The organism is Streptomyces europaeiscabiei (assembly GCF_001550375.1).
In the GTDB taxonomy this organism is placed as follows: Bacteria; Actinomycetota; Actinomycetes; order Streptomycetales; family Streptomycetaceae; genus Streptomyces; species Streptomyces europaeiscabiei.
In genome coordinates this window covers 1-47,768 of sequence record NZ_LRTR01000620.1, presented here as the reverse complement: position 1 = coordinate 47,768, position 47,768 = coordinate 1, and the positions used below count along the sequence as shown (strand labels likewise).

Genomic DNA, 47,768 nt, shown 5'->3' with positions numbered 1-47,768 from the left:
CGGCCCCGGACGCGCGCTCGTCCGCCGGCGGCGACTGCGCGCTCCGCCGGGCGGGGGCCTGGCCAGGGGGCGTTGTGCGGGACGTTCACAACACCCCCTGGCCTTCCCGCCCCCACGGCCGCAGCTTCTCGGGGTTGCGGACCGCCCAGATGCGGGTGACGCGGCCCTCGGAGATGTCGAACGAGGCCACGGTCATGACGACGCCGGTGTGCCGGGCCACCAGGCCCGGCACACCGTTGACCGACCGCTCCAGGAGTTCGAGCCCCGGAGCCCTGTCGGCGATGGCGACCATGTACTCGGCGATGCGCGCGCCGCCCTCGACCGGCCGCAGGACGGTGCCGACCATGCCGCCGCCGTCGGCGGTCATCACGGCGGCCGGGTCGAGCAGACTGACGAGGGCCGGGATGTCCCTCGTCTCCCAAGCCACTTTGACGCGCCGCACCACGTCGGCCCGGCCGGTCGCCGTCACCGGAGTGTGCGCGTCGCCGACCCGTCGCCGGGCGGAGGCCGCCAGCTGCTTGGAGGCCGCGGGCGTCCGGCCGAGAACGTCGGCGATCTCGGCGAACGGGTACCGGAAGACGTCGTGCAGGACGAACGCCACCCGCTCGGCGGGAGTCATCGACTCCAGGACGACGAGGAAGGCCATGGCCACCGACTCGTCCAGGACGATCTGGTCGGCGGGGTCCGCGGGGCCGGTGGGACCGGCGCCGTCCGGGTGGTCCCGCTCGGCGCGGTCGGGCAGCGGCTCGGGCAGCCACGCGCCCACATAGCGTTCACGGCGGGCCCGCGCCGAGCCGAGCAGGTCCAGGCAGATACGGCCGGTCACCGTCGTCAGCCAGGCGCCGGGGGACAGGATCTCCTCCTGCTGGCTCCGTGGCAGCCCGTACCAGCGTGCGTAGGCATCCTGTACGGCGTCCTCGGCCTCGGTCACCGAACCGAGCAACCGGTAAGCGACGTTGACCAGTTGGCGTCGCTCGCCGGCCGTCTCGTCGTCCGTGCCGGCCCTCACAGTCCCCATGCTCCGGTTGCCCCTTCGCCTTACCTTTCGCGGGCCCGCGTCGTCGTACCGGTGAGACCTTATCGATCTACTGCCCGAGGGCGGAAAAGGGGACTGTGGCATGGCCACTCAGGTGACGGCGACGGTGAACGCGCAGCGCGGCTCCTCGTTCCTGCGGATCGCGATCGCCCTGCAGACCTTGACCATCTTCCTCCAGGCGGTCTCCGCAGGACTGCTGCTGACCTCGTCCTACGGAGAGACGCTGCACAGTGTCGGGGCCCGTGTGATGTACGGGGCGTCGATGCTGTACGTGCTCGCGGCGGTGCTGGCGTGGAAGCCGGGCGGCGGATCACCCCGGCCCGTCCTGCACGCGTCGGGCTTTCTCGTACTGGCCTCGGTCCAGGTCGTGCTCGGTATCGCGCACGTCCCGTCGGTCCATCTCCCCCTGGGTGTCCTGATGTTCGGGCTGAGTGTGCTGGCGCTCGCCCGGCGTTGAGCCTGCCCGGATCACGGCGCACGGGTGCGGCCGACACCGCGTGAGCGATGTCGGCCGCACCCGCAGGTGCCGTGGCGCCGTTGTGCGGCACCGCGGTCAGCGGGTGCCCTTCGCCGCGAACTCGGCGACGTCTTCCACGTGCCGTTGGTAATCACCGACCCGCCCGCCCGCCCGCTCGCCCACCCGACCGGAACGGGCACAGGATGTCGGGTGCGGCAAGGTGGCTTCTTCCTAGCGTGGTGGGCGAAAGGAAGGAGACCGGGGTGCTGGAGCGGCTGAACCAGGCCATGGAGCACATCGAGCGCCACCTCGATCAGCCGATCGAGGTGGCCGACCTGGCACGGATCGCGATGACGTCGGAGTACCACCTGCGGCGGCTCTTCTCCGCGCTCGCGGGCATGCCGCTGTCGGAGTACGTCCGGCGCCGGCGGCTCACCGTCGCCGGCGCGGAGGTGCTGGCCGCCGAACGGACCCTGCTGGAGATCGCGGTGCGCTACGGCTACGGCTCGGGGGAGGCGTTCGCGCGGGCGTTCCGCGCCCTGCACGGCGTCGGCCCCGGGGAGGCCCGGCGGACCGGCGCCAGTCTGCGGTCCCAGCCCCGGATGTCCTTCCGCCTCGTCGTCGAAGGGAGCAGCAGCATGCGATACCGCGTAGTGGAGAGGGAGGAGTTCCGGGTGGTCGGGAGGAAGACCCGTGTCCCCCTCGTGCACGAGGGGGTGAACCCGGCGATCGCCGACTTCATCCGGAGCATCGGGCAGGAGACGCTCAGCCGGATCGAGAGCCTCTCCGACCAGGAGCCGCAGGGGATCGTCTCGGTCAGTGACAATCTCGCCGAGAGCCGGGCGGAGGGGACCGAACTCGACTACTTCCACGGGGCGGTGACCCGAGCCGCCGCGCCCGACGGCATGGACGAACTGATCGTCCCGGCGGGGACCTGGGCCGTCTTCGAGAACTCCGGACCGTTCCCGCAGGCGCTGCAGTATCTCTGGCGCGACGTGTTCACGCAGTGGTTCCCGTCCAATCCGTACCGGAGCCGCCCGGGCCCCGAGATCCTGCGGACCCGACTGTCGCAGGACGCGGCGCAGGCGGACGCGGAGCTGTGGATCCCGGTGGAGCGGACCCCGCTCTGAGTGCCGGCGCGCGGCGACTTCCCGTCGTCGCGCGCCTGCCTCCGGTCCCCGTCCGCCGGTAGCGTGAAACGACGTCGACCTGAGGTGGGGGCATGAGGGCGATCGTCGTGGGCGCGGGTATCGGGGGGCTGGCCGCGACACTGAGTCTGCGGCGCGCCGGGTGCGAGGTGACGCTCGTCGAGCAGGCGCCGCGGTTCACCGAGGTCGGCGCGGGGATCCAGCTCGCGCCCAACGCCACCCGCGTCCTGCGTCGGCTGGGTCTGCTCGACGCGGTCGCCGCCCGGTCCAGTCGGCCGTCCCGGCTGAGCTTCCGCACCTGGTCCGACGGCGGTGAGATCTGCGGCTACGCGCTGGGCCGCGAGGCCGAGGCCGCGTTCGGGGCGCCGTACCTCCAGGCCCACCGGGCCGATCTGCACGAGGCCCTGGCCGCCGCCGTGCCGCCCGAGTCGGTGCGGCTGAACACCGTGGTCGTGGGCATCGGGCAGGACGGCAGGTCCGCGCGGGTGACGACGGCCGACGGGGAGTGCCTGGAGGCGGACCTCGTCGTGGCCGCGGACGGCGTACGTTCCCGGGCCCGCCAGTGGCTGTTCGGTGACGACGAGGCCCTGTTCTCGGGAACCGTCGCCTACCGGGCCCTGCTGCCGGCCGGCGAGGTCACCGGCCTGGACCTCCCGGAGTACGCGCTCTGGCTCGGGCCGGGACGGCACTTCGTGCACTACTGGGTGCGACGCGGGGAACTGCTCAACGTCGTCGGCGTCATCGAAACCGGGGCGGCGCAGGAGTCGTGGACCGCTCGGGCCGAGCCGGGGGAGTGTCTGCGCGCGTTCGACGGATGGGACCCCCGGGTGCTCGACGTCCTCGGACGGACGGGGACGGTGCTCCGCTACGGCATCTACACCCGCGCTCCGCTGACCCGCTGGAACACCGGGCGCGTGACCCTGCTCGGCGACAGCGCCCACGCGATGGTGCCCTTCCAGGCCCAGGGTGCGGCCCAGGCCCTGGTCGACGCGGCGGTGCTCGGCGACTGCCTCGCGGACGCGGCACCCGCCGACGTACCCGACGCGCTGGACCGGTACGTGCGCCGACGGCTGGCCACCGCCACGAAGGTGCAGGCCGGCTCCGCGCGGGCGGGCGAGGACTACCACCTGCCGGACGGGCCGAAGGCACGCGCCCGGAACGACCGGCTGGCGGTGCAGGCGGCCGAGAACGGGTTCGGCCCCCACGCGGGCGCGTGGGGGCTCGACACCTTCGACGAGCAGGCGTCGTAGGACGGGCTCCCCTGTCGGACGAGCTCGGGTCGAGGCGGGTGGGCACGAGGCGGGTCGTGCGGCGCGCCGTCCGTCGGACGGCGGCCGACGCCGCGTGCAGGTTCTTCGCCGCCAGGGCCAGTCCCTCCGTCTGGGAGTGGGCCGCGTCCTCGTGCTGATGTCCATGGCCATGTCCGGGGCGATCTCGGCGAGGGCGCGCAGGAAACTCGGTCCGGAAGGGGATGAGAGCGACGACTCCGACCAGGTCTCGAACGCCTTCGCGGCGGCGTCCTCGGCAGTGCCGCCGCCGAGGACGACGATGACTCAGCCCCGCAAAGACCATGGTCACGATCTCCTGGACCGTCATCGGACAGGAGCCGTCAGACCAGCACGACGACCTCGCGCGAGGGGTCGGGCCGTGAACGCGCCCTCGGTGATCGACTTGGAGTCGTCGTGGAGCTGGGTGAGGTCGATGTCAGGACACGGCGCCGCGGTCCTCGCAGCGGGGGCACATCCCGCCGGTACGGCTGAAGGCGGCCTCGACGGCCTTCTCGATGTCGCCTTCGACGGTGATCGAACCGCTGCCCTTCACCGGGGCGGTGTTGAACGAGTACGCGCTTGGCGGTCCGATGTGCGGCCGGCCGAGCCGTCCGAAGAGGATGCGGAGCATGGCGTGGGCGTGGGCGTGGGCGTGGGCGTCGGTGACGGCGCCGACCGTGGAGCGCGGGTCGGAGCCCGTCCGCGACTGTTGTGCGGCCGAAACGGCTGTGCGGATCCGGGGGCCGTCACTTGTCTCGCGGAGCCGCTGTGTTGCGTGGCAGGTCGTTCGCCGACGGCGCCAGGGGCCCCGGCCTCAGATCGGGTTCGTGTATCGAGGCCGGGGCGGGGTACGTCAGCGGCTCAGGCCCCGGAACCGCTTCACGGCGAGCGGAAAGAACACCGCGATCAGGGCCACCGGCCAGGCCACGGCAAGCAGTTCCGCGTGCTGGGCGGCCCAGGAGCCGCCGGCCGCGCCCGGGTTGCCGAACAGGCCGCGTACCGCGGTGGCCGTCGCCGACATCGGGTTCCACTCGACGATCGCGCCGAGCCAGGAGGGCATCGATTCGGGCGAGGCGATGGCGTTGGAGAGGAAGCTGACCGGCCAGACCAGGATCTGCACCGCCTGCACCAGTTCCGGCTTGCCCGCGACCATCGCCAGGTGGATTCCGATCCACAGCATCGCGAACCGCAGCAGCAACAGCAGTCCCACCGCTCCGAGGAAGGAGGCGAAGCCCTCGTGCCAGCGCCAGCCGATCGCGTATCCGACCGCGATCATCACGGTCAGGCCGACCGCCGATTGCAGCATGTCGGCGATGCTCCGGCCGACCAGGACCGCGCCGGAGTTCATCGGCATCGAGCGGAACCGGTCGATGACCCCCTTGCCGAGGTCCTGGGTGACCGAGAGCATCGTCGCTTCCAGGCCGAAGGCCATGGTCATGGTGAGCATGCCGGGGACCAGGTAGGACGTGAAGTCACCCTGGATGCCCTGTCCGCCGCCGATCAGGTAGCTGAACATCAGCAGCATCATCACGGGGAAGACCAACCCGACGACCACCTGCACGGGCCGGCGGGCCCAGTGCGCCAGCTCGCGCCGGGTCATCGTCCAGGAGTCGACGGCCGCCCAGCTCAATTTCGAGCCCGTGCCGTGCGTCGTGCCCACACCGTACGTCGCGCTCATGCGGCGTCCTCCTTCGTCAGGTGCATGAAGACCTCGTCGAGCGTCGGTCGGCGTACCGCGATGTCCTCCGCCTCGATGCCGGCCGACTCCAGAGCCCGCACGGTCTCGGTCAGTGCCGCCATCCGGTTGCTGATCGAGGCACTGACCAGCCGCCGGTCCTCGTCCACCCTCACCTCACCGGGCAGGAGCGAGGCCGCGCGGGCCAGCTGGGCCGTGTCGTGCAGGACCACGTCGATGCGGTCGCCACCCGTCCTGGACTTCAGCTCGTCCGCCGTGCCCTCCGCGATGACCTTCCCGTGGTCGATCACCGCGATCCGGTCGGCCAGCTGATCTGCCTCCTCCAGGTACTGCGTGGTCAGCAGCACGGTCGTGCCGCCGTCCACCAGGGAACGCACCGCGCTCCACACCTCCGTGCGGCCGCGGGGGTCGAGTCCGGTCGTGGGCTCGTCCAGGAAGAGCACCTGCGGCTGGGAAATGAGCGAGGCCGCGAGGTCGAGCCGCCTTCGCATACCGCCGCTGTACTGCTTGATCGCCTTGTTGCCCGTGTCCGTGAGCCCGAACCGGGCCAGGAGCTCATCAGCCCTTGCGCCGGCGCGGCGTGCGCCGAGATGGAAGAGGCGGCCGAACATCTCCAGGTTCTGGCGGCCGCTGAGTTCCTCGTCGACGGCGACGTTCTGGCCGAGCAGCCCGATCCGCGAGCGCACCTCGTCGGCCCGCGTCCTCACGTCGGTGCCCGCTACCTCGACACGTCCCTCGTCCGGGCGCAGCAGCGTGGACATGATGCGTACGGCCGTGGTCTTGCCGGCGCCGTTGGGGCCGAGAATTCCCTGGACGGTCCCGGCTCGGACCGTGAGATCGAGGCCGTCGAGGGCTTGCTTGTCCCTATACCTCTTCCGCAGACCTTCGACGACGATCGCCGGATCGAAGTCAGACAAAACACTCCCCTTCGGTCGGTGGTCAAACTTGACTAGTAGTGCCAAGGTAAGGGGATGCGGGTGATTGGTCAAACTTGATTAGTGGGCAGGGGCTGCTGGGCTCGGCAGTCGGCCAAACTTGGACGGAGCGGTCTGGTCAAGCTTTACCAGAGGGGGTGTTCATGTCGGCGATCCGGCTACTGGTTCTCGGCGCGGTCCGCCAGCACGGACGGGCGCACGGGTACCAGGTGCGCAACGACCTGGAGTTCTGGGGCGCCCACGAGTGGTCCAACGCCAAGCCCGGCTCGATCTACCACGCGCTCAAGCAGATGGCCAAGGAAGGGCTGCTCGTCGAACGCGAGGTCGCGCCGAGCGCCGTCGGCGGCCCACCCCGCGTCGAGTACGAGATCAACGACAAGGGCACCGAGGAGTTCTTCGCACTGCTGCGCGAGGCGCTGAGCTCGCACGAGCAGAAGTCCGACGTCCTTTCGGCGGGCATCGGCTTCATCGTCTACCTGTCCAGGGGCGAGTCCGTCGCTCTCCTCGAACGGCGGATCGCAGGACTCGAACAGTGGCGGTCCGCGGTCACCGAGTACTACACGCCGGAGGACGGTTCCGGGCAGCTCGGACACATCGGCGAGATCATGAACCTGTGGATGCACTCGGCCGACAGCGGCGTGCAGTGGACCCGCGGCCTGATCGAGCGGATCGAGAGCGGCGCGTACACGTTCGCGGGTGAGGGTGAACCCTTCGTGGCCGTGCTCGCGGACGATGAGCCGAACCCGTTCGCGACGGGGCCACACCCGCGGGACGACCGGTAGCCCCGCACCCTGGCGGTGGCGCCGGTGTCCGTGTCGCCGCTCGGTGTTGGCGGGCGTGATCGTTGAGGCCGGTGACCTGCCCGCCGTCGTCGTCGCCTTCGACGACCGGTGCGCCATCGGTGTCCTGGCTGTACTGGCTCGTGCCGGGGTCGACGTGCGGGGCCGGGTCTCCATGGTCGGCCACGGCGACGAAACCCACTCCCGGCTGAGCTGCTTCAACCCGACCGCGATCGGTCGGTGCGCCGAGGAGCAGGTCCGGCATGTGGTGACCGCCGCCGTCGAACGCCTCGACCAGGACCCCACGGAACCCCGTGAGGTCCTGCTCACCCCGCGTCTCGTCCCGCGCGGGACGACGACCGGGTCCGTCCGTCCGGGTCCGGCCCGTCGTACCGCCCGCCGGTGACCGACTCCCCAGCGGAGCGGGCCCAGGAAGCGGATGTGCGGGCGGTCGTCGGGGCCGGTGCGGGTGACGGTGGCCCGTACGCCGTAGACGTCGGCGACGAGGGACTCGGTGAGGACGTCGTGAGGGGTGGCGGCGGCCACGACGCGGCCCTGTCCGAGAACGACCAGGTGGTCGCGGTACATCGCGGCGAGGTTCAGGTCGTGGAGGGCGACGACGCTGGTCAGACGGAGTTCGCCGATCAGGGTCAACAGGGCGAGCTGGTGCTGGATGTCGAGGTGGTCGGTGGGCTCGTCCAGAAGGAGTTCGTGCGGCTCCTGGGCGAGGGCGCGGGCGATCCGGACGCGCTGACGTTCGCCGCCGGACAGGGTGTGCCAGGACCGGTGGGCCTTGTCGGCGGGCCGGTGCGGGCCAGGGCCGTGCGGACGGCCTCCTCGTAGGCGGGGGAGGTCGGCGTCCAGGCCCTGCAGGTGCGGGACCCGGCCCAGTCGCACGACGTCGTGGACGGTCAACTCGACCTGACTGGTCGTGGACGGTCAACTCGACCTGACTGGTCATGGACGGTCAACTCGACCTGACTGTCGGACTGTTGGGCCACAACGGCGATCCGCCGGGCGACCGCGCGGCGTCCCACCCGGTCCAGTGGACGGTCGTCGAGCGTGACGACCCCGGAGGCGGGCGCGATGACCCCGGCGAGCAGGCGCAGCAGCGTCGACTTGCCCGAGCCGTTGGGGCCGAGCAGACCAGTGACGGTGCCGGGCCGGGGCGCCAGACTGACCCCGTCCAGGATCAGCGTGCCGTCGGCGCCGCGGGAGACCCGCTCGGCGCGCAGCCCGGCGGTGCCTGTGGTGGCGGCGGTGCTCGTGGAGGCGGCGGTGTCGGTCATCGGGCGCTCCTGGTCCGGTACATGATGGCGACGAACGCCGGGACGCCGATGAGGGACGTCACCACACCCACCGGCACCTCCTGCGGGTCCAGGACGGTACGGGCGAGGGTGTCGACCCACACCAGGAACACCGACCCGGCCAGGGCGGTGGCCGGCAGCAGCCGCCCGTGACCGGAGCCGGTCAGCGCGCGTGCGGCGTGCGGCAGCACCAGGCCGACGAAGCCGACAGCCCCGGCCGAGGCCACCAGGGCCGCGGTGAGCAGAGCGGTGGCGCACAGCAGAACCAGCCGGGTACGGGCCACGGAGACGCCGAGCGAGGCCGCCGCGTCCTGCCCGAACGCGAACGCGTCCAGCGCGTGGGTGTGCCCCAGGCAGATCAGCAGTACCACGACCAGCACCGCCAGACACACCGTCACATCCGTCCAGTCGGCACCGCTGAGCGAGCCGGGCAGCCAGAACAGCACCGCACGGGTCGTCTCGGCGTCGGCGGCGGTCATCACCATGAAGGAGGTGAGCGCGGAGAACAGCTGCATGGCCGCGACGCCGACGAGGACCACCCGGTCCGTCGTGCCGCCGAGGGTGTGGCTGAGCAGCAGCACCAGCCCGAACGAGACCACGGCGCCGAGGAACGCGCCGCCGGAGACCGACAGCGCGCCGCCGCCCACGCCGAGCACGACGACCACGACCGCGCCGGTCGAGGCTCCGGAGGAGACGCCCAGCACGAAGGGTCGGCCAGCGGATTGCGCAGCAGGGACTGCATCACCGCGCCGCACACGGCCAGTCCGGCCCCGCACACGGCGGCCAGGAGGGTGCGCGGCAGCCGCAGTCACGGCCCCGTCAGTCGATGACCGCGGTGGCCTCGATCTCGACCAGATGCTCGGGGATGTCGAGGGCCGCTACGCCGAGGAGTGTGGCCGGCGGTGCCGCGGTCACTCCCAGCTTCGCGGCAGCCCGGGAGATCCCCTCCATGAGTGCGGGCATCTTGTCGGGCGTCCAGTCGACGACGTGGATGTTGAGCTTCGCCACATCGTCGAACGAAGCGCCGGCTCCGGCGAGGGCGGTGCCGATGTTGAGGTAGCACCGCTCGGTCTGGGCGGCCAGGTCGCCCTCGCCGACGGTGACTCCGTCAGCGTTCCAGGAGACCTGGCCGGCGATGAAGACCAGCTTCGAGCCGGTGGCGATCGACACCTGTCGGTACGCGTCGATCGTCGGCAGTCCGCCGGGGTTCACCAGGGTGATGGCCATGTCGTGCGCCTCCTCGTCGTGGGCGTCCGTGGACCCCATGTGCTCTCTTGTGGTTACTGGGGAACCGTAGGAGAGCGGCCGTCGACTTGGAAGAACGCACTTTTCGGTGACCGGGGTACCCTCTGGTGACCAGACAGGTCAGCGCCCTGCCCGAGGGAGCCGAGGCTCCCTGATGGTTCGTCAGCCGGCCGGCTTCCAGCCCGGGATCGTCGGCAGCACCTTCTCGGCGACGCGGAACAGGGCCTCGTCGTCGGGCCTCTGGGAGTCCTGGCGCCAGATGACGAGTTCGAAGGTGCTGCCGCTGTCCTTCGGGTCGGTCGCGACCAGCAGCCGGCGGGCGACGCCGCCGGGGCCGGACTGGGGGTCGCTGCCGTCGAGCCCGAAGGAGATGGCGATGGTCTGGCCCGAGTAGAGGACCGCCGGGCGTCCCAGGACGGTTCTGGTCTCGGCGTCGGCGCCCAGATAGCCGACGGAGTCGGTGACCGGAAGGTCCTCGTAGGACGCCGAGAGCTCCACGGTGTAGGTATCCAGCGTGACGGTCGCCTCGGGGGTGACGGTCTTGGTGCCGCTGCTGGCCCAGCTGGACTCGCTCTCACCGCCCGACGCGCTCACCGCCTGCTCGGTCGGCGTGCCGAGGAGTCCGGGCAGGTCGGAGCGGTTCAGCGCGGTGCAGAGCTGCGCACCGGAGACCTTGCCCCGCGGCGCCGGCGAGGCGTCGTCCGAGGAGGAGCAGACGGCCGGTCCCACGGTTCCGGGCGTCTGGCCGAGGAGGTCCCCCAGCAACCACATACCTCCCAGAAGCACCCCGACGGTAGCCACCGCCGAGAACACCTGGGCCCCCGTGCTCATTTCCTTCCTGGAGCCGGATCGGGGATCGCCCCCGAAATCCCCTCCGGAAGCCGCTCCCGAATCCGGTCCGGAAGCCGCTCCCGAATCCGGTCCGGAAGCCGCTCCGGAAGCCGCTCCGGAAGCCGCTCCTGAAGCTGCTCCGGAATGCGTTCCGGAATCGGCGAAATCGTCGACCATGTCCCCCGTGCCCCCATCTTGATGTGCACATGCCTCACGCGCGCCGGGGGAGCCTAACCGGTGACCGTCACGAGGGAAAACGGAATTCCGCCGAGGCCGCGGTTCATGACGAGCCGTGCGGTGCCGCGGGGTGCTGCGAGGCAGGAGGCGCGGCGGGAGAGCACGTGCACCCGGGCCCGCAGAAATGTGTCAAGCACCCTGGTCGCGCGGGGGAATCGAAGGCGAGGACGGCGGTGGGGCGGGGCGGCGGCGAGGAGGGCACGGGCGGTTGCGACGCCGTGCGCCTCGGTCGTCCTGCCCGGGAGGGGACGGGCCCGGTCGCGCCCCGTTCGTGCCGACCGCCGTGCGGTCGGCGGGCGACGCGGGCAGCAAGGTGAAGGTGGTCACGTTCGATCTCCACCAGGAACTGGAGGGTGCCACCGTGAAGGGCGACATCGAGTTCGTCGTCGACCGGCAGTCGCATCGGCAGGGCTACTTGCTACCTGTCAGTCGACTCGCTGTGGCTCTACAAAGCAACGGCACCTACACGGGCGGCGGCGAGCGGCCGGTCCTCACCGGCCCCGCCCTTCGTCGACAAGGGCGAGATCGTTGAGGTCGCTTGGATCGTCGAGATCGTCGAGATCGTCGAGGTCACCAAGGTCACCAGAAGTCGCCGGCTTCGCGGCGAAGGGCCCCGCTGACCGGCGCGCCCGCGGTCCCCAGCAAAGGGAGGAACGTCATGTCCCAGCAGGCCTCACTCGGTGTCGCCGTCATCGGCACCGGCCGGATGGGCGCCGATCACGTGCGCCGGCTCACCGAGGTGATCAGCGGCGCCCACGTGGCCGCCGTCACCGACCTCGACACCGACCGTGCCAAGGCGATCGCCGCCGGCGTCGAGGGATGCGTGGCCTATGCCGACGCCGCCGAGGCGCTGGCCGCACCGGGCGTCGACGCCGTCCTCGTCGCCTCCCCGGGCCCCGCCCACGAGGCGGCTCTGCTCACCGCCTTCGAGCACGACCTGCCCGTCCTGTGCGAGAAGCCCCTCACCCCGGACTCCGCCTCCGCGCTGCGACTGCTGGAGGCGGAACAGCGGCTGGGGCACCGCAGGGTGCAGGTGGGGTTCATGCGCCGCTACGACCGTGAGTACGTCAAGCTCAAGTCCCTGCTGGACAGCGGAGAGCTGGGCAGGCCGTTGCTGCTGCACAACCGGCACCGCAACGCCGAGGCCCCGCCCGGATTCACCGACGCCATGGCGATCAACGACTCCGTCGCCCACGAGATGGACGTCACCCGCTGGCTGCTCGGCCAGGAGATCACCGCCGTCACCGTGCTGCGGCCCCGGCCGTCCGCGCACGCCCCCCAGGGCCTGAGCGACCCGCAGTTCGTCGTCTTCGAGACCGACGGCGGCGCCGTCGTCGACGTCGAGATCTTCCTCACCGCCCGCTACGGCTACCAGGTCCAGGCCGAGGCCGTCTGCGAGAACGGCACGGCCCGCATCGGCGACGGACACGACATGCTCGTCAACGCGGGCGGACGCTGGGGCGGCACGGTCACCCCGAGCTACCTCGAGCGCTTCGAGGACGCCTACGACCGCCAGGTCCAGGCATGGGCCGACGCCACCCGCCGCGGCGAGGTCACCGGACCCAGCACCTGGGACGGGTACGCCGTCGCCGTGATCTCCGAGGCGGGCGTCCGTGCCCGGACCGAGGGCATCCGCGTCGAGATCGAACTCGTCGAACGCCCCGCCCTCTACCGCTGATACCGCTGACCCACGACGGCTCCCCGGGGAACGGGTCGCCACGCAGGGCTCCGTGTCCCGGCGTACGACAGCGAGTGGTGTCCGTGCCACCTGTGGAAGGCGGACCTTCACCAGGGTCCGACGCCCCTCAGGCCTCTCCGGACAGGTCCAGCAGCACCTTGGAGGCGACCGTGCGGTCCTGAGCCGTGTCGAACGCGGCGACGGACCGCTCCAACGGGAAGGTGTGCGTGACGACCGGGTCGACAGGGAGGCCCTGGGCCAACAGGGACAGGGCCTCGTCGAACTCGGTGTCGAAGCGGAAGGACCCGCGCAGTTCCAGCTCACGGGTGACCGCGACATTGCCGAGCAGCCCGATCTCCCCGGGCGGCAGCAGCCCGAGCATGACCACGGTTCCGCCACGCCGTACCCGCTCCACACAGCTCCGCAGTCCGGCCGGTGCCCCGGACGCCTCGACGGCGATGTCGAAGACACCGGCCCAGGCGGGATCGGCGGGGCGGTCCGCCCGGGCGGTGGCGGTGGCGCCCACCTCACCGGCGATCCGCAGCGGCTCCTCGTGGAGGTCGCTGACGACGACCTCGGCGGCGCCCGCGTGCCGCAGCACCGCGACGACCAGACAGCCGATCGGACCGGCGCCGGTGACCAGCACCCGCTTGCCCTTCACCTCACCCGCCCGGCGCACGGCGTGCAGCGCCACCGCCAGCGGCTCGGCGAGCACAGCACGGCGCAGGTCGAGTCCGGGCGGCAGCTCCCGGACCTGACCGGCGGGCACGGCGATGACCTGGGCGAACCCGCCCTGCACGTGCGGAGTGTGGGCCGCGCTGCCCAGATAGCGGGTGTGCGGGCAGATGTTGCGCGTGCCGCGCGCGCACTCGGGACAGACCCCGCAGGGTGTGGCCGGATGGATCGCGACGGCCGTGCCCACCGCCGGAGCGGCCGGCCCCTCGACCCCGGGCCCGAGCGTGGCGACATGGCCCACCACCTCGTGGCCGAGCACCATGGGCTCGCTCACTGCGAAGTCGCCCACCCGGCCCCGGTGGTAGTAGTGCAGATCGGAACCGCAGATCCCGCCGAGGGCGACGGCGACCGCGATCTCACCGGCCGCGGGACCGTCGTACGGCCGCTCCTCGACCCGGAGGTCGCCGGCTCCGTGGACAACACACGCGTGCATGGGGGCTCCTTGGGAGGTCGGCCGGGTCACAGGACAGACAGCATGCCGCCGTCGACGTACAACAGCTGCCCGTTGACGAAGTCGGAGGCGGGGGAGGAGAGGAAGAGCAGGGCACCGACCAGGTCCTCCACCTTGCCCCAGCGGCCGGCGGGAGTGCGCCCCCGCACCCAGGCGCTGAACTCCTCGTCCGCGACCAGCGCGGAGGTCAGTTCGGTGTCGAAGTAGCCGGGGCCGATGCCGTTGACCTGGATGCCGTGCGGCCCGAGGTCGGCGCACATGCCCTTGGTGAGCATCTTCAGTCCGCCCTTGGTCGCCGCGTAGGGAGCGATGCCCGGACGTACCGCCTCGCTCTGCAGCGAGCAGATGTTGATGATCTTGCCGTGGCCCCGGGGAACCATACGGCGGGCGACCTCACGTCCCACGAGGAAGGCGCTGGTGAGGTTGGTGTCGAGCAGGCCGTGCCAGTCCTCGTCGGTGAAGTCGAGGAAAGGAGCCCGGCGTTGGGCCCCGGTGTTGTTGACGAGGATGTCGATCGGTCCGGCCCGGTCCTCGATCCGGGCGACGGCGGCGGCGACCGCGGCGGAGTCGGTGACGTCGAAAGCCTCCGCGAGGACCGACGTCCCGAAGGTCTCGGCCAACTCCTTGCGGGCGCTCTCCAGGGCGACGGTGTCCCGGCCGTTGAGGACGACCGTGCAGCCGGCCTCCAGGAGCCCGGCTGCCAGCGCCCGGCCGATGCCGCGGCTCGACCCGGTGACCAGGGCGACCTTGGCGGTGACGTCGAAAAGGGGGTGGCTCACGAGGACCTCTCAGGTGTGGCTCGGTGTGAAGCGGGCCGGGTGATGAGCACGTGCTGCGTCGGACACGACTCCCTGACTACTTTTCCCACTGAATGGAAACGTTGTCTGCTCAATGGAAAACATCGTCGGCGTGGCAGGGTGCCGATGTCAACCACCGGGTGACGCGCCGAGCCGGGCTGGCCGCTGGGCGACACCGCTGAGTGGGAAGGCTTTCCGGCCAGTGGTAATTTGCCGCTGTGAGCAGCAGCGAGGTACCGGCGGATGTGGTCGGACGGGCGATCCGGCTGCTCGTCCTGGTGGGCGAGCACCCGCACGGCATCACCCTGTCCGAACTGGCCCGCGCCAGCGGCGTCCCCGTCAGCACGGCCCACCGGCTGGTCAACTCCCTCTGCCGCGAGGGCCTGGTGGACTTCGAGGCCGACGGCAAGCGCTACAAACCGGGCCTCAAGCTCTTCCAGCTCGGCCAGCGGGCGGGCCAGGTGTACGGATTCGCCGGTACCGCACTCCCCGTGATGCAGCGCGTGACGCGGCAGACCGAGGAAGCCACCCTGATGTCCGTGCTCGACGGCACCCGGCACCTGTACGTGCACTACGTGGACGGCCCTCTGCCGGTCGGCGTCCGCAGCGAGCCGGGCCGCCACGGGCCGCTGCACTGCACCTCGATGGGCAAGGTCCTGCTGGCCTTCGCCCCCGACGACGTACGCGCCGACCTGCTGGGCCGCGTCGAGCTGACCCCGCACGGACCGAACAGCATCACCGACCGCGGCGTCCTGCGCACCCACGTGGCCCGCGCCGCCGAACTCGGCTACGCCACGGCCGACGAGGAGCACCACGCGGGCCTGCGCGCCGTGGCGGTCCCGATCCTGCGCCCCGACGGCACCGTCTTCGCCGCCCTGTCCACCGCGGCGCCCGCCTTCCGCCGCAGCATGGACGACCTCGTCGCCATGGTCCCGCTGCTGCGGTCGGCGGCGGCCGAGCTGGGCGTCCGGCTGCCCGCCCGCTGACGCACCCTCCCCACGGGCCCCGGGGCAGGGGATGCTCACTCCTGAGGGCGCGTGGGCGCGCCCCCGGCCGGGAGGGCGGACGGGTATGGGCAACCGCGACGGACAGCGACAGCGGACGGGACAGCTCGACGGAAGGACCGCGCTGGTCACCGGGGCCGGCACCGGCATCGGCCGGGAGACGGCGCTGATGCTCGCGCAGGAGGGCGCGACGGTGGTCCTCGTCGGACGCCGGCAGCACATCCTCGACGAGGTCGCCGTCGTCATCGAGGACGCCGGAGGCACGGCGCTCACCCACTCCACGCATGTCGAGAACGCCGAGGAGGTACGGGAGTTGGTCGACTGGACCCGGGATGCCGCCGGGCCCGTCGACATCCTCGTCAACAACGCGGGCGGTGCCAGCAGGGTCGTCGACGTCCGCTGGATCGGCGAGGACGAGTGGAACGCCGTCATGGGCGTCAACCTCACCGCGGTCTATCTGCTCACCCGGGCCGTCCTCCCGGACATGCTGGAGCGCGGCGGCGGCTCGATCATCACCATCTCCTCGCTCGCCGCGATCCGGCCCACCCTCCTCGGCGGAGCCCCCTACGGCGCGGCGAAGGCGGGCGTGCGCAACTTCATGACCTATCTGCACAACACCTTCCGCAACGACCTCGTCCGCGCCACCCGCATCCTCCCCGGCGAGGTCAACACCCCGATCCTGGACAGCCGTGCCGCCCCGCCGAGCGAGGAGCAGCGGGCGGCCATGGTGCAGCCCGAGGACGTGGCACGGGCCGTACTGCTGTGCGCCACGCTCCCGCAGCGGACGGTCGTCGAGGAGCTGGTCATCGCCCCCACCCTGCTGCGGGACACCTCCGCCGACGTCGAGGCGAGCCGCTGGATCGGGGCCCCGGAGGACGCCCGCCCCGCGGGGTGACCGGGGTCGGAGCCGCGGCGGCCGTCCTGCCGCGGCACTGGCCGTAGGGGAAGGGCACGAAGTCGGCGTGCACGAAAAACGTCCGGGCCGGCCCCGCGAAGGGCCGGCCCGGACGCTGTGTTCGGGACGATCAGACCAGGTCGAAGCGGTCCAGGTCGGAGACCTTGGCCCACGCCGCGACGAAGTCCTTCACGAACTTCTCCTTGGCGTCGTCGCTCGCGTAGACCTCGGCGAGGGCACGCAGCTCGGAGTTCGAGCCGAAGACGAGGTCGGCACGGGTGCCGGTCCACTTGACCTCGCCGGTGTCCGCGTCCCGGCCCTCGAAGAGGGTCTGGTCCGCGGACGTGGACTTCCAGGCCGTACCCAGGTCGAGCAGGTTGACGAAGAAGTCGTTGGTGAGCACGCCCGGGGTCTCGGTGAGGACGCCGTGCGTGGACTGGGCGTGGTTGGCGCCCAGGGCCCGCAGGCCACCGACGAGGACCGTCAGCTCGGGGGCGCTCAGGGAGAGCAGGTTCGCCTTGTCGAGCAGCAGGTACTCCGCGGGGAGGCGGTTGCCCTTGCCCTGGTAGTTGCGGAACCCGTCGGCCGTCGGCTCCAGCGCGGCGAACGACTCCGCGTCCGTGTGCTCCTCGGTCGCGTCCACGCGGCCCGGGGTGAACGGAACCACGACGTCGTGCCCGGCGTCCTTGGCGGCCTTCTCGACCGCGGCGGCACCGCCGAGGACGATCAGGTCGGCCAGGGAGACCTTCTTGGCGCCGGTGTTGAACTCCGACCGGACGCCCTCCAGGACGCTCAGGACGTGACGCAGGTCGTCCGGGTTGTTGACCTCCCAGCCGCGCTGGGGCTCCAGGCGGATACGGGCACCGTTGGCGCCGCCGCGCTTGTCGCTGGCACGGAAGGTGGAGGCCGACGCCCACGCGGTGGACACCAGCTGCGAGACGGTCAGACCCGAGGCGAGGAGCTTGGCCTTGAGCGCCGCGATGTCGGCGGCGTCGATGACCGCGCCCTCGGCCTCCGGCAGCGGGTCCTGCCAGATCAGCGTCTCCGCCGGGACCTCGGAACCGAGGTACAGCGACTTCGGGCCCATGTCACGGTGGGTCAGCTTGAACCAGGCGCGGGCGAAGGCGTCCGCGAACTGCTCGGGGTTCTCGTAGAAGCGACGCGAGATCTCCGCGTAGATCGGGTCGAAGCGGAGCGACAGGTCGGTGGTGAGCATCGTCGGGAGCTTCGTCTTCGACGCGTCGTGGGCGTCGGGGATGATCGCCTCGGCGTTCTTCGCCACCCACTGGTTCGCGCCGGCCGGGCTCTGGGTGAGCTCGTACTCGTACTCGAAGAGGTTCTTGAAGAAGTTGTTGCTCCACTGCGTGGGCGTCTCCGTCCACGTCACCTCCAGGCCGGAGGTGATGGCGTCGCCGCCCTTGCCGGTGCCGTGGGTGGACTTCCAGCCGAGGCCCTGCTCCTCCATGGAGGCGGCCTCGGGGTCGTCGCCCACGTTGTCCGCGGGGCCGGCGCCGTGGGTCTTGCCGAAGGTGTGGCCACCGGCGATGAGGGCGACGGTCTCCTCGTCGTTCATCGCCATGCGGCGGAACGTCTCACGGATGTCGCGGGCCGCGGCGATCGGGTCCGGGTTGCCGTTGGGGCCCTCCGGGTTGACGTAGATCAGACCCATCTGGACGGCGCCGAGCGGGTTCTCCAGCTCGCGGTCGCCGGTGTAGCGCTGGTCGTCCAGCCAGGTGGTCTCGGGACCCCAGTACACGTCCTCGTCGGCCTCCCAGACGTCGGCGCGGCCGCCGCCGAAACCGAAGGTCTCGAAGCCCATCTGCTCCAGGGCGACGTTGCCGGTGAGGATCATGAGGTCGGCCCAGGAGATGGACTGGCCGTACTTCTTCTTGACCGGCCACAGCAGACGGCGGGCCTTGTCGAGGTTGCCGTTGTCCGGCCAGCTGTTCAGCGGCGCGAAGCGCTGCTGACCGCGACCGCCACCGCCGCGGCCGTCGCTGATGCGGTAGGTACCGGCGCTGTGCCAGGCCATACGGATCATCAGCGGGCCGTAGTTGCCGAAGTCGGCCGGCCACCAGTCCTGCGAGGTGGTCAGTACCTCGGCGATGTCCTGTTTCACGGCGGCGAGGTCGAGGTTCTTGAACGCCTCGGCGTAGTCGAAGGTCTCACCCAGAGGGTTCGCCACGACGGGGTCCTTGGCGAGGATCTTCAGGTTGAGCCGCTCCGGCCACCACTGACGGTTCCCGCCCCCCTGGGTCGGGTGCGCGGCGCGCCCGTGGGCGACCGGGCAGCCTCCCGTCTCCTCGGGCTTGGGGTCTGTGACGATTGCGTCGTGGTTCTCAGTCATCGGGGGAGTCCTTCCGAAAACGGGGGGTGGATCACGGTGCTGAAAGGCTGGCTTTGGCTTGGGAACACCGGGGGCACAGGCCCCAGTAGATGACCTCGGCTTCGTCGACGGCGAAGCCGCGGTCGTCGGAGGCGGTCAGGCACGGTGCGTGCCCGACCGCGCAGTCGACGTCGACCACGGCAGCGCACGAGCGGCACACGAGGTGGTGGTGGTTGTCCCCGACACGGCCCTCGTACAGGGCGGGGCTGCCGGGTGGTTCGAGGCGGCGTACGAGCCCGACGCCGGTGAGCGCGTTCAGAGCCTCGTACACGGCCTGGAGCGATATGTGGCCCACGCGGTCGCGTACTCCGGAGGCGATCGCTTCGACGCCGAGGTGGTCTCCGTCCCGGACGGTTTCCAGCAGCGCCACGCGCGCGGCCGTCACGCGCAGGCCGGCACCGCGCAGCTCCTCGGCGGTGTTCGGAGGCTGGGATGCGGTCATGGCGACCAACCTACCCTCATAAACACGAACAGTTCAAGAAAACGAACTATCCAGGTTTGCTGTGCCGCCCCGGCCACCGTTCGTGACCGTCGGCGAGGGTCGGGTGCGGCCCGTGGCACTCACGTCGGGAACAACGACCATGGCGGCTTCAGGTGCCGAGAGACCGACGGCCGAGATCGGCGGGCCGGAGGGGGCGGGCGCCGGGACGTGGGGTCGCCCGGCAGATCGTGGTGGCCCTCGGCGCGGCCGTCGGCAGGGCGCTGCTCGGCGCCTCCTTCCGGGTCAACCGGGACCGCGGCGCGCTGCGCCCATGTCTCCGGACGGATCGTTCGGGCCGCCGTCGTGGCCACGCGCCACCTGTCCGCCGCACTCCGTGCCGACGACGATGGCGAGGGCGCGTACGCGGGACCCGGGACCGGTGTCGGACCTGAGGGTGGCCGCCGAAGCCTTGGCCAAGAGTGGGCCGTGGTCCCCGTGCCGTCGTCGCCGTGCCGCGACGCTCACGGCTTGCGGCCGACCCCGCCGAAGCAGTCCACTTCCCACGGCTCGTCGGAGCCGCCCCGCTCGGCCCGCCACCGGGCCACGGACACGACCCCGGGTTCCAGCGGTTCCAGCCCGTCGAAGAAGCGGGTGAGCTGCTCGGGGGAGCGGTTGACGCGTGGGTTGTCACTCGTCTCGTTCCAGTGCTCGACCATCTTCCGCATCGCTTCCGGCCGGTACACCTCCGTGCTGTCGCCGAGCACGAGGTGGCTGCCGGAGGGCAGGGCGTCGAGGAGCCGGGTGACGATCCCGTACACGCTCTCGTCGGGCACATGGGCGGTGATGCCGAGCAGCATGAGGGCGACCGGGCTGGTGAGGTCGAGGGTGTCGGCCGCGCGTTCGAGGATGGTGTCCGGGTCGCGCAGGTCGGCCGCGACGAAGGCGGTGGCGCCCTCGGAGGTGCTGGTGAGCAGGGCGTTGGCGTGGGCGAGCACGGTCGGGTCGTGGTCGACGTAGACGATCCGGGCGTCCCGGGCCGTGCGCTGGGCGACCTCGTGGGTGTTGTCCGCGGTGGGCAGCCCGGTGCCGATGTCGAGGAACTGGCGTAAGCCGGCCTCCTCGGTCAGGTGAGTGACCGTTCTGCGCAGGAACGCCCGCTGGGCGCGGGCGATGTCGACGATCTGGGGGTTCACCCCGCGGATCTCGTCCCCGACCTGCCGGTCGATCTCGTAGCAGTCCTTGCCCCCGAGCCAGTAGTTCCAGATCCGGGCCGAGTGCGGAACACCGCTGTTGATCACCGGACGGTCAAGTGGCATGGAAGCTCCCCGTGTTGGCGCATGCAGACGCCACCAACCTAGCAAGATCGCCACGTACGTGATCAGCACACAGCCACCGGAACGACCGCCCACCGTCGAGATCCGGCCGACCGCGGCCCGCGGGCTTCCCGGCCGCGATGCCACGTCGGGGAGGCCCAAGTGGTTACGGGCTGACGCGGGTACGCGGGCACGGCTGCGTTGTCGTGGGCGAAACAGTCAGGCGATCGACGGCCACCGGTTGGCGGCCCACTCCCGCTGGCCCGCCCGGCCGGAGGAGGCGTCAGGTCGGGCTCTTCGAAGTACACCCGCCTGTGCAGGATGTCGGCCTCGGCCATCGGGAGCGTCTCGTCGGGCGTCCGGGGCGGCGTGCCGTGCTTCTCGGCGAGTTGCGAGCCTTCATGATCTTTCCGGGCCTCTGGAGCCTGATCACGGCCTCGACAGAGCATGGACAAGGCCACGCCTCGTCATCTGAGCTGCCGGTAGCTCGCTCCGGGGCCGAGCCGGAGATGGTGCGCCGGTCGTGCGTTGCGGCTTGGGGAGCGGTGGTCGGCGATGTCGATGCCGTTGCCGACAGCACAGGCCGTGCGGGTTCGGGAATCCGGGTGGCCTCCCGCTGCGTTTGGCTGACAGCCGCTCCTACGCCCCTGCTTCGTCCAGGAGACCTCTCCCATGCCAGAGCCAGAGATCGATGCTGTCGTGTTCGACGTGCTCGGCACGCTCGTAGACGAACCCGCCGGTATCCGTGCCGGCATCCGTCAACTCGACCCATCGCTCGACGGCCCCGGTATCGAGCGGCTCTTGTCGCTGTGGCAGCAGCACATCGACCGCGAGCAACGTCGCATCCTCGACGGCGTTCGGCCCTACCTCACCAGCGACGTCCTCGACCTGGAAGCCGCCCGGCTCGTCGCTGATGCCGCCGGAGTGGACGACCCGACCGCCGTGGCGGCGTTGTCCCTGTCAGGTCGCAGGCTCCCGCCGTGGCCCGACACCGTGGCAGGGCTCGCCCGACTCGCCGAACGGTTCCCGCTGATCGGACTCTCCAACGCGAGTCGGACGGCTCTGCTGGGGCTCAACGCCCACGCCGGCCTGCGCTGGCACCAGGCCCTGTCCGCCGAAGACGCCCGGACCTACAAACCGGACCCGGCCGTCTATCAGTTGGCTGTCACCGTCTCCGGACGCCCGCCGGAGCGGCTGCTGATGGTCGCCGCCCACGCCTGGGACCTGCGCGGAGCGCAGGGCCTCGGCCTGCGCACCGCCTACGTCGCCCGCCCCGTCGGCGACCCGCCCACCCACTCGGACGGGTTCGACCTGCACGCCGACGACCTGGCCGGCTTGGTCGACCAACTGGACCATGCCTGGTAGGACCTGCCCTGGCGATCTCGGCGGTGGCCTTGACCTCAAGCTTGCTTGAGGTCAAGGAGCGATCTGCGTGAACAGCGAAACCGCTGGTATCAAGGCCGCCGAACAGGCCGTGGCTACCGTCGAAGGCCCCCAGCGTTCCACAGAGGCCGAGGTGTTCCTCGCGCACTTCCCCACCCGAGGCCCAGTGGACAACCGCCCACGGCAGGGTCCTGGTGAGGTTCGAAGCGATCGCTGAGTTTCCTCATGCCGTGCCGTGCAGCCCAAGGCAAGCTGGGACGGCGAAGGACAACACCCTGCCTCGGCAAAGCGGATATGCCGACGACACGGTGCCGGCCACCGCCCTACCGCACCTACCTCTCGCCCGCGCCGGAAATCCGCGAACCTCTCGGTGCGGGGCCCACCCGTGAGCATGCTGCGTATCGACGCCTACCCTGGAGCCGCCGATGCCGTGCCGCCCCCCGACCCTCGATGTCCAGACGGTCGCCGAGCTCTACTCGCAACTCTCCGGAGTGCTGGCCGGATTCGCGCTCGCGGCCGTGTTCATCGTCATCTCCCACTTTCTCGGCGACGCCGCACCGACTGGTCGCAGGGAGGAAGCGCTCGGCCAAGCCCTTCCCCCGCTACTCGCGGCCCTGCTCGGGCTGGTCATGAGCTCGCTCACCTACTGCGTCGTCGCGGCCGACGGAGACAACCCCGGCCGAGCGCTGTTCCAGCACGTCGTGGCCGGCGTCGGTTTCTCCGTCGCCGGAGCGCTGCTCATCTTCGCCACCGTCCTGCTCATCGAAGGTGTGCTGCCCTACGACCCCGTCCACTACGCACGGCGCCTGCTCGGACAGTGCGTGCCCCTGCCGATTTTCGCGCTCCTGTGCGACGGCGCGTACGCCTACGGCAAGGCGTACAACGGGGGGCGGGCCCCCGGCTGGCTGGGCGTCCTGATCGTCCTGCTGCTGTCCTCGGTGCTCGCCGTGTCCGTCCTCGGCTATGCGGCGTACGGCCGTCCCGGTCTGGACGGGATCCGGGTGACCGGTGGCGGGGCCACCCGGGCGATCGCGGTGAGCGGACTGTCGATCGTGACCGTGTGTCTGCTGAGCGTCGTGACGACGATGGGGCTCGCCGGCACGGGCTGCTCTGTACCCATCGGTGCCGTGGTCACCGTCCTGCTCTGCGGATTTCTCGCGGCCGTGGGCCTGTGCGTCTGGCTCTTCGTCACCCGCCCGGTCCGCCCCACAGTCCCGGTCCCGGCTCCCACGCGGGCACCCGTCGCCTGACTAGTCGCCGCCGCTCCCGGTCACCAGCACCACCTCCAGGGTGCGCGGGCCGTGCACCCCCTCCACCCGGTCCAGCTCGATGTCGCTGGTGGCGGACGGCCCTGAGATCCAGGTCAACGGGCGGGCCGGATCGAGGCGTTCGAGCGCCTGCGGGACCGACGACACGACCTGTTCCGGTACGCGGACGACGCAGATGTGGTGGTCGGGTACGAGGGTGATCCGGCGGCGGCCCTGGTCGGGGGAGCCGTCGAGGACGATCGTGCCGGTCTCGGCGATGGCGAGGGCGCAGGCCGTGACGACGCTGTCGACCCGGTCCAGCTCGTCCGCGGTGCTCTCCCGCCGGTCCGGCACCCGCGTCGCGTCGGTCGCCGACAGCCACTCCTCGCGCAGCCCCGGGGGAGCCAGCACCGACTTCGAGCCGTGTTCGCGCAACAGCCCCGCGACGACCCCGGCGAGCCCGTCCGCGTCCGTGCGGTGCACGATCGCCCGGTAGTCCGCCAGGTTCTCCGCCAGCAGCTCCACCGTCTCCTCGATGCCCAGCGCTCCGTGCTCCCGGAGATAACCCCGTTCGACCGCCTGCTCGTACGGCGTGGCGTCCCGGGGGACGTCGGCGAGGGCGCGCCGCACCCGGCCCAGAATCAGATCCCTGCTGCTCACTTGCCCGTGTCCTTTCCGCCGTTCGTACGCTGCCACCAGTCCCGGAACGGCTCGGCGGGCAGCGCGGGAAGATCGCGGCTGGCACTCCACGCCCTGCCGGGGCCCGGCAGCGTACGGGGATGGAAGCGGCGGGTGCGGGACGCGAGCCGCTGCCCGGTGCGCAGCGCGCCGGGGTGGCTGAACGCCCAGCGGGCCGCGCGCATCGCCGCCCGCTCGGCGGCGTGCCCCTTCGCGGGCTTGAGGACGACCTTGTTGCCCTGTTCCGTCACCGGGCCGCCCTGCGCGACCCGCTCCCGCAGATGCACCAGCACCTCCGGGATGTCGATGGCGACCGGGCACACCTCGTAGCAGGCGCCGCACAGCGAGGAGGCGTACGGCAGGGAGGCGTCGATCTCGCTTCCCGTGCCCCGGAGCTGGGGGCTCAGGATGGCGCCGATCGGCCCCGGGTAGACCGAGCCGTACGCGTGGCCGCCCGCCCGCTCGTACACCGGGCAGACGTTGAGGCAGGCCGAGCAGCGGATGCAGCGCAGGGCCTGGCGGCCCACCTCGTCGGCGAGGGTGTCGGTGCGGCCGTTGTCGATGAGGACGAGGTGGAAGGCCTGCGGGCCGTCCTCGTCGGTGGTGCCGGTCCAGGTGGAGGTGTACGGGTTCATCCGCTCGGCCGTGGAGGAGCGGGGGAGGGTCTGCAGGAACACCTCCAGGTCCTGCCAGGTCGGGACGATCTTCTCGATGCCGACGACGGAGATCAGGGTCTCGGGCAGGGTGAGGCACATCCGGCCGTTGCCCTCGGACTCCACGACCACCAGCGTGCCGGTCTCGGCGACCATGAAGTTGGCGCCGGAGACACCGACCTTGGCGCGCAGGAACTTCTCCCGCAGATGCAGCCGCGCGGCGTCCGCCAGCTCGGCGGGCGAGTCGGTGAGGCCTTCGGGGGCCGGGCGGCCCCACTCGCTCATCTCGCGCGCGAAGATGTCACGGATCTCGCCCCGGTTGCGGTGGATCGCCGGGACGAGGATGTGCGAGGGCCGGTCCTTGCCCAACTGCACGATGAGTTCGGCGAGGTCGGTCTCGTAGGCGTTGATCCCCTCGGCCTCCAGCGCCTCGTTCAGCCCGATCTCCTGCGTGGCCATCGACTTGACCTTGACGACCTCGCTCTCCCCGGTCGCCTTGACGAGATACGTGACGATCCGGTTGGCCTCGTCCGCGTCGGCGGCCCAGTGGACCGTGCCGCCCGCGGCCGCGACCGCCTCCTCCAACTGCACGAGATACCGGTCGAGATGACGGAGCGTGTGGTCCTTGATCTGCTTGCCGGCCTCGCGCAGCGCGGCCCAGTCGGACATCTCCGCGACCGCGGCCGCGCGTTTGGCGCGGATGGTGTGCGTGGCGTGGCGCAGATTGCCGCGCAGGGTCGTGTTGTGCACGGCTTCGTGCGCGGCCTTCGGGAAGGCCGGCATACCGAGATACGTCCCGCTCATACGAGGGGCTCCTCTTCCGTGCTCGCCAGGATCTCCGCGATGTGGACCGGCCGTACGGCCGTGCGCAGCCGGGTCATCGTGCCGCCGATGTGCATCAGGCACGAGTTGTCGGCCGCGCACAGCACCTCGGCGCCCGTCGACTCGGCGTTGCGCACCTTGTCCGTGCCCATGGCCGCCGAGACATCGGAGTTCTTCACGGCGAACGTGCCGCCGAAGCCACAGCACTCGTCGGCGCCCGGCAGCTCCACCAGCTCCAGCCCCTTCACGGCCCGGAGCAGCCGGTGCGGCCGCTCGGCGAGGCCGAGGCTCCGCAGCCCGTGGCAGGTCGGGTGGTACGTCACCTTGTGCGGGTAGTACGCGCCGACGTCGGTCACGCCCAGCACGTCCACCAGGAACTCGGTCAGCTCGTACGTCTTCGGCACGACCGGCGCCAGCGTCCGCGCCAGGGTGTCCCCGCGCCCCTCCGCCCGCGCTCGCTCACCCATCCGCGGATACAGCTCCCGCACCATCGCCCCACACGAGCCGGACGGAGTCACGATCGCCTCGTAGTCCCGGAATACATCGGAGAACTTCCGGGCCAGCGGCTCGGCCTCGTGTCGGTACCCGGTGTTGTAGTGCGCCTGCCCGCAGCAGGTCTGACCCATCGGGAAGTCGACGTCCACACCCAGCCTGGTCAGCAGTTTCACCATGGCCCGGCCGGTGTCCGGATAGAGCGTGTCGTTGACACAGGTCAGGAACAAGGCGACACGCATCGCGGCTCCTTGGGGGTCGATCATCGGATGAGTGCAGAGTACGGGGTGAGTACGAGAAGGGCGAGAGCCCCCCGCCGATCGGCTTTCACGGGCGAACCCGCGCGTCGGCCGGCGAGAGGAAAGGACCCGCGCCGGCCGACGGGGGGAAGCCCCCGCCCGAGGACGTCGCGCTCACCGTGCGGTGAGCCGGGCCTCCGCCGCGCGCCAGGCCGCAGGGTCGCCCTGCGGCTCGTACCGCACCAGCGGCTGGGTGCGGGCGAGGAGCCGCCGTATCGAGGCACGGTCGCCCACCAGGCCGTGGGTGCGGGCCTGGACGAGGACGTTGCCCAGGGCCGCCGCCTCCGCCGGTCCCGCCACCACCGGCAGCCCGCAGGCGTCGGCGGTGAGCTGGCAGAGCAGGGCGTTGCGGGTGCCGCCACCCACGATGTGGACGACGTCCACGGGGTGGTCGGCCAGTGCCTGGGCCTCGGCCACGGCCCGCCGGTGGGCGAGGGCCAGCGAGTCGAGGATGCACCGGGTGACCTCGGCGGGCGTCTGTGGAACGGGCTGTCCCGACTCCCGGCACGCCCGCGCGATCCGCTCCGGCATCCGGCCGGGCGCGAGGAACGCCGAGTCCCCGGCGTCCACGACCGACCGCAGCGCGGGCACCTCCGCCGCGGCCCGCAGCAGTTCCCCGAGATCCGGGTCCCCCCACTCCCGTACGCACTCCTGCAGCAGCCACAGCCCCATGATGTTCCGGAGGTAGCGGACCGTGCCGTCGAGCCCCAGCTCATTGGTGAAGTTGGCCGCCCGGCTCGCCTCGGTCAGCACCGGAGCCTCCAGCTCCAGGCCGGCCAGCGACCAGGTGCCGGTGCAGATGTACGCGAAACGCTCACCGGTGGCCGGGACGGCCGCCACCGCCGACGCCGTGTCGTGCGACCCGACCGTCGTCACCGGAACCGGTCCCGTCAGTCCGGTCTCCTCCAGCACCCGCCGCTGCAGCAGCCCCGCCGGATCCCCGGGCCGTCGCAGCGGCCCGAACAGGTCCAGGTCGACCCCGAGCCGCGCCGCCACGTCGTACGACCAGTCGCGCGTCCGGGGGTCGATCAGCTGCGTCGTCGAGGCGTTGGTCAGCTCGGTCCCCAGCTCACCGGTCAGCCAGTACGTCAGCAGGTCCGGGATGAGCAACAGCCGCTTCGCGTACGCCAGCTGGGCGGACGACCGGGCGGCGACCAGCTGGTACAGCGTGTTGAAGGGCGCGTACTGCAACCCGGTCGCCGCGTACAGCTCGGCGGCGGGCACGGTGGCCCATACCTTCTCCGCGACACCCTCGGTACGGGTGTCCCGGTAGTGCACCGGGTTGCCCAGCAGGGCCCCGTCGGCGTCGAGCAGCCCGTAGTCGACGGCCCAGCTGTCGATCCCGACGGAGTCGACCTGCCCGGCCGCCTTCAGCCCGTCCAGGACCCCCGCGTACAGCGCGAGCACGTCCCAGCGCAGCCCCTCGGGCGTGCGCACCGGGCGGTTGGGGAAGCGGTGGGCCTCGACCAGCTCCAGCGAGTCCCGCCCCGCGCGGCCGACCATGACACGCCCACTGGACGCCCCGAGGTCGACCGCCGCGTACGACTTCACGGACCCGCTCGTCGCATGCGTGCTCATCGGAGGAAGGCGGCGGCCACGCCGGCGTCGACCGGGACGTGCAGACCGGTGGTGTGCGTCAGCTCCCCGCCCGTCAGCGCGAACACCGCGTTCGCCACGTGGTCCGGCAGCACCTCACGCTTGAGGATGGTCCGCTGCGCGTAGAACTCGCCCAGCTTCTCCTCCTCGATCCCGTAGGTCGCCGCACGCTGCGCGCCCCAGCCCGCCGCGAAGATCCCGGAGCCACGCACCACACCGTCGGGGTTGACCCCGTTGACGCGGATGCCGTGCTCACCCAGCTCGGCGGCCAGCAGCCGCACCTGGTGCGCCTGGTCGGCCTTGGTGGCGGAGTAGGCGATGTTGTTGGGTCCGGCGAACACGGCGTTCTTCGAGGCGATGTAGACGATGTCGCCGCCCAGCCCCTGCGCGATCATCACGCGGGCCGCCTCACGCGACACGAGGAAGGAACCGCGCGCCATGATGTCGTGCTGGAGATCCCAGTCCCTGGCCGACGTCTCCAGCAGCGGCTTGGAGATCGAGATGCCCGCGTTGTTGACGACGAGGTCGACACCGCCGAAGGCCAGCGCGGCGGCCTTGAAGGCCGCACCGATCTGCTCCTCGTCCGTCACGTCGACGGTCACGGCGACGGCCTTGTCGGCCCCGCCCAGCTCCTCGGCGACGGAAGCGGCGTTCTCGCCGTTGAGATCGGCGACGACGACACAGGCGCCCTCGGCGACCAGCCGATGGGCGATCGCCTTCCCGATCCCGCTCCCCGCACCGGTGACGAGCGCCACCCGCGTCGCGAGCGGCTTCGCCCTGGGCATCCGCTGGAGCTTGGCCTCCTCCAGCGCCCAGTACTCGATGCGGAACTTCTCCGACTCCTCGATCGGCGCGTACGTCGACACCGCTTCGGCGCCCCGCATCACGTTGATCGCGTTGACGTAGAACTCGCCGGCCACCCGCGCGGTCTGCTTGTCCTTGCCGAAGCTGAACATGCCCACGCCCGGGATCAGCACGATCGCCGGGTCGGCGCCGCGCATCGCGGGGGAGTCGGGCTCGGCGTGCCGCTGGTAGTAGGCGGCGTACTCCTCCCGGTACTCGGTGTGCAGCTCCTTCAGCCGCGCGATCGCCGTGTCGAGACCGGCGGCCGGCGGAAGGTCCAGCACGAGCGGCCGGACCTTCGTCCGCAGGAAGTGGTCGGGGCACGAGGTGCCCAGGGCGGCGAGCCGCGGATGCTCCGCGCTCGCCAGGAAGTCGAGGACGACCTCCGCGTCGGTGAAGTGTCCGACCTGCGGCTTGTCCTGCGAGGCGATCGCCCGGATGTGCGGCGCCAGGGCGGCGGCCCGCTCCCGGCGCTCCGGGGCGGCGAGCGCCGCGTACCCCTCGACGGAGGGCCCGAACGGCTCGGCCTTCCCGCGCTCGACGAGGAACTGCTCGGCCGTACGGATGATGTGCAGCGAGTTCTTCTCGCACTCCTCGGCGGTGTCACCCCAGGCGGTGATCCCGTGTCCGCCCAGCACACACCCGATGGCCTGCGGGTTCTCCCGCTTGACCGCCGCGATGTCCAGCCCCAGCTGGAACCCCGGCCGCCGCCACGGCACCCACACCACGCTGTCTCCGAAACACTCGGCGGTCAGCTTCTCCCCGTCGGCCGCGCAGGCGAGCGCGATCCCGGAGTCGGGGTGCAGGTGATCGACGTGGGCGGCGTCCACCAGCCCGTGCATGGCGGTGTCGATGGACGGCGCCGCCCCACCCTTGCCGTGCAGGCAGTAGTCGAACGCGGCCACCATCTCGTCCTCGCGCTCGACGCCCGGGTACACGTCGACGAGCGCCCGCATCCGGTCGAGCCGCAGCACGGCAAGCCCCGCCTCGGTGAGTGTCCCGAGGTCACCGCCGGACCCCTTCACCCACATCAGCTCCACATCACCCCCGGTGACGGGATCGGTGTCGGTCCCCTTGGCGGACGTGTTGCCACCGGCGTAGTTGGTGTTGCGGGGATCGGCACCGAGCCGACGGGACCGGGCGAGAAGAGCGGCGGCTTCGGAATGGGTTGCCATGTGCGATCAATCCTTACGGTGACGTGTGCAGAGAGGGGGAGCGGAGTGCCCCTTCAGGGGCGCGGGGAACTGCGCGACCAGCCACGAACCGGCCCGCAGTCCGCATCCGTCGGAACGTGGCAGACGAAATACGGCAATCGGCTTCAGCCCGGCGCAGCGGTCACGCCCCCCAACCCGCCTGTTCTCCACCGACCCGCTCCTCAACGATCTTCGAGGCCCACCCGGACCGGCGGTACGCCCCCATGGGATCGGCGTCCAACCCCATCTCCTCGCGCACCTCACGCAGCAACGGCCGGACATCCGTGTTGTACGCGTCCATCAGCACGGCGTTGGCCTCCAGCACATCCCCGGCCTGCTGGGCGGAGCGCAACGCGTCCCGGTCCACCAGCAGCGCCTTGGCCGTGGCCTCCTGCACGTTCATCACCGACCGGATGATCGCCGGGATCTTCGCCTCGATGTTGTGGCACTGGTCGAGCATGAACGCGACCTCGGGAGTGAACCCGCCGCCCCGCACGACCTCGTACATGATCCGGAACAGCTGGAACGGGTCGGCGGAGCCCACCATCAGGTCGTCGTCGGCGTAGAACCGGGAGTTGAAGTCGAACGCGCCGAGCTTCCCCTCGCGCAGCAGCGTCGCCACGATGAACTCGATGTTGGTCCCCGGCGCGTGGTGCCCGGTGTCGACCACGACCTGCGCCTTCGGCCCGAGCTTCAGGCAGTGGGCGTAGGCGGTGCCCCAGTCCGGCACGTCGGTCGCGTAGAACGCCGGCTCGAAGAACTTGTACTCCAGCAGCATCCGCTGCTCGTCCCCGAGCCGCGCGTAGACCTCGGCGAGCGCCTCGGCCAGCCGGTCCTGCCGCTCACGGATGTCGTCCTGGCCCGGATAGTTCGTACCGTCCGCGAACCACAGCTTCAGGTCCCGGGACCCGGTCGCGTCCATGATGTCGACGCACTCCAGCAGATGATCGACGGCCTTGCGGCGGATCGCCGCGTCCGGGTGGCAGACGCTGCCCAGCTTGTAGTCGTCGTCCTGGAAGGTGTTGGAGTTGATGGCGCCCAGCTTCACGCCACGCTCCTGCGCGTGCTTGGCGAGGGCCGCATAGTCCTCGACTTTGTCCCAGGGGATGTGCAGCGCGACGGTCGGGGCCACGCCGGTGAACTCGTGGACCTTCCCGGCATCGTCCAGCTTCTCCCAGGGATCGCGCGGAACACCCTGTTGGGCGAACACCTTGAAGCGTGTTCCGGAGTTTCCGTACGCCCACGACGGCGTCTCGATGGCCTGGGTCTTGAGGGCGGCCTTCACCGCGGCGAGCTCGGTCACGTCAGGGCTCCTACCGGCTTCGATGTCTGAAACGATTCAGTACCGGAAACTATGAGCGGCTCGCCGGACTGTCAACCCCTGGGCTGAATATCGTTCGCCGTGACCCTGTTGTGACCACTTCTATCGAAAGAATTTCGACCGGAACCCATTGACGTGACATGCGTGTGATGCCTAACGTCCCGGCAACCCAGTTGAAACCTTTCACGACGCACTGAGGCAGCTTCACCGCTAGCCACCGGCCGTCGTCGAGGAGCCCCCATGACCCACCGGTCCGACACGGGTCCGGCCCCCGTTCTCGCCTTGAAGGGCATTTCCAAGTCCTTCGGCGCCGTCCGCGCCCTGCGGGACGTGTCTTTCGAGCTGTTCCCAGGCGAGGTGCACGCAATCGCCGGGGAGAACGGCGCGGGCAAGTCGACCCTGATCAAGAGCCTCGCAGGGGTGCACCGACCGGACTCCGGTCAGGTGCTCCTCGACGGCGAGCCCACGGTCTTCCACGGCCCGGCCGACGCCCGCGACGCGGGCATCGCCGTGATCTACCAGGAGCCCACTCTCTTCCCCGACCTTTCGATCGCCGAGAACATCTTCATGGGCCGCCAGCCGCGCCGCGCCCTCGGCCGCATCGACCACAGGGCCACCCACACGGCGACCCTCGCCCTGATGCAGCGGCTCGGTGTCGAACTCGACCCCGACCGCCCGGCGCGCGGCCTGTCCATCGCCGACCAGCAGATCGTCGAGATCGCCAAGGCGCTCTCCTTCGACGCCCGCGTCCTGATCATGGACGAGCCGACGGCGGCCCTCACCGGCAGCGAGGTGGCCCGGCTCTTCGGTGTCGTCCGCACCCTGCGCGAGCAGGGCTCCGCCGTCCTCTTCATCTCCCACCGACTGGAGGAGATCTTCCAGATCTGCCAGCGGGTCACCACCCTGCGCGACGGCGCCTGGATCTCCAGCGAACCGACCGAGGGCATGACCGAGGACGACCTGGTACGCCGCATGGTCGGCCGCGACCTGGCGGAGCTGTACCCGAAGCAGGAGGTCGAGCCGGGCGACGTCGCGCTGAGCGTGCGGCGGCTGACCCGCGAGGGCGTCTTCACCGACATCTCCTTCGACGTCCGCCGCGGCGAGATCGTCGGCCTGGCCGGCCTCGTCGGCGCCGGCCGTACGGAGGTGGCGCGAGCCGTCTTCGGCATCGATCGCTGGGACGCGGGCGAGGTCGACCTCGGCGGCAAGGCGCTCACCAACGGCGCCCCGTCCCTCGCGATGGCCGCCGGGCTCGCCCTGGTCCCCGAGGACCGCCGCGCCCAGGGCCTGGTGATGGACATGTCCATCGAGCGGAACATCGGGCTCACCGGGCTCCGTACGGCCGTGAAGGCCGGCCTCGTCGACCGCGGCGCCGAACGCAGCCGCTCCCTCGACTGGGCCGTCAAGCTCCAGGTGAAGTACGCCCGGATCGCCGACAGCGTCAACACGCTGTCCGGCGGCAACCAGCAGAAGGTCGTCCTCGCCAAGTGGCTCGCCACCGGGCCGAAGGTGCTGATCGTCGACGAGCCCACCCGGGGCATCGACGTCGGTACGAAGGCCGAGGTGCACCGCCTCCTCAGTCAGCTCGCCGCCGACGGGGTGGCCGTGCTGATGATCTCCTCCGATCTGCCCGAGATCCTCGGTATGGCCGACCGCGTGCTCGTGATGCACGAGGGCCGGCTCACCGCCGAGATCCCTCGCTCCGAAGCCACCGAGGAAACCGTGATGGCCGCAGCCACCGGGAGGGCCGCCGCATGACGGTGACCACCCCTCAGAACACCCCCGTCGCCGAGGTGCCCAAGTCCAGCGGCACCCGGCTCGTGGACCGCGTCTTCAAGATGCGTGAACTCGCCATCCTGGTCGTCTTCCTGGTGATGATCGTCGTCACCCAGCTGGGCAACAGCGAGTTCCTCACCGAGCAGGGCATCAAGGACCTCCTGCTCAACGCGACCATCCTGGTGCTGGTCGCCGTCGGTCAGTCGCTGGTCGTCATCACCCGGAACGTCGACCTGTCGGTCGGCTCCACCCTCGGCATCAGCGCCTTCGCCGCCGGCATCTATCTCCAGGGCGGCGGGAACCCGGTCGTGGCCGTGTTCCTGGCGGTCCTGATGGGCATCGGCTTCGGCCTGCTGAACGGTCTGCTCGTCAGCCTCGGCCAGGTGCCCGCCCTCGTGGTCACCCTCGGCACGCTCTACATCATCCGGGGCATCGACTCGATCTGGGTGGGCTCCCGTCAGATCACCGCGTCCGCCCTGCCGGACGGATTCATCGACTTCGGCTCCGGCGGTATCTCCGCGGTGCCGTACCTGGCGCTGATCGCGGTGGCGGTGCTGGTGGCGACGGCGTACTACATGAAGCACTTCGGCAGCGGCCGCGAGCTGTACGCCCTCGGCTCCAACCCGGAGGCCGCCCGCCTCGCCGGCATCCCGGTCCGCAAGCGGATCCTGATGGCGTACACCTTCTGCGGCGCCCTCGCGGGCCTCGCCGGAGCGCTGTACCTGGCCCGCTTCGGCAACGTCGACTCCAGCACCGGCAACGGCTACGAACTCACCGTCGTCAGCGCCGTCGTGGTCGGCGGCGTCGTCTTCACCGGCGGCTCCGGCAGTGTCTACGGCGCGGCGCTCGGCGCCCTGCTGCTGACCTCCATCAACAGCGTGCTGCCCGCCCTCGGCGTCAGCTCGGTGTGGGTGCTGGCCATCAACGGCATCCTGCTCATCCTCGCCATCGCCGTGGACCGTGTGGTCGCGCTGAGGGTGGCGGCCGCCCTGAAGAAGAGGAACGCCCGCCATGGCTGACTCCACCCTGTCGCGTGCGAGCAGCTGGTCCGCCCTGAAGAGGTGGGATTCAGCCGTCGGCGCCACGTTCATCGTCGTGCTCCTGCTGTCCTTCTCCACCGTGGACGGCTTCGGCAACGCGCTCAACCTGTCCTTCCTCATCGGCAACACCCTGCCGATCGCGCTGGTCGCCCTGCCGATGACCCTCCTCGTGGTCTCCGGCGAGATCGATCTGTCGGTCGCCTCCACCGCCGGCCTGTCCGGCGCGGTGATGGGCGTCCTGTGGAACCAGGGCCTGACCATCGAGGCGATCATCCCGATCTGTCTCCTCCTCGGCGTCGTCTGTGGACTGATCAACGGCCTGCTGGTCACCCGGCTCGGCCTGTCCTCCCTCGCCGTCACCATCGGTACGCTCGCCGCCTACCGGGGCATCGCACAGATCGTGCTCGGCTCCGACGCGGTGACCGACTTCCCCACGCAGTACCTGGACTTCGCTGCCGGCCGGATCGGCGACAGCTTCGTCCCGCAGGCCTTCATCCCCTTCCTGGTACTGCTCGTCATCGCCGTGATCGCCCTGCACGCCACCCCGTTCGGGCGTTCCCTGTTCGCGATCGGCGCCAGTGAGGAGGCCGCGCGCTTCACCGGTATCCGCGTCAAGCGGCAGAAGCTGATCCTCTTCACGGTGACCGGCCTCATGGCCTCCCTCACCGGGATCTTCTGGGCGCTGCACTACGCAAGCGCCCGCTACGACAACGCGACCGGACTCGAACTCTCCGTCATCGCCGCCGTGTTGCTCGGTGGCATCGACTTCGACGGAGGCAAGGGGACGCTCGGCGGTGCGATCGCCGGCGTGTTCCTGCTCGGCACCCTGCAGAACGTGATGAGCCTGCAGGACGTCTCTGCGCAGTCGCAGATCGTCGTCACCGGTGTCCTGCTCGTGCTGTCCGTGCTCGGCCCCCGGGTCGCACGACAGGTCGCTCTCGCCAGAGCCGGGCGAAAATCCGGGCTCGGCCCCGCCGGAAAGGCTGTTTGAAAGCTGCCGGTCCCCTGCGGCCGGTCGCGCCCCGCGCGGCGGAAGCCGCACACAAGTACAGCCGTGCGCCCCTGAGGACAACGACGGGGCGCGTCACACCACACCTCCTCGAAAAGGAACCCTCGTCATGCGCAGAGCAACCCTTCGTCGCTCCTGTGCGGCTCTCGCCGCCGTCACGTCCTTCGCCCTCGCCGTCACCGCCTGTGGCGGTACCACGAAGAGCGACGTCAAGGACGACTCCGCCTCCGCCGCGACCAGCGGCAAGGCCGACCCGAACGCCGAGCTGAAGAAGGGCCTGACCGTCGGCTTCCTGCCGAAGCAGGTCAACAACCCGTACTTCACCTCCGCCGACAAGGGCGGCGAGGCGGCCCTGAAGGAGCTGGGCTCCAGCTACAAGGAGGTCGGCCCGTCCAGCGCCACGGACACCTCCGGCCAGGTGAACTACGTCAATACGCTCACCCAGCAGCAGGTCGACGCCATGGCCGTCTCCGCGCAGGACCCGGGCGCCCTGTGCACCGCGCTCAAGCAGGCCATGAGCAACGACATCAAGGTCGTCACCTACGACTCCGACACCAAGCCGGAGTGCCGCAACGCCTTCGTCTCGCAGGCCAGCGCCGAGGACCTCGGCCGCACCGAGGTCCAGCTGCTCGCCGAGCAGATCGGCTTCAAGGGCGAGATCGCCGTCCTGTCGGCCGCGCAGACCGCGACGAACCAGAACGTCTGGATCGACTTCATGAAGAAGGAGCTGGAGGACCCCAAGTACAAGGACATCAAGCTGGTCAAGGTCGCCTACGGTGACGACGACGCCCAGAAGTCCTTCCAGCAGACCCAGGGCCTGCTCCAGGAGTACCCGAACCTGAAGGGGATCATCTCCCCGACCACGGTCGGCATCAAGGCCGCCGCCCAGTACCTGTCGGGCTCCAAGTACAAGGGCAAGGTCAAGCTGACCGGCCTCGGCACCCCCAACGACATGCGCAAGTACGTCAAGGACGGCACCGTCGAGGGCTTCGAGCTGTGGGACCCGGCGAAGCTCGGCGAGCTGGCCGCCCGTACCGCGGTGGCGCTGGCCTCCGGCCAGATCACCGGCAAGGAGGGCGAGACCTTCACCGCCGGTGCCATGGGCGAGTACACCATCGGCAAGGACGGCGTGATCAGCCTCGGCAAGCCCACCGTGTTCAACAAGGCGAACATCGACAAGTTCGACTTCTGATCACCGAACCGGCGTCACAGCCACCCCCCTCACCCCAGGAGCGGTACCTCATGCAGCGCGTCTGCTTCCTCCTCAAGGTCCGTCAGGATCGGATCGACGAGTACCGCGAGCGGCACGCAGCCGTGTGGCCGGAGATGCTTCAGGCTCTCTCGGCCACCGGCTGGCACAACTACTCCCTCTTCCTGCGCGACGACGGCCTCCTCGTCGGCTACCTGGAGACCGAGGACTTCCAGGCGGCACTCGTCGGCATGGAGGCCGCCGAGGTCAACGCCCGTTGGCAGAAGGAGATGGCGCCGTTCTTCGAGTCCCTCGACGGCGCCCGGCCCGACGAGGCCATGAAACCCCTCACCGAGGTCTTCCACCTCGCCTGACCCCCCCCCACGTCGCAGCACCCTCCTCCCCCTCCCCATTTCGCTCGACAATGGAGTCCCCGAGATGAAGAGACGTACGCTGCTCGGCGCCGCACTCGCCGGCGCCGTGGTGACCCCCGTCCTCGGCGCCGCCACCGCCCGCGCCGCCGACCCCGGTCCGTCCGTCAGCCAGACCGGCAACACGCTGCTCGACAGCCAGGCCATCTTCTTCGTGTCCTACGACGGCCTGGTCAACAACAACTCGTTCCAGAAGAACGGTCTGCTGACCTACAAGGGCTACCAGTACGCCGTCTGGTACACCGCCGACCGCAACGCCGTCGTCGGTCGCCGCGTCCTCGGCTCCAGCACCTGGTCCACGGTCAAGGTCGGCCACACGCTGCGCTACAACGACTCCCACAACGTCATCTCCATGGGCGTCTCCAAGGTCGACGGCCGCCTCCACCTCAACATGGACTCGCACAGCGACGGGTTCACCTACGTCAAGTCGGTCGCCGGCCTCATGGACAACCCGGCCGGCCTGAGCTGGACCACGAGCCGCTTCGGCTCCCCGCAGTCCACCCTCGACGGACTGGCGCTCACCTCGCAGTTCACCTACCCGCAGTTCGTCTCGATGCCCGACGGCAAGCTCCAGCTGAGCTACCGCGTCGGCATCTCCGGCAACGGCCGCAACGCCATCGCCGAGTACGACGGCACCTCCTGGACCAACCTCGGCGAGTGGACCAGTTCCACCGGCACGTACACCAGCGAGCACGGCTCCAGCACCGTCCGCAACATGTACCTGCACGGCATCGACTACGACAGGAACGGCCGGCTGCACTCCTTCTTCACCTGGCGCGAGCAGAACGGCGCCGTGATGTGCAACGGCGGCGGCATCACCAACCACGACACCGGCTACGTCTACTCGGACGACCGGGGCCGCACCTGGCGCAACAACGCGGGCACCGTCGTCGGCACCACCGGCGGCTCCGACAAGGTCGCCGTCACCGACAGCGGACTGGTGATCGACGCGCTGAACCCGGACCACTCCCTGATGAACCAGGAGAGCCAGTTCACCGACTCGGCCGGCCGGCCGCACGCGATCATCAGCTACGTGCCCGGCCGCTTCGGCCAGTGCACGACGAACTACGTCACCAACCGCACCGCGAACGGCCGGGCCTTCCACGTCCGCAGGAACGCCTCCGGCACCTGGCAGAAGACCGAGATCCCGGTCGCGCTCGGCTCCAGCCAGCGCACCAAGCTGGCCCTGGACAAGTACAACAACGCGTACGCGATCCTGCCCTTCGGCCGGATATGGGGAGCCTCCGCGGCCTCCGGATACACCGACTGGAAGTCGCTGTTCGACCCCAGCGCCCTCAATGCCTTCGGCGAGGTCGTGATCGACGAGACCCGGATCGCGCAGGACAATGTCCTGTCCGTGATGTACCAGGTGAAGTCCAGCGGTACGACACCCTCGGCGCTCCGCGTCGTCGACTTCGCCCTGCCCGCCTGATTCCCACACCAGGGCAACGTTTCTGCCGCCTGACCGGGCCGTTCTTGTGGTGGACCGGAAGGTAATGTGAACGTAAGCCCGCCGCTCCGTACCTTCCTGGAGGTCCTCGTCCGATGTCGCAGCCGGTGGGTATCAAGGACGTCGCCGCAGCCGCCGGAGTCTCCGTCGGCACGGTTTCCAACGTCATCAACCGGCCGGACTCGGTGGCCTCCGGGACCCGGGCCCGCGTGCTGGCCGCGATCGACCGCCTCGGATACGTCCGCAGCGAGTCGGCGCGCCAGCTGCGGGCCGGGCGGAGCCGGATCATGGGGCTGCTGGTGCTCGACATGGGCAACCCCTTCTTCGTCGACGTCGCGCGCGGTGCGGAGCGGGCCGCGCGCGACGCCGGACTCGGCGTGATGGTCTGCAACAGCGCGCAGAGCGCGGGAGAGGAGTCCGAGTACCTCTCGCTCTTCGCCGAACAACGGGTGCGCGGTGTCCTGCTCACCCCCGCCGACGCGACGGGACGCAACATCGAGGCGTTCCGCCGCCACGGCATCCCCTTCGTCCTCGTCGACCGGGTCGCCGAGGGCACCACCGAGTGCTCGGTCTCCGTCGACGACGTCGCGGGCGGCGCCCTCGCCGTCCGTCATCTGGTCGACGCGGGCCACCGTTCCATCGCGTACGTCAGCGGACCGGCGGGCCTCAACCAGGTCCGCGACCGCCGTACGGGAGCCCTGAACGCCCTGCGCGAGGCGGGACTCGGCGCCGACGCCCTGCGCGAGCTGCCCACCGAGCGCCTCGACGTGGCCGCCGGCCGGGACGCGGGCGCCCGCCTCCTCGGCCTCGCCGACCGCCCCACCGCCGTCTTCTGCGCCAACGACCTGCTCGCTCTCGGCGTGCTCCAGGCCATGTACGCGGCCGGTGTGAGCGTCCCCGACGACCTCGCCATCGTCGGCTACGACGACATCGAGTTCGCCGCCGCGGCCGCCGTCCCCCTCACCTCCGTACGGCAGCCCGCCGTCACCATGGGCGCCCTCGCCGCCGAACTCCTCCTGGAGGAGACCGAGGTGGAGACCGCGCTCATCCGGCACGAGCACCGGCGGGTCGTCCTCCAGCCGGAGCTGGTGGTGCGGCGCTCCAGCCTCTCGGCACGCTGAGCGCCGGAGCGGTCACCGCGCACCGACGGCGGCCGGCGTACTGATCCCCGGTTCAGTGAGAATTTCTTGATCCACGGGGTCGGCCGGGCGGAGAATCTGTGCTGGACTGGACCAAGGCCTGGAATCCGTCCGCTCAGGGAGCCCTGTTGTCCGTCAGCTACCGGCAGCCCGGTGTCGTCCTCACCGACCGCCGCTTCACCGTCCCCCTCGACCACGACCGCCCGGCGGGGGAGCGGATCGACCTCTACGCGCGCGAGGTCGTCGCGAGCGACAGGGGGAGCGCCGAACTGCCCTGGCTGGTCTATCTGCAGGGCGGCCCCGGCTTCGGGGCGAACCGCTTCGTCGGCCGTGAGGCCTGGCTGGGCCGGGCCCTGGAGGACTACCGGGTCCTGCTGCTGGACCAGCGCGGCACGGGTGCCTCGACCCCCGCCAACCGACAGACGCTGCCGATGCGCGGCGGCCCCGCCGAACAGGCCGACTACCTCGCCCACTTCCGCGCCGACTCCATCGTCCGCGACTGTGAGGCCATCCGACCCGAGGTCACCGGCGGCGCCCCCTGGGCCGTCCTCGGCCAGAGCTTCGGCGGCTTCTGCGCGGTCACCTACCTGTCACAGGCGCCCGAGGGTCTGAGCACCGCCCTCATCACCGGCGGACTGCCCTCCCTCGACGCGAGCGCCGAGGACGTCTACCGGGCGGCCCACCCGCGCGTGGAACGCAAGGTCGCCGCGCACTACGCCCGTTACCCGCAGGACGTCGAGCGGGCCCGCCGGATCGCCGATCACCTGATCCAGCACGACGTCGTCCTGCCGAACGGCTACCGGTTCACCGTCGAGGCGTTCCAGTCCCTCGGTATCCTCCTCGGCCGCGGCGACGGCAGCCACCGGCTGCACTTCCTGCTGGAGGACGCCTTCGTCCGCACCCCGCAGGGCCCCGCCCTTGCCGACTCCTTCCAGGAGGAGGTCCAGGGCCTGCTGTCGTACGCGGGCCATCCGCTGTACGCGCTCCTCCACGAGGCGTGCTACGGCCAGGACGCGGGCCCCACGGGCTGGGCGGCGGAGCGGGTGCGCCGCGGCCTGCCGCAGTTCGACGCAGCCAAGACGCTGACCGGCGACGGCCCGGTGCTCTTCACGGGCGAGTCCGTGCACCCCTGGATGTTCGACAACGACCCCGCCCTGCGCCCGCTGCGCGACACCGCGGAGGCGCTGGCCGAGGACCGGGGCTGGCCGCCTCTCTACGATCCGGACCGACTCGCCGTGAACGAGGTCCCGGTCGCGGCCGCGGTCTACCACGACGACATGTACGTCGACACGGACCACTCCCTGCGGACCGCCCGCGCCGTCCGGGGGCTGCGCACCTGGGTCACGGACGAGTTCGAGCACGACGGCGTACGGGCCGGTGGACCACGGGTGCTGGACCGGTTGCTGGCGCTGACCCGGGACGAGGCGTGAGCGACGGCGGATGAGCCGGGCGGTGTGCTGGCCCGCCCCTGCCCGGCTGTCAGTGACGCGCGTTACTGTGCGCCCATGACGGACCCTCAGAAGGACCAGCTCAAGCCCATGCCCGACGACTGGCGGCGTGCCCTCGCCGTCGTGGCGCACCCGGACGACCTCGAGTACGGCTGCTCGGCGGCGATCGCCGCGTGGACCGACGAGGGCCGCGAGGTCGTGTATGTCCTGGCGACACGCGGCGAGGCCGGTATCGACACCCTGGAGCCCGCCCGGTGCGGCCCGTTGCGTGAGAGGGAGCAGCGGGCCAGCGCGGCCGTCGTGGGTGTGTCGGAGGTCGAGTTCCTCGACCACGAGGACGGCGTCATCGAGTACGGGCCCGCCCTGCGGCGGGACATCGCGGCCGCCATCCGCCGGCACCGCCCCGAACTGGTCATCACCCTCAACCACCGTGACACCTGGGGCGGGGTCGCCTGGAACACCCCCGACCACGTGGCGGTGGGCCGCGCCACCCTGGACGCCGCCGGCGACGCGGGGAACCGCTGGATCTTCCCCGAGCTCGTCGAACAGGGCCTGGAACCCTGGGACGGCGTCCGCTGGGTCGCCGTCGCCAGTTCCTCCCACCCCACCCACGCGGTGGACGCCGCTCCCGGCCTCGACCGTGCGGTCGCCTCCCTCCTGGAGCACCGCAGCTACATCGAGGTGCTGACGAAGGAGGACCCCGAGACGTACGTACGCGACTTCCTCACCGGCCATGCCCGGACCACGGGGGAGCGGTTCGGCGGCAGGCCGGCCGTGGCCTTCGAGGTGTTTCCCCGGTGACGGGGGTCGAGAGCGGGGTGCGGCTGGAGCCCTGGTCCGCGGACGACCTCTGGCTGCTCCGGCGCCTCAACACCCCCGGGATGACCGAGCACGTGGGCGGCCCGGAGACCGAGGAACAACTCACCGCCCGGCACCGCCGCTACCTCGACGTGGCGGGCGGGCAGATGTACCGGGTCGTGCTCGCCGGCACCGGCGAGAGCGTCGGCTCGATCGGTTACTGGGAGCGCGACCGGCAGGGCGAGACGGTGTGGGAGACCGGATGGGGGGTGCTGCCCGAGTTCCAGCGCCGGGGCCTGGCCGTACTGGCCGCCCGTGAGGTCGTCGGGGTGGCGCGGGACGCGAACACCCACCGCCATCTCCACGCGCTGCCCCGTGTGGAGAACGCCGCGTCGAACGCGGTGTGTCGCAGGGCGGGATTCACGCTGCTCGGCGAGGTCTCCGCGGAGTACCCGAAGGGTCACTGGAGCATGTCGAACGACTGGCGGTGGGATCTGGGGCGGGACTGAGCGCAGGGGCCCGGGCGGCGAGGGCGTGGCCGGCTCCGGCCCTGCTCGGGGTGGACGCAGACGATCACGGTGTGGTGGTGGGCGCTGTCGGCGGCGGGGCGGGTGGGCCGGTGGTGCACCCCTCGGCAGCCGAAAGATCATCGGTGAGTTGTCGTTAGGGTGAACCATATGGAACAAGGATCCGGTGAAGCTCTCGACCCGCATGACCTGCGCGGTCTGCGCGCGGACTGCGACAGCTGCTTCGGCCTGTGCTGTGTCGCCCTGCCCTTCGCCGCCTCGGCCGACTTCGCCGTCGACAAGGCCGCGGGCAAGGCGTGCGGGAACCTCAAGGACGACTTCCGGTGCGGTATCCACACCCGGCTCAGGGACGAGGGCTTCAACGGCTGCACGGTCTACGACTGCTTCGGCGCCGGGCAGAAGGTCTCCCAGGTCACCTTCGGGGGCGAGAACTGGCGTACGGGCGGCCGCGAGCACGCCCGGCGGATGTTCGACGTCTTCCCGGTCGTACGCCAACTCCACGAACTGCTGTGGTATTTGACCGAGGCGCTGACCCTCCCCGCCGCCCGCCCGGTGCACGCCGATCTCCGCCGCGCACTGGACGAGACCGAGCGGCTGACCGGGGGGACGGCCGAGGAACTGGGGGAGCTGGACGTCGCCGCGCACCGGCAGCGCGTCAACGAACTGCTGCTGAGGGTCAGTGACCTCGTGCGAGCGGGCGCCCGGCGCAAGCAGAACCGGCGCGGCGCCGACCTCATGGGTGCCCGCCTCAAGGGCGCCGACCTCAGACAGGCCAACCTCCGCGGCGCCTACCTCATCGCCGCCGACCTGACCGGGGCCGACCTGCGCGGCGCGGACCTGATCGGCGCCGACCTCCGCGACACCGACCTCAGCGACGCGGACCTGACCGGCGCCTTCTTCCTGACCCAGCCCCAGCTCAACGCGGCACGCGGCAGCGCCGGGACACGGCTGCCGACGTCAGTCACCCGCCCCGGTCACTGGACGGCTTGAGGGCGACGGCGCCTACGAGGGCGACGACGGGGACGAGGGCGACGACGGGGACGAGGGCGACCGGAACGACGACGGTATCTGCGGGGTACCCGGCCCCGCGCCCACCCGCCGCTCCACAGTGAGCCGCAGCCCGTCCGGCATCAGGGTCAGCCGCTCCGCCACCCGCAGCCGGTACGCCGGCTGCGGCCTCAGCTCGTACCGGCGCAGCAGCAGCCCCAGCACCAGCGTGGCCTCGTGCAGCGCGAACTGGCGGCCGATGCAGGCCCGCGCACCCGTGCCGAACGGCTTGAACGTGTGCGGGGCCCGGCCGCGTACCGCCGCCGCGTCGAACCGGTCCGGGTCGAACCGCTCGGCGTCCGCACCCCAGACCTCCGGGTCCCGGTGCAGCATCGCCGTCAGCACCAGCGCCCAGGCACCCCGCCGCATCGGATGGACCCCGCCCAGCACGGTGTCCTCGCGGGCCTCCCGTGAGAAGGCCGGTGCCGTCGGCCACAGCCGCAGTGCCTCGTCCAGCACCCGGCGCACATACCGCAGCTTGGCCACCTGCTCGTAGCCGGGCCGCACGGCACTGCCCCACACCTGGTCCACCTCGGCGCGGGCGCGGGCGGCCAGGTCCGGATACCGGGCGAGGTAGTGCAGGGCGAAGGAGAGGGCGCCCGAGGTGGTCTCGTGCCCGGCGACCAGGAAGGTGATGACCTGCCGCCGGACGTTCTCGGCGGACAGCCGCTCCCCGCTCTGCGGATGCACGGTCTCCAGCATCCGGTCGAGCAGGTCACCGTCACCGCCACCCCGGTCGCCGCCACCGGAGGACCGCCGCGCCCGCACCACCGCGTCGACCGTCTCGTTCAGGTACGCGATGTCCGCCTGGTTCTGCCGGGCGGCACCCCGCAGCAGCAGTGGGACCAGCGGGTCGGGGACGAGGTTGCGGCGCTGTGCGTAGGTGAGGGTGCCGACCATGGCGGCGACGAAGGGGTGCGGCCGGGCGCGCTCGAAGGAGCCGAAGTCGTGGCCGAAGCCGGTGCGGGCGATGGTCTCCAGCGTCAGCTTGGTCATGTCGCCGGGTACGTCCACGGTGTCGCCCGCCGCGCCCGCCCGGTCCCAGTGCTCCGTCAGCCGCTCGGCGACGTCGAGCATCATCGGGTGGTAGCCGGCCATGGCCTCCCGGCTGAAGCCGGGGGCGAGGACGTCGTGCGCGCGTTGCCAGTTCGGCTCGTGGTTGTAGGCCGTGAAGAGCCCGTCCCCGGCCACCGGCCGCAGATTGGCGACGCCCAGACCCACGTGCTTGGCGAACCGCGCCTCGTCCGCCATCTCGGCGGCGAGCCCCGCGCCCCCGACGAACACGATCTCCTTGCCGAACGCCTTCCGCCGGAAGATCGGCCCGAGCCGCCGCCCGAGGCGCAGGGACTCCTGGATCGGCGTACGCACGTTCGTGCCGAGCGCGTCGCCGACGAGGGGGAGTCGGTACGGCGGATGCGGTATTCGGCTCAGCTCGGGCCAGCCCAGCTCCGCGCTGCGGAATCCCTTGACTGCCGTGGCCCCTGTCGTCGCCGTCATGACCACATCTCCCTCGCGCGCACGCCGTACCGAGGCCGCCGCCGCTGTTGTACTCGGGTTCAATAGCGGGATCAGTCTCGTCCCGTTGTTGAACCCACGTCAAGTAAGGTGACGGCATGGCAGCCAGGCAGGGAGAACGCCCACGTCGCCGGCTCAGCACCGAGGAGCGGAGGGAGCAACTCCTCGCGGTCGGGGCCCGGCTCTTCTCGGAGAGCCCGTACGACGACGTGTGGATCGAGCAGGTGGCCGAGATCGCCGGAGTCTCCCGTGGGCTGCTCTACCACTACTTCCCGAACAAGCGCGTCTTCTTCGCGGCCGTCGTGGAGCGCGAGAGCGAGCGGATGCTGCGGATCATGACGCCCGCCCCCGGCCGGTCGGCGCGCGAGCGCCTCACCAACGGGCTCGACACGTTCCTCCGTCACGTCGAGGAGCACGCCCACGGCTTCCGTGCCTTCCATCGCGCCGACGCCACCGGCGACCAGGCCGTGCGCAAGGTCTACCAGCGGGCGCTGGCCCTGCAGGAGGCGCAGATCCTGGCGGCGCTGGCGTCGGACGCCGAGTTCGGGGCGGTGCTCGACGGGCGACCGGAGATGCGGCTCGCCGTGCGCGGGTGGCTGTCGTTCACGACGGCCGTGTGCCTGGAGTGGCTGAGGGGTTCGGAGCTGTCCCGCGAGCAGGTGCGGGACCTGTGTGCGCGGGCGCTTTTCGGGGTCCTCGCCACCTGAGTGGGTTCGCCGCGGCGAACGGAAAGTCCACGGATCGGCCCACGGTGGTTGGCGTACGCCCCGATCTTCGATAGGTTAGGCAAGGCTTACCTAAGGGAGGTTTGGGATGGGTGACCGTCACACCTGGACGGCCGCGCCCGCCGCGGCGGAGCGTGCCCGCTCGGTGCTCGCGGCGGCGTGGTCCTGCGCGGTGACCGCCGAGGGTGGCCGCGAGGAGTTCGTCGGCGCGCACACCGTCACCGAGGACGGCCGGGTGATCCTGTGCGTCCCCGAGGACAGCACGCTCGTCACCGCCGCGATCTGCGCGCCTCGCGGCGAGCCGTCCGCCGTGCTGGAGTTCGCCGACGTGGCACCCGTCCCCGTGCGCAACCGTATCCGGGCCCGGCTGTGGATCGCCGGCTGGTTCCTGCCCAAGGACGGCGACCTGGAGTTCCGGCCCACCCGCATCGTGCTGCGCGAGCCGTCCGGCGCTGTGGTGGTCGACCTCGACGAGTTCGCCGCCGCCGAACCGGATCCGCTGGCCACGGCCGAGTCCCGGCTGCTGACCCACCTCGCCGACGCGCACCCCGACGCCGTCGAGCGCCTCACCCGGCTCGTCCCGCACGACAGCCTGCACGGCGCCGTACGCGTCCAGCCGCTCGCCGTCGACCGCCACGGCCTGACCCTGCGCATCGAGCGGGCCCGCGGCAACGGCGACGTCCGCCTGACGTTCCACAAGCCCGCCGACGACATGGCGCAGCTCACCGAGCGGATGCACGTCCTGCTCTCCCGGGCGAGCGCCGCGTCCTGCCCGCGCGCCCTACAGCGGCAGCGCACAGACGGCGACGGGTGACGCGAACGGCGCGCCCGCACGCCGCAGTCCACCGGTCTCGGCGTCGACCCGGAAGACACTGACCGCGCTCGACCGCTGCAGCGCGGCGAACAGCAGACCTCCGTCCGGCGAGAGGGCGATCTGGCGGGGGAAGTCCCCGCCGACCGGCACGGTGTCGATGAGCTTCAGCCGTGCGCCGTCCGCCTCGACCGCGTAGCGCGTCAGGCTGTCGTGCCCCCGGTTGGCGAGATAGGCGTACGAGCCGTCCGGCGTCACGACCAGTTGCGCCGGGTAGTTCGTGCCCGAACCCGTCCCCGTCGACTGCGGGTCACCGGGGGTGAGCCGGCCGCTGCCGGGGTCGTAGGCACAGACCACGACCGTGTTGTCGACCTCGTTGGCGAGATAGGCGTACCGGCCCTGGGGATGGAAGGTGAGGTGCCGGGGTCCCGCACCCGACCGGGTGCGCGCCCGCGAGACCTCCGTGAGCGTGCCCCGGGACTCGTCCAGGCGGTAGGTGTACACCGTGTCGGTGCCCAGATCGACGGCGAGGACGTGACCGCCGTCCGGGCTCGTGATCACCTGGTGCGCGTGCGGCCCGTTCTGGCCCGGACCGGGCGCCGGGCTGCTGTGCACCACGAGATCGGTGCGCTCGCCCAGCGCACCCGAGTCCTCGACGGGGTGCACGGCGACACTGCCCGAGCCGTAGTTCGCGCTCAGCAGCCATCGCCCGCCCGGGTGAACCGACAGCTGGCAGGGTGCCTCGCCGCCACTGCTCCGGGTGCCGAGGATCCTGCGGTCGGACAGTCGTACGGCGGTCACCCCGCCCTGCGTGCGCTCGTTCACGGCGTACAGCGTCCGGCCGTCCGGGTGTACGGCGAGGTACGACGGGTCGGCGACACCGGTGATGGTCCCCTTGCCCGTGATCCGGCCGTTCCGGTCGTCGTACGTCGCCACGCCGATGCCGGTGCCGCCGCCCTCGACCGAGGTGTACGTGCCGATGTAGAGCGGCTGGGGGCCGGTGCGGGTGGGCGTGGGGGAGGGCGAGGCGGTCGCGGTTCCCGCCCCGGCCTCCGCCTCCGCCGAGGGGGCCGTCGGGGCGTTCCGCGCGGGGGAGGAAGACGTGGGACCGGCCGTCCCGTCGGAGCCCGCGCAACCGGCGAGGGTGGCCGGTACGGCCGCTCCCGCCAGCAGCCCCAGGACGCGGCGCCTGCTCCAGCCGCCTCGGTCCCCTGCCGCCTCACTCGTCATTCGTGCACCTCGGGTGTCGCTCGTCTCGGCCGTCACCACCTTGACGGGTACGAGCGCCTCCGCGCAAAGGCGACGGCGGGCGTCGCGCGCCATGCGACGCCCGCCGTCGCCATCGCGTCGGCCGTGGGGACCGGCTACCAGTCGCCGTCCTGGACCGGCCTGCCCGGTGCGTCACCGAGCGGCCGGACCTGGCCGGGGGCGGGTGCCTGCCACGGGTCGAGGTCGTCGCCGAGCCAGTCGCCGACGGGCTTCACCGCGCCGAGGGCGTCGGCCGGGCCGAGGTCGTGGCCGTCCTGGTCGTAGTAGTCGAACCAGGGGAGCCCGGCCCGCGTGTAGGCCGCGCGGTCCACGGGTGACGGCGGCGGGGCCTCCCCGGTGATCCGGCGCCACTCGGGCGGCGTGACCAGGTGCACGAAGATCCGCCCGGCCGGCGTCCCGGCCCAGCTGCCGCGCGGCCGGGTGTCCCGGTAGACCTCCTGGCGCATCG

41 protein-coding genes and 5 pseudogenes are annotated in these 47,768 nt (G+C 71.1%); 24 read left to right on the top strand and 22 right to left on the bottom strand.

Features of this window, described 5'->3' with window-relative positions:
- Positions 1-85: 85 nt before the first annotated feature.
- Complete coding sequence (sigJ, locus tag AWZ10_RS30415) at positions 86-1,018, bottom strand: RNA polymerase sigma factor SigJ (protein ID WP_060892560.1); 933 nt, start codon at positions 1,016-1,018, stop codon at positions 86-88.
- 100 nt (positions 1,019-1,118) lie between these two features.
- Here sigJ and AWZ10_RS30410 point away from each other — a divergent pair, with 100 nt between their 5' ends.
- The 3 genes from AWZ10_RS30410 (at position 1,119) to AWZ10_RS30400 (ending at position 3,891) form a co-directional block, all read left to right on the top strand.
- Complete coding sequence (locus AWZ10_RS30410) at positions 1,119-1,493, top strand: hypothetical protein (protein WP_046709822.1); 375 nt, start codon at positions 1,119-1,121, stop codon at positions 1,491-1,493.
- Positions 1,494-1,756: 263 nt separating this feature from the next.
- Positions 1,757-2,623: an AraC family transcriptional regulator gene (locus AWZ10_RS30405; RefSeq protein WP_037698690.1), complete on the top strand. Its 867-nt coding sequence runs from the start codon at positions 1,757-1,759 to the stop codon at positions 2,621-2,623.
- Positions 2,624-2,715: 92 nt separating this feature from the next.
- Positions 2,716-3,891, top strand: a complete 1,176-nt coding sequence (locus AWZ10_RS30400; RefSeq protein WP_060892559.1) for an FAD-dependent monooxygenase — start codon at positions 2,716-2,718, stop codon at positions 3,889-3,891.
- A 396-nt stretch (positions 3,892-4,287) separates the two neighbouring features.
- Here AWZ10_RS30400 and AWZ10_RS48290 read toward each other — a convergent pair.
- The 3 genes and pseudogenes from AWZ10_RS48290 to AWZ10_RS30385 form a co-directional block, all read right to left on the bottom strand.
- Positions 4,288-4,639 (bottom strand): annotated as a pseudogene (locus AWZ10_RS48290) (excinuclease ABC subunit UvrA); the annotation flags it as partial.
- Positions 4,640-4,762: 123 nt separating this feature from the next.
- On the bottom strand, positions 4,763-5,587 hold the full coding sequence (locus tag AWZ10_RS30390; RefSeq protein WP_060892557.1) for an ABC transporter permease: 825 nt from the start codon (positions 5,585-5,587) through the stop codon (positions 4,763-4,765).
- On the bottom strand, positions 5,584-6,522 hold the full coding sequence (locus AWZ10_RS30385; RefSeq protein WP_060892556.1) for an ATP-binding cassette domain-containing protein: 939 nt from the start codon (positions 6,520-6,522) through the stop codon (positions 5,584-5,586). The genes AWZ10_RS30390 and AWZ10_RS30385 overlap by 4 nt, the downstream gene beginning before the upstream one ends.
- Positions 6,523-6,683: 161 nt before the next feature.
- Between AWZ10_RS30385 and AWZ10_RS30380 the strand changes: the two genes are divergently transcribed.
- Together AWZ10_RS30380 and AWZ10_RS30375 are read left to right on the top strand one after the other, a co-directional pair.
- The gene (locus AWZ10_RS30380; protein ID WP_046707620.1) at positions 6,684-7,322 is read left to right on the top strand and encodes a PadR family transcriptional regulator; all 639 of its coding nucleotides are present in this window, start codon (positions 6,684-6,686) and stop codon (positions 7,320-7,322) included.
- Between the two features lie 55 nt (positions 7,323-7,377).
- On the top strand, positions 7,378-7,725 hold the full coding sequence (locus AWZ10_RS30375; protein ID WP_244172595.1) for a substrate-binding domain-containing protein: 348 nt from the start codon (positions 7,378-7,380) through the stop codon (positions 7,723-7,725).
- A 14-nt stretch (positions 7,726-7,739) separates the two neighbouring features.
- Here AWZ10_RS30375 and AWZ10_RS55215 read toward each other — a convergent pair.
- The 4 genes and pseudogenes from AWZ10_RS55215 to AWZ10_RS30355 form a co-directional block, all read right to left on the bottom strand.
- A pseudogene (locus AWZ10_RS55215) lies at positions 7,740-8,608 on the bottom strand (ABC transporter ATP-binding protein); the annotation flags it as partial.
- Positions 8,605-9,434: pseudogene (locus AWZ10_RS30365) on the bottom strand (FecCD family ABC transporter permease); the annotation flags it as partial. The pseudogenes AWZ10_RS30365 and AWZ10_RS55215, both read right to left, overlap by 4 nt.
- 11 nt (positions 9,435-9,445) lie before the next feature.
- Positions 9,446-9,853 (bottom strand): RidA family protein, encoded by a 408-nt coding sequence (locus AWZ10_RS30360; protein WP_046707619.1) that lies wholly within the window; start codon positions 9,851-9,853, stop codon positions 9,446-9,448.
- Positions 9,854-10,033: 180 nt separating this feature from the next.
- The gene (locus AWZ10_RS30355) at positions 10,034-10,702 is read right to left on the bottom strand and encodes a DUF6215 domain-containing protein (protein ID WP_046707612.1); all 669 of its coding nucleotides are present in this window, start codon (positions 10,700-10,702) and stop codon (positions 10,034-10,036) included.
- 499 nt (positions 10,703-11,201) lie between these two features.
- Between AWZ10_RS30355 and AWZ10_RS30350 the strand changes: the two are divergent.
- Positions 11,202-11,559, top strand: a pseudogene (locus AWZ10_RS30350) (hypothetical protein); the annotation flags it as partial.
- A 38-nt stretch (positions 11,560-11,597) separates the two neighbouring features.
- On the top strand, positions 11,598-12,617 hold the full coding sequence (locus AWZ10_RS30345; protein WP_046707610.1) for a Gfo/Idh/MocA family protein: 1,020 nt from the start codon (positions 11,598-11,600) through the stop codon (positions 12,615-12,617).
- A 127-nt stretch (positions 12,618-12,744) separates the two neighbouring features.
- Here AWZ10_RS30345 and AWZ10_RS30340 read toward each other — a convergent pair whose 3' ends face one another.
- The gene (locus tag AWZ10_RS30340) at positions 12,745-13,785 is read right to left on the bottom strand and encodes an L-idonate 5-dehydrogenase (protein ID WP_046707609.1); all 1,041 of its coding nucleotides are present in this window, start codon (positions 13,783-13,785) and stop codon (positions 12,745-12,747) included.
- A 26-nt stretch (positions 13,786-13,811) separates the two neighbouring features.
- On the bottom strand, positions 13,812-14,582 hold the full coding sequence (locus tag AWZ10_RS30335; protein WP_046707608.1) for an SDR family oxidoreductase: 771 nt from the start codon (positions 14,580-14,582) through the stop codon (positions 13,812-13,814).
- 236 nt (positions 14,583-14,818) lie between these two features.
- Here AWZ10_RS30335 and AWZ10_RS52515 point away from each other — a divergent pair, with 236 nt between their 5' ends.
- Positions 14,819-15,586 carry an IclR family transcriptional regulator gene (locus AWZ10_RS52515; RefSeq protein ID WP_060892553.1) on the top strand — a complete coding sequence of 256 codons (768 nt, stop codon included), beginning with the start codon at positions 14,819-14,821 and terminating at the stop codon, positions 15,584-15,586.
- Between the two features lie 85 nt (positions 15,587-15,671).
- The gene (locus AWZ10_RS52510) at positions 15,672-16,499 is read left to right on the top strand and encodes an SDR family oxidoreductase (protein WP_060892552.1); all 828 of its coding nucleotides are present in this window, start codon (positions 15,672-15,674) and stop codon (positions 16,497-16,499) included.
- A gap of 130 nt (positions 16,500-16,629) precedes the next feature.
- Here the strand turns inward: AWZ10_RS52510 and katG are convergent, their stop codons facing one another.
- From katG to AWZ10_RS30310, 3 genes are all read right to left on the bottom strand, one after another.
- Positions 16,630-18,846, bottom strand: coding sequence for a catalase/peroxidase HPI (gene katG / locus AWZ10_RS30320; RefSeq protein WP_060892551.1), 2,217 nt, complete (start codon positions 18,844-18,846; stop codon positions 16,630-16,632).
- A 31-nt stretch (positions 18,847-18,877) separates the two neighbouring features.
- Positions 18,878-19,327 (bottom strand): Fur family transcriptional regulator, encoded by a 450-nt coding sequence (locus AWZ10_RS30315; protein WP_037698673.1) that lies wholly within the window; start codon positions 19,325-19,327, stop codon positions 18,878-18,880.
- 500 nt (positions 19,328-19,827) lie between these two features.
- Positions 19,828-20,622 carry an SAM-dependent methyltransferase gene (locus AWZ10_RS30310; RefSeq protein WP_046707604.1) on the bottom strand — a complete coding sequence of 265 codons (795 nt, stop codon included), beginning with the start codon at positions 20,620-20,622 and terminating at the stop codon, positions 19,828-19,830.
- 669 nt (positions 20,623-21,291) lie between these two features.
- Between AWZ10_RS30310 and AWZ10_RS30305 the strand changes: the two genes are divergently transcribed.
- Both AWZ10_RS30305 and AWZ10_RS30300 read left to right on the top strand, forming a co-directional pair.
- The gene (locus AWZ10_RS30305; RefSeq protein ID WP_060892550.1) at positions 21,292-21,984 is read left to right on the top strand and encodes a haloacid dehalogenase type II; all 693 of its coding nucleotides are present in this window, start codon (positions 21,292-21,294) and stop codon (positions 21,982-21,984) included.
- A 443-nt stretch (positions 21,985-22,427) separates the two neighbouring features.
- Positions 22,428-23,252 carry a hypothetical protein gene (locus AWZ10_RS30300; protein ID WP_060892549.1) on the top strand — a complete coding sequence of 275 codons (825 nt, stop codon included), beginning with the start codon at positions 22,428-22,430 and terminating at the stop codon, positions 23,250-23,252.
- On the opposite strand, the gene AWZ10_RS30295 is transcribed toward AWZ10_RS30300, so the two are convergent.
- The 6 genes from AWZ10_RS30295 to rhaI form a co-directional block, all read right to left on the bottom strand.
- Positions 23,253-23,909, bottom strand: coding sequence for a LutC/YkgG family protein (locus AWZ10_RS30295; RefSeq protein WP_046705799.1), 657 nt, complete (start codon positions 23,907-23,909; stop codon positions 23,253-23,255).
- Positions 23,906-25,384, bottom strand: a complete 1,479-nt coding sequence (locus tag AWZ10_RS30290; RefSeq protein ID WP_046705798.1) for a LutB/LldF family L-lactate oxidation iron-sulfur protein — start codon at positions 25,382-25,384, stop codon at positions 23,906-23,908. Before AWZ10_RS30290 ends, AWZ10_RS30295 begins: the two co-directional genes overlap by 4 nt.
- Positions 25,381-26,136 (bottom strand): (Fe-S)-binding protein, encoded by a 756-nt coding sequence (locus AWZ10_RS30285; protein ID WP_046705797.1) that lies wholly within the window; start codon positions 26,134-26,136, stop codon positions 25,381-25,383. Before AWZ10_RS30285 ends, AWZ10_RS30290 begins: the two co-directional genes overlap by 4 nt.
- Before the next feature lie 171 nt (positions 26,137-26,307).
- Positions 26,308-27,744: a rhamnulokinase gene (locus AWZ10_RS30280; protein WP_046705796.1), complete on the bottom strand. Its 1,437-nt coding sequence runs from the start codon at positions 27,742-27,744 to the stop codon at positions 26,308-26,310.
- Positions 27,745-27,767: 23 nt separating this feature from the next.
- Positions 27,768-29,807, bottom strand: coding sequence for a bifunctional rhamnulose-1-phosphate aldolase/short-chain dehydrogenase (locus AWZ10_RS30275; protein ID WP_046705795.1), 2,040 nt, complete (start codon positions 29,805-29,807; stop codon positions 27,768-27,770).
- Positions 29,808-29,967: 160 nt separating this feature from the next.
- Positions 29,968-31,128, bottom strand: coding sequence for an L-rhamnose isomerase (rhaI, locus tag AWZ10_RS30270; RefSeq protein ID WP_060892548.1), 1,161 nt, complete (start codon positions 31,126-31,128; stop codon positions 29,968-29,970).
- 258 nt (positions 31,129-31,386) lie between these two features.
- On the opposite strand from rhaI, the gene AWZ10_RS30265 reads away from it, so the two are divergent.
- The 11 genes from AWZ10_RS30265 (at position 31,387) to AWZ10_RS30215 (ending at position 42,943) form a co-directional block, all read left to right on the top strand.
- A complete protein-coding gene (locus AWZ10_RS30265; protein ID WP_046705793.1) occupies positions 31,387-32,904 on the top strand; it encodes a sugar ABC transporter ATP-binding protein in 1,518 nt (505 codons plus the stop codon).
- Complete coding sequence (locus AWZ10_RS30260) at positions 32,901-33,941, top strand: ABC transporter permease (RefSeq protein ID WP_060892547.1); 1,041 nt, start codon at positions 32,901-32,903, stop codon at positions 33,939-33,941. The genes AWZ10_RS30265 and AWZ10_RS30260 overlap by 4 nt, the downstream gene beginning before the upstream one ends.
- The gene (locus AWZ10_RS30255; protein WP_046705791.1) at positions 33,934-34,953 is read left to right on the top strand and encodes an ABC transporter permease; all 1,020 of its coding nucleotides are present in this window, start codon (positions 33,934-33,936) and stop codon (positions 34,951-34,953) included. Before AWZ10_RS30260 ends, AWZ10_RS30255 begins: the two co-directional genes overlap by 8 nt.
- A 127-nt stretch (positions 34,954-35,080) precedes the next feature.
- Entirely contained in the window at positions 35,081-36,163 is a 1,083-nt protein-coding gene (gene rhaS, locus AWZ10_RS30250; protein WP_046705790.1) for a rhamnose ABC transporter substrate-binding protein, read from the top strand.
- A gap of 50 nt (positions 36,164-36,213) precedes the next feature.
- Positions 36,214-36,534, top strand: coding sequence for an L-rhamnose mutarotase (locus tag AWZ10_RS30245; protein WP_060892546.1), 321 nt, complete (start codon positions 36,214-36,216; stop codon positions 36,532-36,534).
- 64 nt (positions 36,535-36,598) lie between these two features.
- Positions 36,599-38,023: a BNR repeat-containing protein gene (locus AWZ10_RS30240; RefSeq protein ID WP_046705788.1), complete on the top strand. Its 1,425-nt coding sequence runs from the start codon at positions 36,599-36,601 to the stop codon at positions 38,021-38,023.
- A gap of 113 nt (positions 38,024-38,136) precedes the next feature.
- Positions 38,137-39,162 carry a LacI family DNA-binding transcriptional regulator gene (locus AWZ10_RS30235; protein ID WP_046705787.1) on the top strand — a complete coding sequence of 342 codons (1,026 nt, stop codon included), beginning with the start codon at positions 38,137-38,139 and terminating at the stop codon, positions 39,160-39,162.
- Positions 39,163-39,308: 146 nt separating this feature from the next.
- Positions 39,309-40,610 (top strand): alpha/beta fold hydrolase, encoded by a 1,302-nt coding sequence (locus tag AWZ10_RS30230; protein ID WP_060892561.1) that lies wholly within the window; start codon positions 39,309-39,311, stop codon positions 40,608-40,610.
- A gap of 75 nt (positions 40,611-40,685) precedes the next feature.
- Positions 40,686-41,429: a PIG-L deacetylase family protein gene (locus AWZ10_RS30225; RefSeq protein WP_046705786.1), complete on the top strand. Its 744-nt coding sequence runs from the start codon at positions 40,686-40,688 to the stop codon at positions 41,427-41,429.
- On the top strand, positions 41,426-41,935 hold the full coding sequence (locus tag AWZ10_RS30220) for a GNAT family N-acetyltransferase (protein WP_046705785.1): 510 nt from the start codon (positions 41,426-41,428) through the stop codon (positions 41,933-41,935). The genes AWZ10_RS30225 and AWZ10_RS30220 overlap by 4 nt, the downstream gene beginning before the upstream one ends.
- 168 nt (positions 41,936-42,103) lie before the next feature.
- Entirely contained in the window at positions 42,104-42,943 is an 840-nt protein-coding gene (locus AWZ10_RS30215) for a pentapeptide repeat-containing protein (RefSeq protein ID WP_046708817.1), read from the top strand.
- A 12-nt stretch (positions 42,944-42,955) separates the two neighbouring features.
- Here AWZ10_RS30215 and AWZ10_RS30210 read toward each other — a convergent pair whose 3' ends face one another.
- Positions 42,956-44,497, bottom strand: coding sequence for a cytochrome P450 (locus AWZ10_RS30210; protein WP_060892545.1), 1,542 nt, complete (start codon positions 44,495-44,497; stop codon positions 42,956-42,958).
- Between the two features lie 116 nt (positions 44,498-44,613).
- Between AWZ10_RS30210 and AWZ10_RS30205 the strand changes: the two genes are divergently transcribed.
- Together AWZ10_RS30205 and AWZ10_RS30200 are read left to right on the top strand one after the other, a co-directional pair.
- Positions 44,614-45,222, top strand: a complete 609-nt coding sequence (locus AWZ10_RS30205; RefSeq protein WP_046708819.1) for a TetR/AcrR family transcriptional regulator — start codon at positions 44,614-44,616, stop codon at positions 45,220-45,222.
- 106 nt (positions 45,223-45,328) lie between these two features.
- Positions 45,329-46,054, top strand: a complete 726-nt coding sequence (locus AWZ10_RS30200) for a DUF2470 domain-containing protein (RefSeq protein ID WP_060892544.1) — start codon at positions 45,329-45,331, stop codon at positions 46,052-46,054.
- Here the strand turns inward: AWZ10_RS30200 and AWZ10_RS30195 are convergent.
- Both AWZ10_RS30195 and AWZ10_RS30190 read right to left on the bottom strand, forming a co-directional pair.
- A complete protein-coding gene (locus tag AWZ10_RS30195; protein ID WP_060892543.1) occupies positions 46,022-47,281 on the bottom strand; it encodes a lactonase family protein in 1,260 nt (419 codons plus the stop codon). The two genes, AWZ10_RS30200 and AWZ10_RS30195, sit on opposite strands and share 33 nt — an antisense overlap.
- A 134-nt stretch (positions 47,282-47,415) precedes the next feature.
- Positions 47,416-47,768 (bottom strand): annotated as a pseudogene (locus AWZ10_RS30190) (hypothetical protein); the annotation flags it as partial.

Excerpts from the sequence above, each read along its gene's own strand:
- AWZ10_RS30305 (WP_060892550.1), top strand. The coding sequence starts at position 21,292 with ATGCCAGAGCCAGAGATCGATGCTGTCGTGTTCGACGTGCTCGGCACG.
- AWZ10_RS30355 (WP_046707612.1), bottom strand. The coding sequence starts at position 10,702 with ATGAGCACGGGGGCCCAGGTGTTCTCGGCGGTGGCTACCGTCGGGGTG.
- AWZ10_RS30290 (WP_046705798.1), bottom strand. The coding sequence starts at position 25,384 with ATGAGCGGGACGTATCTCGGTATGCCGGCCTTCCCGAAGGCCGCGCAC.
- AWZ10_RS30390 (WP_060892557.1), bottom strand. The coding sequence starts at position 5,587 with ATGAGCGCGACGTACGGTGTGGGCACGACGCACGGCACGGGCTCGAAA.
- AWZ10_RS30210 (WP_060892545.1), bottom strand. The coding sequence starts at position 44,497 with ATGACGGCGACGACAGGGGCCACGGCAGTCAAGGGATTCCGCAGCGCG.
- rhaS (WP_046705790.1), top strand. The coding sequence starts at position 35,081 with ATGCGCAGAGCAACCCTTCGTCGCTCCTGTGCGGCTCTCGCCGCCGTC.
- AWZ10_RS30245 (WP_060892546.1), top strand. The coding sequence starts at position 36,214 with ATGCAGCGCGTCTGCTTCCTCCTCAAGGTCCGTCAGGATCGGATCGAC.
- AWZ10_RS30195 (WP_060892543.1), bottom strand. The coding sequence starts at position 47,281 with ATGACGAGTGAGGCGGCAGGGGACCGAGGCGGCTGGAGCAGGCGCCGC.
- AWZ10_RS30300 (WP_060892549.1), top strand. The coding sequence starts at position 22,428 with ATGCCGTGCCGCCCCCCGACCCTCGATGTCCAGACGGTCGCCGAGCTC.
- AWZ10_RS30410 (WP_046709822.1), top strand. The coding sequence starts at position 1,119 with ATGGCCACTCAGGTGACGGCGACGGTGAACGCGCAGCGCGGCTCCTCG.
- AWZ10_RS30315 (WP_037698673.1), bottom strand. The coding sequence starts at position 19,327 with ATGACCGCATCCCAGCCTCCGAACACCGCCGAGGAGCTGCGCGGTGCC.
- AWZ10_RS30360 (WP_046707619.1), bottom strand. The coding sequence starts at position 9,853 with ATGGCCATCACCCTGGTGAACCCCGGCGGACTGCCGACGATCGACGCG.
- AWZ10_RS30285 (WP_046705797.1), bottom strand. The coding sequence starts at position 26,136 with ATGCGTGTCGCCTTGTTCCTGACCTGTGTCAACGACACGCTCTATCCG.
- AWZ10_RS30345 (WP_046707610.1), top strand. The coding sequence starts at position 11,598 with ATGTCCCAGCAGGCCTCACTCGGTGTCGCCGTCATCGGCACCGGCCGG.
- sigJ (WP_060892560.1), bottom strand. The coding sequence starts at position 1,018 with ATGGGGACTGTGAGGGCCGGCACGGACGACGAGACGGCCGGCGAGCGA.
- AWZ10_RS30255 (WP_046705791.1), top strand. The coding sequence starts at position 33,934 with ATGGCTGACTCCACCCTGTCGCGTGCGAGCAGCTGGTCCGCCCTGAAG.
- AWZ10_RS30225 (WP_046705786.1), top strand. The coding sequence starts at position 40,686 with ATGACGGACCCTCAGAAGGACCAGCTCAAGCCCATGCCCGACGACTGG.
- AWZ10_RS30235 (WP_046705787.1), top strand. The coding sequence starts at position 38,137 with ATGTCGCAGCCGGTGGGTATCAAGGACGTCGCCGCAGCCGCCGGAGTC.
- AWZ10_RS30400 (WP_060892559.1), top strand. The coding sequence starts at position 2,716 with ATGAGGGCGATCGTCGTGGGCGCGGGTATCGGGGGGCTGGCCGCGACA.
- AWZ10_RS30275 (WP_046705795.1), bottom strand. The coding sequence starts at position 29,807 with ATGGCAACCCATTCCGAAGCCGCCGCTCTTCTCGCCCGGTCCCGTCGG.
- AWZ10_RS30310 (WP_046707604.1), bottom strand. The coding sequence starts at position 20,622 with ATGCCACTTGACCGTCCGGTGATCAACAGCGGTGTTCCGCACTCGGCC.
- AWZ10_RS30200 (WP_060892544.1), top strand. The coding sequence starts at position 45,329 with ATGGGTGACCGTCACACCTGGACGGCCGCGCCCGCCGCGGCGGAGCGT.
- katG (WP_060892551.1), bottom strand. The coding sequence starts at position 18,846 with ATGACTGAGAACCACGACGCAATCGTCACAGACCCCAAGCCCGAGGAG.
- AWZ10_RS30215 (WP_046708817.1), top strand. The coding sequence starts at position 42,104 with ATGGAACAAGGATCCGGTGAAGCTCTCGACCCGCATGACCTGCGCGGT.
- AWZ10_RS30240 (WP_046705788.1), top strand. The coding sequence starts at position 36,599 with ATGAAGAGACGTACGCTGCTCGGCGCCGCACTCGCCGGCGCCGTGGTG.
- AWZ10_RS30205 (WP_046708819.1), top strand. The coding sequence starts at position 44,614 with ATGGCAGCCAGGCAGGGAGAACGCCCACGTCGCCGGCTCAGCACCGAG.
- AWZ10_RS30265 (WP_046705793.1), top strand. The coding sequence starts at position 31,387 with ATGACCCACCGGTCCGACACGGGTCCGGCCCCCGTTCTCGCCTTGAAG.
- AWZ10_RS30260 (WP_060892547.1), top strand. The coding sequence starts at position 32,901 with ATGACGGTGACCACCCCTCAGAACACCCCCGTCGCCGAGGTGCCCAAG.
- AWZ10_RS52510 (WP_060892552.1), top strand. The coding sequence starts at position 15,672 with ATGGGCAACCGCGACGGACAGCGACAGCGGACGGGACAGCTCGACGGA.
- AWZ10_RS30380 (WP_046707620.1), top strand. The coding sequence starts at position 6,684 with ATGTCGGCGATCCGGCTACTGGTTCTCGGCGCGGTCCGCCAGCACGGA.
- AWZ10_RS30340 (WP_046707609.1), bottom strand. The coding sequence starts at position 13,785 with ATGCACGCGTGTGTTGTCCACGGAGCCGGCGACCTCCGGGTCGAGGAG.